At 73.3% G+C, this 56,171-nt stretch carries 49 protein-coding genes (1 of these 49 running past the window's edge); 25 read left to right on the forward strand and 24 right to left on the reverse strand.

Annotated elements, in window-relative coordinates:
- Positions 1–26: 26 nt before the first annotated feature.
- The 5 genes from ACZ60B_RS06220 to ACZ60B_RS06240 all read left to right on the forward strand — a co-directional run bounded on the left by ACZ60B_RS06220 (position 27) and on the right by ACZ60B_RS06240 (position 6,253).
- On the forward strand, positions 27–1,001 hold the full coding sequence (locus ACZ60B_RS06220) for a quinone oxidoreductase family protein (RefSeq protein WP_469384644.1): 975 nt from the start codon (positions 27–29) through the stop codon (positions 999–1,001).
- 148 nt (positions 1,002–1,149) lie between these two features.
- Positions 1,150–2,064, forward strand: coding sequence for a TauD/TfdA dioxygenase family protein (locus ACZ60B_RS06225; RefSeq protein WP_469384646.1), 915 nt, complete (start codon positions 1,150–1,152; stop codon positions 2,062–2,064).
- Positions 2,065–2,102: 38 nt separating this feature from the next.
- Positions 2,103–3,626, forward strand: coding sequence for an MFS transporter (locus tag ACZ60B_RS06230; protein WP_469384647.1), 1,524 nt, complete (start codon positions 2,103–2,105; stop codon positions 3,624–3,626).
- A complete protein-coding gene (locus tag ACZ60B_RS06235) occupies positions 3,623–4,225 on the forward strand; it encodes an RBBP9/YdeN family alpha/beta hydrolase (RefSeq protein WP_469384648.1) in 603 nt (200 codons plus the stop codon). Before ACZ60B_RS06230 ends, ACZ60B_RS06235 begins: the two co-directional genes overlap by 4 nt.
- A 36-nt stretch (positions 4,226–4,261) precedes the next feature.
- On the forward strand, positions 4,262–6,253 hold the full coding sequence (locus ACZ60B_RS06240; RefSeq protein WP_469384649.1) for an acetoacetate--CoA ligase: 1,992 nt from the start codon (positions 4,262–4,264) through the stop codon (positions 6,251–6,253).
- Positions 6,254–6,582: 329 nt separating this feature from the next.
- Here the strand turns inward: ACZ60B_RS06240 and ACZ60B_RS06245 are convergent, their stop codons facing one another.
- The 3 genes from ACZ60B_RS06245 to ACZ60B_RS06255 form a co-directional block, all read right to left on the reverse strand.
- Positions 6,583–7,734 carry a YeiH family protein gene (locus tag ACZ60B_RS06245; RefSeq protein WP_469384651.1) on the reverse strand — a complete coding sequence of 384 codons (1,152 nt, stop codon included), beginning with the start codon at positions 7,732–7,734 and terminating at the stop codon, positions 6,583–6,585.
- Positions 7,735–7,913: 179 nt separating this feature from the next.
- Positions 7,914–8,837 (reverse strand): LysR family transcriptional regulator, encoded by a 924-nt coding sequence (locus ACZ60B_RS06250; protein ID WP_469384653.1) that lies wholly within the window; start codon positions 8,835–8,837, stop codon positions 7,914–7,916.
- A gap of 26 nt (positions 8,838–8,863) precedes the next feature.
- On the reverse strand, positions 8,864–10,369 hold the full coding sequence (locus ACZ60B_RS06255; RefSeq protein ID WP_469384654.1) for a long-chain-fatty-acid--CoA ligase: 1,506 nt from the start codon (positions 10,367–10,369) through the stop codon (positions 8,864–8,866).
- A gap of 155 nt (positions 10,370–10,524) precedes the next feature.
- Here ACZ60B_RS06255 and ACZ60B_RS06260 point away from each other — a divergent pair, with 155 nt between their 5' ends.
- A complete protein-coding gene (locus tag ACZ60B_RS06260; protein ID WP_469384656.1) occupies positions 10,525–11,733 on the forward strand; it encodes an RNA-guided endonuclease InsQ/TnpB family protein in 1,209 nt (402 codons plus the stop codon).
- A gap of 13 nt (positions 11,734–11,746) precedes the next feature.
- On the opposite strand, the gene ACZ60B_RS06265 is transcribed toward ACZ60B_RS06260, so the two are convergent.
- Positions 11,747–12,892, reverse strand: a complete 1,146-nt coding sequence (locus ACZ60B_RS06265) for a TauD/TfdA family dioxygenase (RefSeq protein WP_469384658.1) — start codon at positions 12,890–12,892, stop codon at positions 11,747–11,749.
- 390 nt (positions 12,893–13,282) lie between these two features.
- On the opposite strand from ACZ60B_RS06265, the gene ACZ60B_RS06270 reads away from it, so the two are divergent.
- The gene (locus tag ACZ60B_RS06270; protein ID WP_469384660.1) at positions 13,283–14,341 is read left to right on the forward strand and encodes an AraC family transcriptional regulator; all 1,059 of its coding nucleotides are present in this window, start codon (positions 13,283–13,285) and stop codon (positions 14,339–14,341) included.
- Positions 14,342–14,498: 157 nt separating this feature from the next.
- On the opposite strand, the gene ACZ60B_RS06275 is transcribed toward ACZ60B_RS06270, so the two are convergent.
- Entirely contained in the window at positions 14,499–15,497 is a 999-nt protein-coding gene (locus ACZ60B_RS06275; RefSeq protein ID WP_469385052.1) for a pirin family protein, read from the reverse strand.
- Between the two features lie 210 nt (positions 15,498–15,707).
- On the opposite strand from ACZ60B_RS06275, the gene ACZ60B_RS06280 reads away from it, so the two are divergent.
- A complete protein-coding gene (locus tag ACZ60B_RS06280) occupies positions 15,708–16,202 on the forward strand; it encodes a carboxymuconolactone decarboxylase family protein (protein ID WP_469384662.1) in 495 nt (164 codons plus the stop codon).
- Between the two features lie 245 nt (positions 16,203–16,447).
- The gene (locus tag ACZ60B_RS06285; RefSeq protein WP_469385054.1) at positions 16,448–18,490 is read left to right on the forward strand and encodes a SpoIIE family protein phosphatase; all 2,043 of its coding nucleotides are present in this window, start codon (positions 16,448–16,450) and stop codon (positions 18,488–18,490) included.
- Positions 18,491–18,636: 146 nt separating this feature from the next.
- Here ACZ60B_RS06285 and ACZ60B_RS06290 read toward each other — a convergent pair whose 3' ends face one another.
- The 4 genes from ACZ60B_RS06290 to ACZ60B_RS06305 form a co-directional block, all read right to left on the reverse strand.
- Entirely contained in the window at positions 18,637–20,634 is a 1,998-nt protein-coding gene (locus ACZ60B_RS06290) for an N-acetylmuramoyl-L-alanine amidase (RefSeq protein WP_469385056.1), read from the reverse strand.
- 171 nt (positions 20,635–20,805) lie between these two features.
- Entirely contained in the window at positions 20,806–22,377 is a 1,572-nt protein-coding gene (locus ACZ60B_RS06295; protein WP_469384663.1) for a M1 family metallopeptidase, read from the reverse strand.
- 284 nt (positions 22,378–22,661) lie between these two features.
- Complete coding sequence (locus ACZ60B_RS06300; RefSeq protein ID WP_469384665.1) at positions 22,662–23,375, reverse strand: family 20 glycosylhydrolase; 714 nt, start codon at positions 23,373–23,375, stop codon at positions 22,662–22,664.
- A 206-nt stretch (positions 23,376–23,581) separates the two neighbouring features.
- Positions 23,582–24,547, reverse strand: coding sequence for a pirin family protein (locus tag ACZ60B_RS06305; protein ID WP_469384667.1), 966 nt, complete (start codon positions 24,545–24,547; stop codon positions 23,582–23,584).
- 223 nt (positions 24,548–24,770) lie between these two features.
- On the opposite strand from ACZ60B_RS06305, the gene ACZ60B_RS06310 reads away from it, so the two are divergent.
- Entirely contained in the window at positions 24,771–25,118 is a 348-nt protein-coding gene (locus tag ACZ60B_RS06310; RefSeq protein WP_469384669.1) for a tetratricopeptide repeat protein, read from the forward strand.
- Between the two features lie 115 nt (positions 25,119–25,233).
- Here ACZ60B_RS06310 and ACZ60B_RS06315 read toward each other — a convergent pair whose 3' ends face one another.
- Complete coding sequence (locus tag ACZ60B_RS06315; protein WP_469384670.1) at positions 25,234–26,643, reverse strand: PepSY-associated TM helix domain-containing protein; 1,410 nt, start codon at positions 26,641–26,643, stop codon at positions 25,234–25,236.
- Positions 26,644–26,800: 157 nt separating this feature from the next.
- On the opposite strand from ACZ60B_RS06315, the gene ACZ60B_RS06320 reads away from it, so the two are divergent.
- Positions 26,801–27,448, forward strand: coding sequence for a peptide deformylase (locus tag ACZ60B_RS06320; protein ID WP_469384671.1), 648 nt, complete (start codon positions 26,801–26,803; stop codon positions 27,446–27,448).
- A gap of 63 nt (positions 27,449–27,511) precedes the next feature.
- Here ACZ60B_RS06320 and ACZ60B_RS06325 read toward each other — a convergent pair whose 3' ends face one another.
- The gene (locus tag ACZ60B_RS06325; protein WP_469384672.1) at positions 27,512–28,939 is read right to left on the reverse strand and encodes a dihydrolipoyl dehydrogenase family protein; all 1,428 of its coding nucleotides are present in this window, start codon (positions 28,937–28,939) and stop codon (positions 27,512–27,514) included.
- 131 nt (positions 28,940–29,070) lie between these two features.
- On the opposite strand from ACZ60B_RS06325, the gene trxA reads away from it, so the two are divergent.
- A complete protein-coding gene (gene trxA / locus ACZ60B_RS06330) occupies positions 29,071–29,457 on the forward strand; it encodes a thioredoxin (protein ID WP_469384673.1) in 387 nt (128 codons plus the stop codon).
- A gap of 168 nt (positions 29,458–29,625) precedes the next feature.
- Here the strand turns inward: trxA and ACZ60B_RS06335 are convergent, their stop codons facing one another.
- From ACZ60B_RS06335 to ACZ60B_RS06345, 3 genes are all read right to left on the reverse strand, one after another.
- Positions 29,626–31,062, reverse strand: a complete 1,437-nt coding sequence (locus ACZ60B_RS06335; protein WP_469384675.1) for an aldehyde dehydrogenase family protein — start codon at positions 31,060–31,062, stop codon at positions 29,626–29,628.
- Between the two features lie 240 nt (positions 31,063–31,302).
- A complete protein-coding gene (locus ACZ60B_RS06340) occupies positions 31,303–32,337 on the reverse strand; it encodes a LacI family DNA-binding transcriptional regulator (protein ID WP_469384676.1) in 1,035 nt (344 codons plus the stop codon).
- Between the two features lie 91 nt (positions 32,338–32,428).
- Complete coding sequence (locus tag ACZ60B_RS06345; RefSeq protein ID WP_469384678.1) at positions 32,429–33,076, reverse strand: TetR/AcrR family transcriptional regulator; 648 nt, start codon at positions 33,074–33,076, stop codon at positions 32,429–32,431.
- Between the two features lie 115 nt (positions 33,077–33,191).
- Between ACZ60B_RS06345 and ACZ60B_RS06350 the strand changes: the two genes are divergently transcribed.
- Complete coding sequence (locus ACZ60B_RS06350) at positions 33,192–33,755, forward strand: NAD(P)H-dependent oxidoreductase (RefSeq protein WP_469384680.1); 564 nt, start codon at positions 33,192–33,194, stop codon at positions 33,753–33,755.
- 155 nt (positions 33,756–33,910) lie between these two features.
- Here the strand turns inward: ACZ60B_RS06350 and ACZ60B_RS06355 are convergent, their stop codons facing one another.
- Complete coding sequence (locus ACZ60B_RS06355; RefSeq protein WP_469384682.1) at positions 33,911–34,792, reverse strand: LLM class F420-dependent oxidoreductase; 882 nt, start codon at positions 34,790–34,792, stop codon at positions 33,911–33,913.
- Between the two features lie 195 nt (positions 34,793–34,987).
- Here ACZ60B_RS06355 and ACZ60B_RS06360 point away from each other — a divergent pair, with 195 nt between their 5' ends.
- Positions 34,988–35,998, forward strand: coding sequence for an FkbM family methyltransferase (locus tag ACZ60B_RS06360; RefSeq protein WP_469384683.1), 1,011 nt, complete (start codon positions 34,988–34,990; stop codon positions 35,996–35,998).
- A 48-nt stretch (positions 35,999–36,046) separates the two neighbouring features.
- Here the strand turns inward: ACZ60B_RS06360 and ACZ60B_RS06365 are convergent, their stop codons facing one another.
- Both ACZ60B_RS06365 and ACZ60B_RS06370 read right to left on the reverse strand, forming a co-directional pair.
- On the reverse strand, positions 36,047–36,637 hold the full coding sequence (locus tag ACZ60B_RS06365) for a PadR family transcriptional regulator (protein ID WP_469384684.1): 591 nt from the start codon (positions 36,635–36,637) through the stop codon (positions 36,047–36,049).
- Between the two features lie 27 nt (positions 36,638–36,664).
- Positions 36,665–37,318, reverse strand: a complete 654-nt coding sequence (locus ACZ60B_RS06370) for an FMN-dependent NADH-azoreductase (protein WP_469384686.1) — start codon at positions 37,316–37,318, stop codon at positions 36,665–36,667.
- A gap of 122 nt (positions 37,319–37,440) precedes the next feature.
- Between ACZ60B_RS06370 and ACZ60B_RS06375 the strand changes: the two genes are divergently transcribed.
- The 5 genes from ACZ60B_RS06375 (at position 37,441) to ACZ60B_RS06395 (ending at position 42,109) form a co-directional block, all read left to right on the forward strand.
- Positions 37,441–37,845 (forward strand): winged helix-turn-helix transcriptional regulator, encoded by a 405-nt coding sequence (locus ACZ60B_RS06375; protein ID WP_469384688.1) that lies wholly within the window; start codon positions 37,441–37,443, stop codon positions 37,843–37,845.
- Positions 37,846–38,246: 401 nt separating this feature from the next.
- Entirely contained in the window at positions 38,247–39,668 is a 1,422-nt protein-coding gene (locus ACZ60B_RS06380; protein ID WP_469384690.1) for an amidase, read from the forward strand.
- Between the two features lie 103 nt (positions 39,669–39,771).
- Positions 39,772–39,990, forward strand: coding sequence for a hypothetical protein (locus ACZ60B_RS06385; protein WP_384730224.1), 219 nt, complete (start codon positions 39,772–39,774; stop codon positions 39,988–39,990).
- Positions 39,991–40,123: 133 nt separating this feature from the next.
- A complete protein-coding gene (locus ACZ60B_RS06390; RefSeq protein ID WP_469384692.1) occupies positions 40,124–41,605 on the forward strand; it encodes an SPFH domain-containing protein in 1,482 nt (493 codons plus the stop codon).
- 57 nt (positions 41,606–41,662) lie between these two features.
- Positions 41,663–42,109 (forward strand): type II toxin-antitoxin system PemK/MazF family toxin, encoded by a 447-nt coding sequence (locus ACZ60B_RS06395; RefSeq protein WP_162469087.1) that lies wholly within the window; start codon positions 41,663–41,665, stop codon positions 42,107–42,109.
- 50 nt (positions 42,110–42,159) lie between these two features.
- On the opposite strand, the gene ACZ60B_RS06400 is transcribed toward ACZ60B_RS06395, so the two are convergent.
- Positions 42,160–42,984, reverse strand: a complete 825-nt coding sequence (locus tag ACZ60B_RS06400) for a TIGR02452 family protein (RefSeq protein ID WP_469384694.1) — start codon at positions 42,982–42,984, stop codon at positions 42,160–42,162.
- A gap of 278 nt (positions 42,985–43,262) precedes the next feature.
- Here ACZ60B_RS06400 and egtA point away from each other — a divergent pair, with 278 nt between their 5' ends.
- The 5 genes from egtA to ACZ60B_RS06425 all read left to right on the forward strand — a co-directional run bounded on the left by egtA (position 43,263) and on the right by ACZ60B_RS06425 (position 48,040).
- Positions 43,263–44,582 carry an ergothioneine biosynthesis glutamate--cysteine ligase EgtA gene (gene egtA, locus ACZ60B_RS06405; RefSeq protein ID WP_469384696.1) on the forward strand — a complete coding sequence of 440 codons (1,320 nt, stop codon included), beginning with the start codon at positions 43,263–43,265 and terminating at the stop codon, positions 44,580–44,582.
- A complete protein-coding gene (gene egtB, locus ACZ60B_RS06410; RefSeq protein WP_469384697.1) occupies positions 44,579–45,925 on the forward strand; it encodes an ergothioneine biosynthesis protein EgtB in 1,347 nt (448 codons plus the stop codon). Before egtA ends, egtB begins: the two co-directional genes overlap by 4 nt.
- Entirely contained in the window at positions 45,925–46,713 is a 789-nt protein-coding gene (gene egtC / locus ACZ60B_RS06415; RefSeq protein WP_469384699.1) for an ergothioneine biosynthesis protein EgtC, read from the forward strand. The genes egtB and egtC overlap by 1 nt, the downstream gene beginning before the upstream one ends.
- A complete protein-coding gene (gene egtD, locus ACZ60B_RS06420) occupies positions 46,710–47,672 on the forward strand; it encodes an L-histidine N(alpha)-methyltransferase (protein WP_469384700.1) in 963 nt (320 codons plus the stop codon). Before egtC ends, egtD begins: the two co-directional genes overlap by 4 nt.
- A 152-nt stretch (positions 47,673–47,824) precedes the next feature.
- A complete protein-coding gene (locus ACZ60B_RS06425; RefSeq protein ID WP_469384702.1) occupies positions 47,825–48,040 on the forward strand; it encodes a dodecin in 216 nt (71 codons plus the stop codon).
- A gap of 43 nt (positions 48,041–48,083) precedes the next feature.
- Here ACZ60B_RS06425 and ACZ60B_RS06430 read toward each other — a convergent pair whose 3' ends face one another.
- Complete coding sequence (locus ACZ60B_RS06430) at positions 48,084–48,575, reverse strand: phosphatase domain-containing protein (protein ID WP_469384703.1); 492 nt, start codon at positions 48,573–48,575, stop codon at positions 48,084–48,086.
- Positions 48,576–48,651: 76 nt separating this feature from the next.
- Here ACZ60B_RS06430 and ACZ60B_RS06435 point away from each other — a divergent pair, with 76 nt between their 5' ends.
- Positions 48,652–49,653, forward strand: a complete 1,002-nt coding sequence (locus tag ACZ60B_RS06435) for an LLM class flavin-dependent oxidoreductase (protein WP_469384705.1) — start codon at positions 48,652–48,654, stop codon at positions 49,651–49,653.
- A 16-nt stretch (positions 49,654–49,669) separates the two neighbouring features.
- Here ACZ60B_RS06435 and ACZ60B_RS06440 read toward each other — a convergent pair whose 3' ends face one another.
- The 5 genes from ACZ60B_RS06440 to ACZ60B_RS06460 form a co-directional block, all read right to left on the reverse strand.
- Entirely contained in the window at positions 49,670–52,144 is a 2,475-nt protein-coding gene (locus ACZ60B_RS06440; RefSeq protein ID WP_469384707.1) for an ATP-dependent Clp protease ATP-binding subunit, read from the reverse strand.
- A 464-nt stretch (positions 52,145–52,608) separates the two neighbouring features.
- Positions 52,609–53,403: a lysophospholipid acyltransferase family protein gene (locus ACZ60B_RS06445; protein ID WP_469384709.1), complete on the reverse strand. Its 795-nt coding sequence runs from the start codon at positions 53,401–53,403 to the stop codon at positions 52,609–52,611.
- Entirely contained in the window at positions 53,403–54,170 is a 768-nt protein-coding gene (locus tag ACZ60B_RS06450) for a GNAT family N-acetyltransferase (RefSeq protein ID WP_469385058.1), read from the reverse strand. The genes ACZ60B_RS06445 and ACZ60B_RS06450 overlap by 1 nt, the downstream gene beginning before the upstream one ends.
- Before the next feature lie 153 nt (positions 54,171–54,323).
- Positions 54,324–55,823, reverse strand: coding sequence for a glycosyltransferase family 39 protein (locus ACZ60B_RS06455; RefSeq protein ID WP_469384711.1), 1,500 nt, complete (start codon positions 55,821–55,823; stop codon positions 54,324–54,326).
- Positions 55,824–56,146: 323 nt separating this feature from the next.
- Positions 56,147–56,171, reverse strand: partial view of a succinate dehydrogenase/fumarate reductase iron-sulfur subunit gene (locus ACZ60B_RS06460; protein ID WP_351610372.1) — the 3' portion only. The gene runs 725 nt beyond the window's last position; only the last 25 of its 750 coding nucleotides appear in the window; the start codon falls outside the window, past its right edge — the gene reads right to left on this strand; it ends in the stop codon at positions 56,147–56,149.

Consider the following 56,171-nt stretch of genomic DNA (forward strand, 5'->3'; position numbering starts at 1 on the left):
CCCCCTCTGATTTACGGAGCTCGACCGTGGCACATGCCGTTCGCTTCAAGGAGACCGGAGGTCCCGACGTCCTGCGCTGGGAGGAGGTCGTCGTCGGCGACCCCGGCCCGGGTGAGGTACGGATCCGGCACGAGGCCGTCGGTCTCAACTTCGCCGACACCTACTTCCGCACCGGCCTCTACCCGGCCCCGCTGCCCGCCGGAATGGGCGTCGAGGGCGCGGGCGTGATCGAGGCCGTGGGCGAAGGAGTCACGGACTTCGCCGAGGGCGACCGGGTGACGTACACCGGAAGCCCGCTCGGCGCGTACAGCACGGAACGGGTCATGCCCGCCGACTCCCTGATCAAGCTGCCGGACGAGATCGGCTTCGAGACGGCCGCGGCGATGACGATGCGCGGTCTCACCTCCTCCTATCTGCTGCGCAGGATCTATCCGTTGAAGGCCGGCGACACGATTCTGCTGACCGCGGCGGCGGGCGGCGTGGGCCTCATCGTCTGCCAGTGGGCCAAGCTGCTGGGGCTCACCGTGATCGGTACGGTCTCCACCGAGGAGAAGGCCGAACTGGCCCGCGCCCACGGCTGCGACCACGTCATCCACTACCGCAGCGAGAACGTACCCGAGCGGGTGCGCGAACTGACCGACGGAGCGGGCGTGCCGGTCGTGTTCGACAGCGTCGGTGAGTCGACGTTCGCCGGTTCCCTCGCCTCGCTGCGGCGGCGCGGCCTCCTGGTCTGCTTCGGCACCGCCTCCGGTCCGGTCCCGCCGATCAACGCCATGCAACTGGCCGTCAACGGTTCGCTGTTCGTCACCCGACCCGCCCTCGCCGACTACATCGCGGACCCCGCGGAGCGCGCCGAACTGGCCGGTGAGCTCTTCGGCCACGTCGCCTCCGGACGCATCGGCATCGAGGTGGGCCAGCGCTACGAACTCCAGGACGCCGCCCAGGCACACCGCGACCTGGAGTCCGGGAAGACCACGGGATCGTCCGTCTTCGTCCTCTGACCACGGCCCGCTCCGCCTCGACACGGCTTTCAGCATGCGCGTATGACGTCGCGTCATGCGCGCATGCCCATCCCCCGACGACCACGGACGTCGGCCTCCGGCCCCGAACGGATCACGTGTCCCACGACCCTCTCCAGGAGGAAGCACCATGGAAAAGACTCTTACTCCGGTCCAGGACACTCCCGCGCCGGTGCGCTCCTACAGCCGCGGATCGATCCAGGTCGAACCGCTGACCTGCGCCATCGGCGCCGAGCTCTCCGGCGTGAACCTCGGTGACGCCGCACGCGACGACGACCTGTTCGCCGAGATCAAGTCCCTGCTCCTGAAGCACAAGGTGCTGTTCCTGCGCGACCAGGACATCACCCGCGCCGAGCACGTCGCGTTCGCCGAGCGCTTCGGCGCGCTGGAGGACCACCCGGTGGCCGGCAGCGACCCGGAGCACCCGGGCCTGGTCCGGATCTACAAGGACCTCGACAGCCCGGCCGAGCACTACGAGAACGCCCTGCACACCGACGGGACCTGGCGTGAGGCCCCCGCCATGGGTGCGGTGCTGCGCTGTATCGAGTCGCCGCCGGTCGGCGGCGACACCATCTGGATCAACATGGCCGAGGCCTACCGCCGGCTGCCGGAGCACATCAAGACGCAGATCAAGGGCCTGCGCGCCCGGCACAGCATCGAGGCCAGCTTCGGCGCCGTCATGCCCGAGGAGCAGCGGCACGCGCTCAGGGCCCGCTTCCCCGACGCGGAGCACCCGGTGGTGCGCACCCACCCCGAGACCGGTGAGCAGATCCTCTTCGTCAACAGCTTCACCACCCACTTCGTCAACTTCCACACGCCCGAGAACGTGCGCTTCGGGCAGGACTACGCCCCGGGGGCGAGCCACCTGCTGAACTACCTGCTCAGCCAGGCGGCGGTCCCCGAGTTCCAGGTGCGCTGGCGCTGGACGCCGAACAGCGTGGCGATCTGGGACAACCGCTCCACCCAGCACTACGCCGTCCAGGACTACTGGCCCGCCGTCCGCAAGATGGAGCGCGCCGGAATCGTGGGCGACAGACCGTTCTGATCCGACTCCCCTTCAAAGAAGTGCGTGAGGTGATGACAATGGGGCTCCAGACCACTGCGGTCGCCGTTCCCGGAACGAGGTCGTCCTCGTCCGGGTGGCCGGTCTCCCGAGGCTATGCCTGGATCGTTTTCGCCCTGAGTTTCGGGCTGTTGCTGTCCGACTACATGTCGCGGCAGGTACTGAACGCCGTCTTCCCGATGCTGAAGGACGAATGGCTGCTCACCGACGCCAGACTGGGTTCGCTCAGCGGCGTCGTGGCACTCATGGTCGGCGTGCTCGCGTTCCCCCTGTCGCTGGTGGCGGACCGCTGGGGCCGGGTGAAGAGCCTGCTGTTCGCCGCCGTGACGTGGAGCCTGGCGACCCTGGGCTGCGCGCTCGCGGCCGACTACGACCAGTTGTTCCTCGCCCGGCTCCTGGTCGGCGTCGGTGAGGCGGCGTACGGGAGTGTCGGCATCGCCGTGGTCCTGAGCATCTTCCCGGTCGTGCTGCGGGCCACCCTGTCCGGGGCCTTCATCGCGGGCGGCGCGTTCGGCTCGGTGCTCGGTGTGTCGATCGGCGGCGCCGTGGCCCAGCAGTTCGGCTGGCGCTGGGCGTTCGGCGCGATGGGCCTGTTCGGACTGGTGCTGGCGGCCGTCTACGGGGTCGTCGTCACGGAGAAGCGACTGCGCCCCCGGGCGGAGGCGGACACTGCCGACGACGCCGACGACGCGGGCGGCACCGGAACCCCGGCCGCCGAGGCGGCGGCCCCGCGTGCGGCGCTGCGCGCCCTGCTCCCCCGGCTGTTCTCCTCCGTCTCCGTGATCAGCGCCTATGTCGGCAGCGGACTGCAACTGTTCATCGCCGGCTCCCTCATCTCCTGGCTGCCCAGCTTCTTCGACCGCTACTACGACCTGCCCACCGCGAAGGCCGGGGCCGCCGCCGGCGTCTTCGTCCTCATCATCGGCATAGGGATGGTGCTCGGCGGGATGGCCTCGGACCGGATCAGCAAGCTGGTCCCGATCCGCAAGTGGGACGTCGCGCTGACGTGCAGCCTCGGCTCGCTCCTGCTGCTGATGACCGCCTTCCGGCTGCCCACCGGCCCGCTCCAGCTGATCACGCTGGCCGCGGGAGCGCTGCTGACGGCGGGCTCGGCCGGACCGGCCGCCGCCATGGTCGCGAACCTGACCCCGGTGGCGATCTCCGCGACCGCGTTCGCCACCCTCACCCTGGCCAACAGCCTGCTCGGACTGGCCCCCGGGCCCGCGGTCACGGGTGCGCTCGCGGACCGGACGGGTCTGCTCGGCGCCCTGCGGATCGTCCCGCTCGTGGCACTCGCCGCCGCCGTCGCCTTCGTGATCGGCCGCCGCCGGTACGACCGCGACCTGCTGCGCATCACCGGACTCGCCCAGGCAGCGGACACGCCGGGGGCGGAACCCGACCCGACGGGCGCGGAGACGGCGGACACGGAAGCGGTGGACGCGGTGGCGGTGGGCGCGCAGGCGCCTGCTCCGGAGGCGGCGGCGGAGACCCCGGCCGGCCTCGACCGGGCGGCCGGGCCGAAGGAAGCGGAGGCCACCTCGTGAGCACCGGCACCCCGCCGTCCGTCGGCACCGGCACCCAGCCTTCCGTCGTGATCGTCCCCGGTCTGCGGGACCACGTCGAGGAGCACTGGCAGACCCTGCTCGCCGCCCGGCTCGCCGAAGCCGGCCGGACCGTGGTCACGGTGCCGCCGCTGACCGTGGACCGGCTCGGCCGCGAGGCCCAGGTCGCCGCCCTGGACAAGGTGGTGGCACAGCTCGACGGACCCGTCGTCCTGGTCGCCCACAGCGCCGGTGTGATCACCACCGTGCACTGGTCCCGGCGGCACGAGGCCGACGTACGGGGTGCGCTCCTGGTCACCCCGCCCGACTTCGGGACCCCGCTGCCGGAGGGTTATCCCACCCCGGAGGTACTGGCCGAGAACGGCTGGACACCGGTGCCCCGTTCGGCGCTGCCCTTCCCCAGCGTCGTCGCGGCCAGCTCCGACGACCCGCTGGGCGCCCTGGAACGCGTGCGCGAACTGGCCGGGGACTGGGGCAGCCGGCTCGTGGAACTCGGCGCGGTCGGCCACCTCAACCCCGCCTCCGGCCACGGGCCCTGGCCCCGGTCGGAGGAACTCCTGCGCGAACTCGAACGCGGCTGACACCCAGTCCGACGTACAGCCCCCGGAAAGGCGACGATGAACACCGACGACACCGATCTGCTGTGGTCCCCCGGTCCCCGCGAGACACAGGACTCCAACGTCGCGTGCTTCATGCGGTGGCTCGACACCACCCGGGGGCTGCACTTCGCCGACTACGCCGAGCTGTGGCGGTGGAGCTCCACGGACCTGCCCGGCTTCTGGTCGGCCGTGTGGGAGTACTACGGCCTGGACACCGTCAGCGGCTACGACGACGTACTGGCGGACGCGTCCATGCCGGGCGCCTCCTGGTTCCCCGGGGCCCGGCTGAACTTCGCCGAACGGTGCTTCGCCCACGCCTGCGACACCCGTCCGGCGCTGGTCGCCGTCACCGAGGGCGCCGAACCCGTGGACATCTCCTGGGAGGAGCTGCGCGGACAGGTCGCGGACGTCGCCGCGGCACTGCGCCGGATGGGCGTGGCGCCCGGCGACCGCGTGGCCGGGTATCTGCCCAACATCTCGCAGAGCGTGGTCGCCCTGCTGGCCACGGCCGCGGTCGGCGCGGTCTGGACGGCGTGCTCCCCGGACTTCGGCACCCCCAGCGTGCTCGCCCGGCTCAGCCAGGCGCGGCCCGTCGTCCTGGTGGCGGCGGACGGCTACCGCTACGGCGGCAAGGAGTACGACAAGCGGGCGGCGATCGCCGAACTCGTGGACGGACTGCCCACCGTCCGGCACGTCCTCGCCGTCGACCGGCTCGGCACCGCGCCGGACCGGCCGTGGTCGTCGCGGCCCGACGTCGAGGTGCACGCCTGGTCCGCGCTGCCCGCCGCCGACGGCCCCCTGGAATTCGCCGACGTGCCCTTCGACCATCCGCTGTGGATCCTGTGGTCGTCCGGGACCACCGGAGTGCCCAAGGGAATCGTGCAGGGGCACGGCGGCATCGTCGTGGAACTGCTCAAGGCCCTCGGTCTCGGCGCCGACCTGCGGGCCGAGGACCGCTACCTGTTCGTCACGTCCACGAGCTGGATGGTCTGGAACTTCCTGGTCGGCGGGCTGCTGCACGGCAGCACGGTCGTCCTGTACGACGGCAGCCCCACCTTCCCCGACGTCGACGGCGCCTGGCGGGTGGCCGAGCGGACCGGCGCGACGATGGTCGGCGTGGGCGCGGCCTATCTCGCCGCCGTGGAGAAGTCGGGCGCCGACCCCACGGCCGACCTCGATCTCGGCGCGCTGCGTTCCATCATGCAGACCGGTTCCTCGCTGCCGGCCAGTACCTGGCGCTGGGTCCACGAGCGGCTCGCGCCGGACGTCTGGCTCCAGTCCATCTGCGGCGGGACCGACATCTGCTCGGTCCTCGCGGGCGGTTCCCCGATGCTGCCCGTACGCGTGGGCCGCATCCAGTGCCCCTCGCTCGGTGTCGCGCTCGACGCCTGGGACCCCTCCGGGCGGCCGCTCACCGGCGAGCAGGGCGAACTCGTGGTGACCGCGCCGCTGCCGTCGATGCCCCTGTACTTCGTCGACGACCCCGACGGGGCCCGCTACCGGGCCAGTTACTTCGACGCGTACCCGGGCGTCTGGCGGCACGGCGACTGGGTCACCGTCCACCCCGACCTGTCGGTCGTCGTGTCCGGGCGCTCGGACTCCACGCTCAACCGCATGGGCGTCCGGATGGGCTCCGCCGACATCTACGACGTCGTCGAGCAGCTCCCCGAGGTCGCCGACAGCCTGGTCGTCGGCGTGGAGCGCCCGGACGGCGCCTACTTCATGCCGCTGTTCGTGGTGGCCGCCGAGGGCACGGCCGTGGACGACGGGCTGCGCGAGCGGATCGCCGGAGCCATCAAGCGCCGGCTGTCGCCCCGTCACGTGCCCGACGTCATCGTGCCGATCGCCGCGGTACCGCGCACCCTGACCGGGAAGAAGCTGGAGGTGCCGGTCAAGCGCATCCTCCAGGGCGCCTCCGTCGGCGACGTCAGCAGCGCGGGCGCCGTCACCCATCCCGAGACCCTGGCCTGGTTCGCGGAGTACGCGCGGCAGTCGACGCCGGGCGAGTGAACGCGGCACCACCCGAGGGGCCCCTCCGGACGCACCGGAGGGGCCCCTCGGCCGTGTGCCTGTGGGCCCCGCGCGCCCTTGTACCTGTGGGCCTGCGGGCCTGTGAGCCTGTGCCCCGCGCGCCCTTGTACCTGTGGGCCTGCGGGCCTGTGAGCCTGTGCCCCGCGCGCCCTTGTATCTGTGGGCCTGCGGGCCTGTGAGCCTGTGTGCGGCGATGAGCCCGGTGCGGAAAGCCCCCGCCCGCCCTCGTGATCGACGAGGGCGGGCGGGGGCTCTGCGGGCACCGGGCGCCCCTGGGGTCCGGGCGCGTCGGCGGCGTACCAGGTGCGTCAGAGGGCTCCGAGGCCGTACTGGAGCGAGAGGCTGGTGACGGACACGACCACCCACAGGCAGGCGCCCAGCAGCAGGGGGCGCGGGCCGGTACGGCGCAGGGCGGCGACGTCGGTGGACAGGCCGACCGCGCAGAGCGCCACGGTGATGAGGAGGACGGAGAGCTCCTTGAGGCCGGGCTGGACACCGGCCGGGATGAGTCCGGCGCTGTTGGCCGCGGCGGCCAGCAGGAAGACCACCAGGAACCACGGCACCAGCCGGAACGCGCTCACCCGGGGCGAGTCGGCGGCCGGGTCGGCGGCGCGGGCGCGCCGCCGGGCCCAGACCGCCAGGCCCAGACAGATCGGAATGATCATCAGGGTGCGGGTGAGCTTGACGACGACCGCGTCGTCGATGGCCGACGGCCCGTAGGCGGTGGCGACGGCGACCACGGACGACATGTCGTTGACCGCCGTGCCGGCGAAGAGGCCGAAGGCGTGCGGGTCCATCCCGAGCAGATGGCCGACCACGGGGAAGACGAGCACCGCGGCGATGTTGAACAGGAAGATCGTCGAGACGGCGTAGGCGACTTCCGCGCTCGCGGCGCCGATCACCGGTGTGACCGCGGCGATCGCCGACGCCCCGCAGATCCCGGTGCCCGCGCCGACGAGCGTGCGCAGGTTGCTGTCGACGCCGAACCGGCGGCCGAGGAAGTAGGCGGCGGTCAGGCAGGCGCCCAGCGAGCCCAGCATGATCGGCAGTGAGCCGCCGCCCACGTGGAGCACCTGGGTGAGCGACAACTGGGCGCCGAGCAGGGCGACTCCGGCCTGGAGCACCGGCTTGTTGGCGCCGGTGACTCCCCGGCGCAGGCGCGGGCCCGGCTTGCGTACGGCGGCGACGAGCACGCCGAGGACCACGGCCGTCACCGGACCGCCGAGCACCGGAAGCAGCCTGCCCACGGCTGTGGCCAGCGCGGCGAGGGCCAACGTGAGGGCGAGGCCGGGCAGCCGGGACCCGGACCCCTCGCCGTCGGCCTGCGGTGTGCCGGACGACCGCGTCCCGGCTTGCCGGGTCCCGGCGGCGCCGGTGGGGGTCGGTCCGGTGGACGGGAGTTCCGTGGCGGACGGGGTCGCCGTGGTGGACGGGGGCTCCTGAACGAGTGCTTTCTTCACGGTGTCGACTCTCGTCCGTCTCCCGGACCCCTTGTAGGCCCCGGATCGTGACAAGGCCATAGGGCTGCCCTATGGCCGGTGACAGCCTGCTGCCCCGGTCGCCGTCGGGCGGACCGGGGCAGTCAGGGGCGGTCGAAGCGGTCAGGGGCGGCCGGAACAGACGGGGGCGGCCGGAGCGGTCAGGAGCCCGAGGGCCGGCGGCCGGGCCGGCGGCAGGCGAGGGCGAGCAGTCGCGACGCCGCCGCCGGCAGGGACCGCCCGCGCGGCCATACCGCCTGGAGCACCCTGTCCAGGCGCAGTTCGGTCTCGGTGGGCACCGACACCAGCCGGCCCTCCGTCAGGTCGTCCTGCACGGCCATGGCCGACAGCACCGCGGGCCCCACTCCGCTCGACGCGGCGCTGCGCAGCGGGGCGATGGCCCCGAGTTCCAGCAGGGGGGTGGCGACGCCGCCGTACGGCTCCAGCGCCGTCTCCAGCGTCTCCCGCGTCCCGGAGCCGGGTTCGCGCAACACCAGTGCGGCGGCGGCGAGTTCGCCTCCCGCAACGGGGTCGCTGCGGCGCGCCCAGGGGTGGTCCGGGGTCACCACCACCAGCAGCCGGTCGCGTCCGACGACGGTGGAGCGGAGGTCCCGCGGGATGCACGGGCCCTCGACGAAGCCGACGTCCAGCGCGTCGTGCCGCAGTCCCTCGATCACCTTGCGGCTGTTCGACACCTCCAGTCCTACGTGGAGCTCCGGCGCCGACTCCCGCAGGGCCAACAGCCAGCCGGGCACGAGGTGTTCGGCCACCGTGAGGCTGGCCCCCACCCGCAGCCGGTCCTCCTGGCGCGAGCGCAGCGCCGCCGTGCCCTCGACGAAGGCGGCGGCGCTCTCCAGCACGCCCCGGGCCCAGTCCGTGACCACCAGGCCGGCCGGGGTGAGCCGGGATCCCCTGGTGGTCCGCAGCAGCAGCTTCACCCCCAGGCGCCGCTCCAGCGTCATCATCCGCGCGCTGGCGGACGGCTGGCTGATCGCGAACCGGGCCGCCGCCTGGCTGAGGCTGCCGGTCTCCGCCACGGCGACGAGCAGTTCCAGGGCATGCAGATCCGGCAGGTCACTCGGCACCGGGGACAGCTCCTTCGGGGGTGATCTCAGTCCGTGGCGGACTGGTCGACGACGATCTCGCGCTTGAGGATCTTGCCGGTGGCGCCCTTGGGCAGGGCGTCCGTGAAGGTCACGATCCGCGGGTACTTGTAGGCGGCCACCCGTTCCTTGACGAAGTCGCGCAGGACGTCGGCGGAGGTGTCCGCGCGGTCGGGGCGCAGGGTCACGACGGCCGCGACCTCCTCCCCGTGCACCTGGTGCGGCACACCGACCACGGCGGCCTCGGCGACGGCCGGGTGCTCGTAGAGGACCTCCTCGATCTCGCGCGGGTAGACGTTGTAGCCGCCGCGGATGATGAGGTCCTTCTTGCGGTCGACGATGAAGTAGTAGCCGTCCTCGTCGACGCGGGCGAGGTCGCCGCTGTGGAACCATCCTTCGCGGACGGCCTCCTCGGTCGCCTCGGGGCGGTTCCAGTAGCCCTTCATCACGTTCTCGCCGCGGATGGCGATCTCACCGACCTCGCCGGGACCGGCCGTGGTGCCGTCGTCGGCGACGAGCCTGACCTCGACCCCGCGGATGGGCAGGCCGATCGAGCCGGCCTTGCGCGGCCGGTCCGGGGGGTTGAACACGGCGACCGGCGAGGTCTCGGAGAGTCCGTAGCCCTCCAGCACGGTCACGTCGAAGTCCCGTTCGAAGCCGTGCAGGACCTCGACGGGCAGCGAGGCGCCGCCGGAGATCGCCAGGCGCAGCGGCGAGAGGTCGTGGTCCTCGGGGATGCCGGTCTGCAACAGCGCCGTGTACATGGTGGGCACGCCGAGGAACACGGTGACCCGGTCCCGGTGCATGATCTCCAGCGCCCTGGCTGGCTCGAAGCGCGGCAGCAGGGTCAGGGTGGCGCCCGCGCTGACGGCCGCGTTGAGGGCGCAGGTCTGCCCGAACGCGTGGAACAGCGGAAGTCCCCCGAACAGGACGTCGTCCGGGCGGATCAGGATCAGCGTCTCCCGGGTGGTGACCGCGTTGGTGAGCAGGTTGCGGTGGGTCAGTTCGGCGCCCTTCGGGGTGCCCGTGGTTCCCGAGGTGTACAGGATCACGGCGGTGTCGTCCGCCGCCCGCGGCTCCACCTCGGCCATCGGCTCGGCCGCCCGCAGCAGGCCGTCGAACACCTCCGCGTCCGTCACCAGGCACTGGGCCCCGACCTCGGCGGCGGCCTTCGCCACCTCCTCGGCGAACAGGGGGTGGACGAGCACCGTGCGGGCCCCGGAGTCGCGCAGGGTGAAGGCCGCCTCCCGCGCCTTCAGCAGCGGGTTCATCGGTACGACGGCGGCTCCGGCCCGCAGGATGCCGTAGTACACGACCGGGAAGAGACTCACGTTGGGCATGACCATGGCTACGCGATCGCCCGGCCGGACCCCCCTGTCCCGCAGCAGCGTGGCGAGCCGGGCGCTCGCGTCGTCGAGCTGGGCGTAGGTGAGGGTGGTGTCGTCCTGGCGGACGGCGATCCGGTCACCGTCGGCCCGGGCGGACTCCACCAGGACTGCCGCGAGGTTGTTCATCGGGATACCTCCGGGGATACCCCGGCCTTCAGGCCGGGGAGGAATCGGACTCCTGCGGAGCAGGGCAGGGAAGGCCGAATCGCCTCCAGGGCGGTTCGGCGTGCACCCCGGCGTGCGCCCGGGAGTTCACTGGCTGTTGTGCTAATTTGTGAGGTATGGCCACTCGTGTGAAGCGGGCGTTCAAGTACCGCTTCTACCCGGACGATGCGCAGGCCGCCGAGTTGTCGCGCACGTTCGGGTGTGTGCGGAAGGTCTACAACATGGCGCTCGAAGCTCGTACGCAGGCGTGGGCGCGGCAGGAGCGGGTCAGCTACAACCAGATGTCGGCGATGCTGACCGTCTGGAAGAAGACGGAGGAACTGGCTTACCTCAACGAGGTGTCCAGTGTTCCGCTCCAGCAGGCTTTGCGGCACCTGCAGGTGGCGTTCACGAATTTCTTCGGTAAGCGGGCGAAGTATCCCCGCTTCAAGTCGCGTAAGAAGTCCCGCAGGTGCGCGGAGTACACAACCAGCGCGTTCCGCTTCCGGCACGGGCAGCTGACCCTGGCCAAGATGTCCGGGCCGCTGGACATCGTGTGGTCGCGTCCGCTGCCCGAGGGGGCGCAGCCGTCGACGGTGACCGTGTCTCAGGATGCGGCCGGCCGCTGGTTTGTGTCCCTCCTCGTGGAGGACCCGACCGTGAAGCCGCTGACCTCCCTCGGCGCTGCGGTCGGCATCGACGTCGGCCTGGCCCACCTGCTGACCCTGTCCACCGGTGAGAAGATCGCCAACCCGCGGCACGAGCGTCGTGACCGTGCCCGCCTCGCGCTCGCCCAGCGGCGCTTGGCGAGAAAGGCGAAGGGGGATGGTGCCAACCGGGCCAAGGCCCGGCGCACGGTCGCCAAGGTGTATGCCCGGATCACCGACCGGCGCCGTGACCATCTGCACAAGCTGACGACTCGACTCGTGCGTGAGAACCAAACGCTCGTGATCGAGGACCTGAGTGTCCGCAACATGGTCAAAAACCGGAGCCTCGCCCGCGCGGTCAGTGACGCGGCATGGGCCGATTTCCGGATGATGCTGGAGTACAAGGCCGCCTGGTACGGGCGGGAAATGATCGCCGTGGACCGGTGGTTCCCCTCCTCCAGGCTGTGTTCGGCCTGCGGCACCCTCCAGGGGAGGATGCCGCTCGACGTCCGTACGTGGACGTGCGACTGCGGCACGGTCCATGACCGTGATGTGAACGCCGCGAAGAATCTGCTGGCCGCCGGACTGGCGGTGTCTGTCTGTGGAGCTGGTGTAAGACCTCAACGGAGTTCTCCGGGCGGGCAGTCGGCGATGAATCAGGAAACCCAGCGGGCGACCGCTGGAATCCCCCGCCTCTAGGCGGGGGAGGATGTCAAGCGTCTTCCGTTCGGTCGGCGGGTCGGGTGGCCGTCGGTGACGGCCGTGGGCGCCGGGCGGCGGCCACGGGACTCGGGCCTGCCGGGCAGGCCCCAGGAGTGAGGATCACGTCGCGGGGGCTGATCCCGCCACGGCCGGAGCCGTCCTCGGCGGCGCGCGCCTCGCCCCAGAAGCCCGGCGGGAGGTCCCGGCCCCGGTGCGCGGTCAGCCACAGCCGCAGCACATGGCGTTTCGCCGCGGGCTCGGCGAAGTCCTCGTACGCCGTGCGGGCGTGCAGAACGGCGTGGTTGTTGACGAGCAGCAGGTCGCCCGCCCCGAAGCCGACGTCCAGCCCGAACTCCGGTGCCGCGGACACCTCGTCGACCAGGTCGAACAGTTCCAGGTCGGCCGGCTCCAGAGGGGGGACGTCGGCGAAGCGCTGCGCCGACTCGAGGTAGCAGCGGTTGTAGCGGATGCTGAGCTTTCCGTCGTGGCAGACGGCGAGCGGAACGGCGTCGTACGGGAGTTCGCCGGGGGCCTGCTCCTCCCTGCGGTCCAGGAAGTGGGTGCGGTACAGGCGCTCGACGAGGTCGGGGCGGCGGGCCAGGACGGCGTCGTGGACGGCCGCGGAGCTGACCAGGCGGGTGCGCCCGCCGGTGCGGCCCGCCCGCAGGCAGAGCAGTCCGAGGAGATCGGACCCGTCGGTGTGGAAGGGCAGCTCCGCTCGCGTCTGGTAGCCGCGCGTGGCGGGGTCGGCCAGGGTCCGGCCGGTGTCGCGGGCGTGCCCGAGCATATGGCCCGCGGCGTTCTGCGACACCGGGATCCCCAGGTGCTGTCCCAGCCCCCAGAACACCGTGCTCGCCACCGGCAGGCTGTACCGCTCGACCGGGAGCCCTCTGACCAGGACGAAGCCACGGCCGTTCTCCAGCACGTCGGCGACCTTCTCCAGCGGGCCGGCCAGGGTGGGCAGCGGGAAGTCCCCGGCCGCGACCTTCAGCAGCGGAACGCCCCGCTCGTGGACCGCCCGCGCGGCGCTCTCCAACTCGTCGACCTGGGCCGGGGACAGCCGCAGGACGAACTCGTCGGAGCCCGCGAGGTCGGCGGCCCGCCACACGGCCGCTCCGGTGCGGGGCCGTCGCAGCACGTCGCGCACGTTCTTCATCGGTGGCTCCCACCGGGTGTGTCCGCCGCGCCGGAGCCGGGCTGGCTGCCGGTGGGCCGGAGACCGTGGACCGCGGGCACGTCTCTCCTCGTCTCTACGCGGGAATCACATGGATTTCGGCACGACCATGTCCGCCGAAGGCCCTCGGCCCGCATTCTCCAGGGATTTCCTATCGCATTTTCAGGGCTGCTCGAAACTTGTTTCCAGGGCTGGTCAACGGCCGAACAATTTGTCATGGTGTTCTCCGTCGGATTTCCGATCGACGGGGTACCGAATTGCGGACGGCGAACCCCTCGCGGGTGGTGCAACGTTAGGTCACCGGGTGACGGCACGCTTGACTTGACGGGACATCCGACTTATCAGTTAGGGACAGAGCCCTGGAGTGCGCCCATGAAGCCCCTCGTCCGCAACGCGACCCTGAGCGGTTACGTCGAGCTCAGTCAGTCGCTCGGCATCGACCCGCGGGGCCTGATGAGGCAGGCGGGCCTCGACCCTGCCGGACTGGCGGTCCAGGACCGGTGGATCTCCGGCACGGCCGTGATCCTGCTGCTCGAACTCTCGGCGACGGCCGCCCGCCGCGAGGACTTCGGCCTGTTGCTCGCCGAGCGGCGGCGCTTCTCCAACCTCGGCCCGATCAGCCTCGTCATCCGCGAGGAGCCCGACGTCCGCAGCGCGGTGGAGCTCCTGGTCCGGCACGAGTACATGTACAACGAGATGCTGCACAACCGGCTGTCGGAGTCGAGCGGCCTGGCCACCCTGAAGGTGGGCCTGGAGGTCGGCGAGGCGATGGCGACCCGGCAGGCGACCGAGCTGGCCGTGGGCGCGTTCCACCAGGTGCTGCGCAACTTCCTCGGCACCCGCTGGCAGGCGCTGTCCGTGTGCTTCACCCACGCCGCGCCGACGGACCTCGGGACGCACCGGCGCATTTTCGGCACCACGGTGGAATTCAACCGCGAATTCAACGGGATCATCTTCTACGGCAACGATCTGAACGTCCCCAACCCCATGTCGGACCCGTTGCTGCGGACCTATGCCCGGCAGTATTTCGAGTCGATCGCGGTGTCGAGGGACACGACCGTGCTGGACCGCGTGCGCGATCTGATCGAGGTCCTGCTGCCGACCGGACGCTGCTCCATCGAGCAGGTCGCGTGCAGCCTCGGGGTCGACCGGCGCACGGTGCACCGGCATCTGGCGGCGTCGGGCGAGACGTTCTCGTCCCTGCTCAACGCGACGCGCGCGCAGCTCGCGGAGCACCTGGTGGCGAACCCGCGCCGCTCGTTGACGGAGATCTCCGGACTGCTGGGGTTCTCCGCGCCCAGCGCCTTCTCCCGCTGGTTCCGCGAGCGGTTCGGGTGCAGCGCGCGGGACTGGCGCGCCCAGCGGACCGGACAGGGCCGGCCCGGCGAGGAGCGGCCGCTGTCCGCCGCCCGCCGCAGCCCCCACCGCTGACCGGCGCGCCTCCGCCGAGCAGGCGCGCACCGCCGGCGGACCCGCGCCACGGCCGGACGCGGGCCTGGCGCCCCACGCCCTCAGGCCTCACACCCTCCGCGCCCCCGCGCCCCCGCGCCCCCGCGCCCCCGCACCCCCGCGCCCCCGCGCGATCAGTTCACCGCGCCCTCGCGCGCGGCTTCAGCGGTACCGACGGCAGTTCCGGGGCGGGCAGGGGCGCGCCGTCGTAGCCCCGCACCTCGCCGAAGCGGCGGCCGTCCGCCGCCCGCCCCGGCGCCAGCTCCTCCATCCAGTCCTCCCGCGCCCGCGCGATGTCCTCGTGGCTGCGGCCGACGAAGTTCCACCACATGACGATCTCCTCCTCGAACGGGGTTCCGCCGAGCAGGACCGTCCGGGCCGGTTCGTCCGAGTCGTTGCCGAGGGTCAGCGTGTCGGTGCCGGTGGGCACGTAGCCCAGTTCCGCCGGACGCAGCGGGGCGCCCGCCACCCGGACGTGCCCGTGGTCGACGAGGACGCCGTGCTCGAAGCGCGGGTCCACGGCGAGGGTGAGCGTGGCACCGGGTTCGAGGACGACCTCGGCGCCGAGCAGGGGCGTGAAGGTCCGTACCGGTGAGACGGCCCCGGCGAGGGTGCCCAGGAAGACGCTGATCCGCGCCCCGTCGACCACCACCGGCTCGGGCGCGAAGTGCTGGAAGTCGCGCCGGGTGCCGCGGTGCTCGTCGGGCAGGGCCACCCAGAGCTGGACGCCGTGCAGGATCTCGGTGTCCGGGGTGGAGACCTCGGTGTGGCTGATGCCGTGCCCGCCGGTCATGAGGTTCAGCTCACCGGGCCGTACGCGCGCGTGGCTGCCGAGGCTGTCGCGGTGCTCGATCTCCCCGGCGAAGAGCCAGCTGACCGTCTGGAGGCCGGTGTGCGGGTGCGGGGCGACGTCCATGCCGCCCGTGCGGGCTACGTCGTCGGGGCCGTAGTGGTCGGCGAAGCACCAGGCCCCGATCAGGGACCGGCCACGCTGCGGCAGGGTGCGCCGTACGGTCATCGACCGCGGGCCGCCCAGCGGCACGTCCCGCGGGGTGAGCACCTCGACGCGCCCCGTCGCGGCTCCGCCCGCCGGGTCGCCCTCTCCGCTCGTCCCGTCCCTCGCGTCCAGCCGGTCCATCCCGTCCTCCCCTTGTACCCGTCCGTGTCCTGCGGTGTCCGTTCCGACCATGATAGTTTCATATTCAACCATAATTGTCCCGATCACGGTCCCGATCACGGTCCCGATCACGGTCCCGATCACAGGACAATGACAGCCCAGGCACACGCACGTACACGCACGTGCACGACGGAGCGCGGGCGCCGGCGACGGCCCCTGAAGGAGTGCAGGTTGAGCAGCCCCATACCGGGCCCCACCCCGGGGTCCCCGGCCCAGCGGATCTACCTCGACAAGCAGAGCCCCAAGGCCTACCACGCACTGGTGCAGACCTCGGACGCGGTGCGCGCGACGGCCGCCGACGCGGGGCTCGACCGCGTCCTGGTGGAGCTGGTCAACCTCCGGGTGTCGCAGATCAACGGCTGCGCGTTCTGTCTCGACGTGCACACCAGGGCCGCCCTGCGCGCGGGCGAGACGACACGGCGGCTGGGCGTGCTGGCCGCCTGGCGGGAGACCGGGCTGTTCACCCCCGCCGAGCGGGCGGCGCTCGCGCTGGCGGAGGCGACGACGAGCCCCGCCGACACCGCCGCCCAGGACTCCGCCTACGCCGCCGCCCGGGAGGCGCTCACCGACGACCAGATCTCCGCGGTGCTCTGGGTCGCGATCACCATCAACGCGTTCAACCGGGTCTCGATCCTGAGCCGGCATCCCGTACGGGCCGATCACTGAGCCCGACGGTCCGGCGGATGTCCCGCACGGGGGCGGCGAGCCGCGGAGCTGGGCACTGTCACGGACGGTGACCGGCCGCGCGGTGAGCCGTCGCCGGTGTGCGCCGAGGTCCGCGCCCCCGAATGCGCCGCCGTCGATCACCCTGCACGCTGGTAACACGGACGGCCCAGGGACACGGCGGACCGCAGGAGGTTCCGGTGGCGCACGACGACGAGGACCCGCAGGCGGAGGAGCGGGCTGCTTCGATGCTGGACGCCCTCTTCACCCGGTCGCCCGTCGGCCTGCACCTGCTGGACACCGACCTGCGGGTGGTGCGGCTCAACACCTCCACGCCCTCCATGCGGGGCGTCCCGGTGGAAAGCATGGTCGGTCAGTCGTTCCGGAGCGCGTACGACATCGTCGTGGACGACGACGTGGAACTGGCCCTCGTGGAGGTGCTGGAGACCGGGATCCCCGTGCGCCAGCGGGTCGTGCGGGCCCGGTTCAAGCGGGACCCGTCCCGGGAGGGGCACTTCGAGGTGTCCGTGCTGCGCCTGGAGAACCCGGAGGGGAAGGTGCTCGGCGTGGCCGTCACCTCCGTGGACGTCACCGAACGGGAGCGGGCGCGCGGTCGGGCCCGGGTGCTGGACGCCGTCCGCAGGACCGTGGGACGGACCCTGGACCCGGCCGTGTCCTGCGAGGAGCTCGTCGACGCCGTGGTTCCCGTGTTCGCCGACGTGGCGATCGTGGAGGTGGTCGACGCGGTGATCCGCGGCGACGAGCCGCCGCTCGCCCCGCTGCCCGCGGGCACCCCCCTGCTGCGTGCCGCCTTCCGCAGCACGGCCGAGGGCGTTCCCATCGCCCACCCGGTGGGCGATGTGCAGCGACTGCCGGGTCCCACCCCGTTCACCAGGTGCCTGGCCGATCTTCGCGCCCGGGTGGTCCCCCTGCGACCCGACGCCCCCTGGCTGGCCTTCGACCCCGCGCGCGCCGAGGCCATCCTCTCCTCGAAGTCCCACAGCCTCCTCGCGGTTCCCCTGACCCTGCGCGAAAGCGTCCTCGGACTCGTCAGCCTGTACCGCACCGGGGGCTCGCGGCCCTTCGACGAGGGCGACCGCAGGCTCGCGGTCGAGCTGGCCGCCCACACGACGCTGTGCATCGACAACGCGCGCCGCTACGCCCGGGAGCACACCGTGGCCGCGACGGTCCAGCGCCATCTGCTGCCCCGCAGCCCGGAGAGCCAGGCCTCGCTGGAGACCGCGTACCTGTCGGTCACCGGTGCCGATCCCGGTGCCTGGTACGACACCATCGCGCTGTCCAGCGCCCGCACCGCCCTCGTCGTCGGCAGCGTCTCCGGGCGGGGCCTCAACGCGGCCGCCACCATGGGCCAGTTGCGCACGGTGGTGCGCTCGTTGTCCACGTTCGACCTCTCCCCCGACGAACTGCTGGCCCGGCTGTACGACACGGCCGCGCACCTGGCGACCGAACGGGCGAACCTGCCGCTGGGCGATCCCATGCGCCGGGAGGCCCTCACCGCCGACTGCGTCTACGCGGTCCACGACCCGCTGACCGGCTCCTGCACGATGGCGGGCGCGGGCCGGCTGGCACCGGTCCTCGTCGAACCCGACGGCACCGTGAGCATCCCCGACACACCGGCCGGTCCCGCCCTGGGCTCCGAGGAGGACTCGCCGTTCGCCGCCGGGGAGTTCGCGGTGCCGGACGGCAGCGTCCTGGTGTTCACCAGCGATCCGCTGCTGACCTCGTACCTCGCGGAGTCCTCGCGTCCGCTGCGGCAGTCGCCGGACTACCGCGACCGGCCGCTCCAGGACCTCTGCGACGACATCGTGTACGCGCTGCCGGCCGGGATGGGGGCGGGGGACGCCGCGGTGATCGTCGCGCGGGTCCGCTCCTTCCCGCCCGAACAGGTCGCCACCTGGGAGTTCGAGTCGGATCCGGCCACGGTGGCGCAGGCCCGGCGGAACACCCGCCGGCAGCTCGCCCGGTGGCAGATCGACCAGGAGACGGCGTTCAACACCGAACTCATCGTCAGCGAACTGATCACCAACGCGATCCGGTACGGCAGCCCGCCGATCGAGGTCCGCCTGGTCAGCGACCGCAGCCTGACGTGCGAGGTGCGCGACTCCGGCTCGGCCGCGCCGCATCTGCGCCACGCCCGTACGGTCGACGAGGGCGGCCGGGGTCTGTTCATCGCCTCGCAGCTCGCCCAGGCCTGGGGCACCCGGTACACGGCCGAGGGCAAGACGATCTGGACCGAGCAGTCGTTCCCCACCCCCAAGCGCCGGAGCTGACCGGCACCGGCGTGGCCCCGCCGCCCGGCCCGCGCTCCGTGGGCACCGGTCCGCGACCCGCCGACCCTGGTCCCGCTGAGAGCTCCGAGCAGCAGTGGCGCCCGCCCGGCCCCACTGCTGTTCGGAGCTCTGAGACGTCCCGCGGCTCACTTGCGCCGGGCGTGTCCACCCTGTCCCGACTCCGACTTCGGCTCGGGCTCCGACTCCGGCCCCGCCGCGACCGGTACGTCCACCACGTCCACGTCGGCGGCCCGGACGTAGGCGAGCCGGTGGCCGAACTGGATCTCGTAGTACTCCTCGCTGCCCTTCACCACGGGGCTCGGCGACTCCACGAAGGACGACCGGTCGACGTAGGAGCCGTCCAGGCTGGCGCGGGTCACATACCGCTGGCCGGCGAGGAGTTCGTAGGGCAGCGGCGCCTGGGTCGGCTCCTGCATCCCCTGCGGGTAGGCGCCCGGCTCCGGCAGGGCGCGCCCGAACACCGGGATCGAGTCCAGGCCCTCCCGCGGCGTCACCGTCCGGCCGCCCGCGCCGACGGCCGTCGGGTGGTTCCTCGGGTTCCTGAACCACCCCTCGCGGCCCTGGAACCAGATCGCCGTCCAGTCGCCGCGGCGCTCGGCGACCGCGAAGGTCTGTCCGGCGGAGACCCGCGACCCCAGGTCGTTGACGTCCTCCGTGGAGTCCGCGCCGTCCGGGTGCCGGCCCGGGTCCTGGATCAGCGGTGCGCTCTCGGACGGCCCGGTGTGCAGCCGGACGGCGCTGGATCCGTGCGGCGCGCACGGCAGGTGGTCGTCGTGGTCGCCGGCGCAGCCGGTGAACGACGGCTTGTGGGTGGCGAAGTCGGGCAGGATCGTCACCATGTCGCCCTGCTCGCCGCCGGTGGCCCGCAGCGGCGCGCCGAGCAGGTCGAAGTAGTGCCGCCAGTCCCAGAAGGGGCCGGGGTCGTCGTGCATGCTCGGGATGCTGCCGCCGGTAGGCGCGGGCACGTTGTCGTGGCCGAAGATGTGCTGCCGGTCGAGCGGGATGCCGTACTTCTTCGCCAGGTAGCGCACCAGACGGGCCGACGAGCGGTACATCTGCTCCGTGTACCAGGTGTCGGGCTGGGTGAGGAAACCCTCGTGCTCGATGCCGATCGAGCGGGCGTTGACCAACTGGTTGCCGGAGTGCCAGGCCATGTCCCTGGTCCTGATGTGCTGGGTGACATGACCGTCCTTGGAGCGGATCGAGTAGTGCCAGGACGCCTCCGTCGGATCCTGCACGGTCTGGAACATGCTCGGGAGGTTCGCCTCGGTGTCGTGGATGACGATGTACTCGATCTTCTCGTCCCGGGGCCGGTCGGCCAGGTCGTGGTTGCCGTACCCGCCGTCGACCTGGACGTACGGCGCGGCCAGCCAGGAACAGTCCAGCTCCGCCGGGCACTCGACCTCCTTCGGCCGCGGGGGTCTCACCGGCCGGAGGGGGCGCACACCGGGCGAGGCGGGGAGGGTGACGCGCTGACCCGTGTCGGTGGTGCGGTGCGCGCCCTTGCGGATCACCGTGAACACGTCGTCGGCGTACGTCGCCGCCGTGGCCTTGTCGCCGCCGCCCGGGAAGCGGGCCACCGCCTCCCACCAGTCGCCGGTGTCGGCGCTGAGCGATTTGCCGAGTTGTCGTTGTGTCTCCGCCAGAAGTGCCGCTCCGGCCCTTACATTGGCAGCGGTGTCGGTACGCAGCTTCTCCACCGGAACGCCGGTCAGTCGGGCGGCCCGGCGCAGGTCCGCGGGCGGCGCGGAACGGTCCTGCGCGGGGGTCGACGTGTCCGTGCCCGGCGGTCCCGCCGCCACGGTGCCGTGCGCGGTGCCGGCCGGGCGCGGTGGCGCGGTGTCCGTCAGGTGCATCGGTCCGTAGCCGCCGACGACGCTCGGCGCGCCGGGATGGGAATCCCAGCGCGACTGGAGATAGGCCACGCCCATGAGCACGTTGCGCGGCACGTGGTAGGCGTCGGCGGCGTCGGTGAACTCGTTCTGGAGGCGGCGGTCGTCCGGGCCGTCCGTCAGCCGGCCGGTCAGCAGGGGCACCACGAGCGCCGCCGACGCGGTCACGCAGATCAGCAGGCGATGCCTGCGTACCGCGCCGGGGACACGGGGGGCGGCAGGTCTTCTCATCATGCAAGGACTCCAACCGTGCTCGTCGCAACCAGGACAAAGGAGTTGTCCTCCACGCCACCCCTCGTACGCTTCCGTGTCCGGCGTGCCACGTCGCGCCAACCGTCACCGACGTGGACCAGCACCCCGGCACAGGCCACCCGGTCGGCGGCAGGGCGGGCGGCGTGGCACTCACTCCTGGACCGGGTCGACGTGCCAGTCGGGGTGCCCCGGCATGGGCGGGGTGTGCGCCCCGTACAGCCACGGCGTCAGAAAGGGCTTCAGATCCCGGCCCGCGACCGCCGAGGCGAGTGCGACGAAGTCCCGTGTCCCGGCGGCCTTGCCCCGGTACGTCGTCACCCAGGCCCGTTCGATCCGGCCGAAGGCGTCCTCGCCGACCTCCTCCCGCAGGGCGTAGAGCACCAGCGCCGAACCGTCGTAGCGGATCTGCCGGAACAGGGACGGTTCGGTGGGTTCGGCGGGTGCGCCGTCGTCGTGGCGCCACTGGTCGTGCCGCTCGTACGCCGTCCGCATCACGTCCTCCAGGTCGGCGCCGCCGTGCGTGTCGGCGTAGAGGCGTTCGTAGTAACGGGCGTGTCCCTCGCTCAGCCACAGGTCGGACCAGCGCCGGACGGCGACGCTGTCGCCGGTCCAGTGGTGGGTCAGTTCGTGCACGAGGTTGCGTTCGGCGTCGACCCGGCCGCCCGTCAGGTCGGCCCGCGGCAGCACGGCCAGCGACTGCGACTCCAGGGCCACCGGAAGGTCGGTGTCCCCGACCAGTACGCCGTAGCGGCCGAACGGGAAGGGGCCGAGGTGCCGCTCCAGCCAGGCCAGGTGTTCGGGGGTGAGTGAGCGGTAGGCCTCGGTGTCGGCGACCAGGTTCCGGGGGACCGCGTCCCGCAGGGGCAGACCGCGCGGGCCGGTGCGGTCGACGAAGGTGAACTTGCCGATCGCCATCTGGACCAGCTGGGCGGCGACCGGCTGTTCGGAGTCGTACGTCCACCGGATCCGTCCGTCGGGCCGACGGGCACGCTCGACGAGCCGGCCGTTGGCCACCGCGCTGAGCTCCGGCGGGGTGGTGATGTGGAAGGTGATGGGCGCCCGCAGGCTCGGGTGGTCGTCCGCCGGGAAGATCATCTTGGCGCCGTCGGGCTGTGCGTAGAGCACGGTGCCGTCGGGGGTGGGCACCCAGCCGTAGCGCGTGATGGCGTCCGAGCGGCGGCGTTGGAGGGTGGGATCGGCGGTGTAGGCGACCCGGACGGTGAACGCGCGGCCCCGGGGGACCGGCCGGGCCGGGGTGACGACGAGTTCGTCGCCGTCGCGTACCGCGTCGGCGGGTGTCCCGTCGACGGTGACGGTGCGCAGCGTGTTCCCGGCGAAGTCCAGGTCGAAGCGGGACAGGGCCTGCGTGGCGGTGGCGCTGACGGTGGCGGCGGCCTCGAACGGGGTCAGCGGTGCCCGCCAGTCGAAGTCGAGCGCGTAACGGCGCACCGTGTAGCCGCCGTTGCCGGCGAGCGGCATGAGCGGGTCGCCGATGCCCGCGGCGCCGGGGGACGGGGCCTCGGCCTTCGGGGCACCGAGGGACGAGGCCGTGGAGGGACCGGGGCGGCCCGGGGAGCGGTGGGCTCCGTCCTGGGCGGGACCGGCGAGGACGACCGCGCCGACGATCCCGGCGGCGACCGGCGGCGCGAGCACCCAGGCCGTACGACGGCGCCTGCCCGGGCGCGGCGGGCGGTCGTGGTCGCCGGGAGCGGAGGTCTCCATGAGCGCACTATGCCAGCAAGAGGGGTTTTTATAGGAATATATGACTCCACATCACCCGTGTGCGCGGAGTCCGCACGACCCTCGGTCGGCACGCGGGGTTCGGAAGGCCCCCGGTGCGGGTGGCATCGGGAGCCTTCCGGGGCGACGGCGAAACGCCGCCCGACCGGACGGCGCCACGGCCGGGCCGCCGCCTGCTGACGGCCCGTCCGAGGAGCGGCGACGCCGTCCGGTCCGGGATCCGTCGCGGGCCGGGAGTGGACCGGCTCACGACGGAGGTCGGGCGTTCAGGCCTGTTCGCCCCCGGCCGGACGCGCTGCGGGCCAGTCGACCAGGGTGGAGGCGAACCAGGTCCAGCCGCGGCGGTGCCACGCCGCCGACTGGACGGCCAGCCGGTCCCGGTGGGCGTCCCAGTTCCCGGCTCCGGCCGGCGACCAGGCGCGGTCGGCGACCCCGGCGAGGCGGGGCAGGAGCAGGAATTCGAGGTCCTCGCCCGAGGTGACCGTCTCGCACCAGACGGCGGCCTCGACTCCGGCCGCGATGGCCTCGCCGTCGGTGGTGGCGGCGGCGAGCGCGCGGTCGGGGTCCCAGTCGTAGCTCTGCTCGACGGTCTTCGGCGGGTAGACGGGCAGCCCCACCCGGGCCCGCCGGGCCTCGCCGTCGGGGTCGGCGCACGGTTCGGCGTAGGGGCGGTCGAGGTAGAGGTGGGAGGTGGGTGAGAGCAGGACGCGCGCGCCCTTGGCCGCCGCCCGGTCGACGTCGTGCTCGGCCTTCGCCATCGTCTCGGCGACGATCGCCGCCATCTCGGCGGGGATCATCCGCGCCAGGACCCCGGAGTCCATCGCCTCGCGCATCTCCGCCGCGTCGATCCAGTACTGCACGACCTCCTCGGGGCCGACGGCCGAACGCGCGGTCTCCTGCCAGGCCACGACCCGCCGGCCCAGCTCGCGGGCGATCCCCCTGGCACGGTCGACGAACGCGGTGTGCGCGTCGTCCGCCATGCCGAAGGCCTCGTCGCCGCCGAGGACGAAACCCCGACGCTGGCGGCACCCGCGAGGTCATGGAGGAGGCAGGAATCCACGTCTAGGTGGACGAACTCAGCGGCGCCTACAAGAACATGACCCCGCCCGGAGACGCTCTGGATGCACTTCGGGCGGAGGCCTTCAGGCTTCCGCCCGAAGTATTGCCGGTCGTACACCTCCGCAGGTCAGCGCACCCGTCCGCGCGGCTTCAGCGGCAAGGGAGGGAGCTCCGGGGCGGGCAGCGGAGCGCCGTCGTAGCCCTTCACCTCGCCGAAGCGGCTGCCTTCCGTCCAGTCCCGGCGGGCCTGTTCGATCTCCTCCTGGGAGCGGCCGATCCAGTTCCAGAACATGACCAGTTCCTCCTCGAACGGCTCACCGCCCAGGAGCATCAGCGCCGCGTCCGACTCGGCGCGCAGCGGCAGTACGGCGCGGCCGCAGCCGAGGTAGAGCATCGAGCCGGGCAGCACGGGCACGCCGTCGACATGCGCCTCGCCGGACATGGACAGCACCGCGTACTCGAAGTCCGGCTCCAGCGGCAGACGTACGTCCGCGCCGGCGGCCAGGGTCAGGTCGGCGCCGGTGATCGGGGTGTACGCCGTCCCGGGCGAGGTCGCGCCGTCGAGGCCGCCCAGGACCAGCGTGGCCTTCAGGCCCGGCGCTGTGACGACCGGCAGCTCGGCGTGGTGTTCGAAGTGCGGGTCGACATGGCGATGGCTGTCGGGCAGCGCGACCCACAGCTGCGCGCCGTGCAGGAAGCGGGCGTGCGACCTGGGGCTCTCCTCGGAGTGGCTGATGGCCCGGCCGGAGGTCATCAGGCCCAGTTCGCGGGGGCGGATCGTCTGGAGGCTGCCGGTGGAGTCGCGGTGCAGGACCTCCCCCTCGTGCAGCCAGCTCACCGTCTGGAGACCCATGTGCGGGTGCGGGGGCACCTGCATGCCGGGCTCGTCGGCGATGTCGTCGGGGCCGTAGTGGTCCACGAAGCACCAGGCGCCCACCATGCGCCGGCCCAGGTTGGGCAGCAGCCGGCGGACCTCGGAGGACTCGCCGAGCCGGACGCGGCGAGGGCTGAGGAGTTCGCGCACCGGCTCCGCCACGACGAACCCACGGCCACCGCAGACGGCGGGAACCGGCTCGCGGTCAAGATTGCTCATGGCGCCCAACCTAGCCCCGCCGGACCCGCTCCGTCAGTCCGTCGCCTGCGCTGTCGCCCGGTCAGGTAGAGGTTCGCTTCCGGATGCGGCTCCCGGCACGCGGGCCGCCGGGGGCGGTCCGCCCGTGTGCGCCGGGCCGAGGACGGCCGTCCGCACCCGCGAGCCCGACGTAGTGGAATATTCAACAACCCTTGGCCGTTCTCGCCCCCGAAGGAGGTCACGAGTGGACACGACGTACTACGACCACGGAACGACGGCGGAGCGCTGGGAGCGCGGGCGGATGTTCTTCGACGCCGAGGAGTACGCGACGGCGGCCCGCGTCCTGGGCGGACTGGTCGAGGAGGTGCCCGAGCAGACGGCGGCCCGGCTGCTGCTGGCGCGCGCCTACTACCACTCGGCCCAACTGCGCCGCGCTGAGAGTGAGTTGCGCGTCATCGTGGACCGCGACCCGGTCGAGCACTACGCCCGGCTGATGCTGGGCCGCACGCTCCAGCGCCAGGGCCGGCACGAGGAGGCGGCCTCGCACCTGCGGATCGCCTCGGCACTGGCGGGCGACTTCGACCAGGTCTGACAGGTCTGGGCGGCCGCCCCCCGGGAGGGTGGCGGCCCGACCCGGGCTGCGGGGGCAGGCGGCGGGGGCAGGCGGCAGTCGCGCCGCGCGCCCCCGCCGCCATTCCGCTACGGCGTCACCCGGCCGCCGCCCCGCCGCCCGAGGTCCGCCTCCCCCGCCGGTGCGCGATCTCGCCGAGCACGACGTCGACGGCGACGAAACAGACCAGGGGGATGCCGAGCAGCGGCACGAAGTAGCCGAGGACGGCGACCGCCGCGAGGCCGGGGACGAGCACGTACGGCGGCACCTGCTGCCAGGAGCCGCGCGGTACCGGACGGCCGAACGCCGAGCCGCGGCCGCGCTGCCACCACATGCGGTAGCCCCACACGATCAGCAGGATCAGCGCGAGCGCGAGCAGCATCAGGGCGAGCTGGTTGACGAGCCCGAACAGGGCCCCGCTGTGCAGGTCGATGCCCCAGCGGGTCAGCTTGGCGAGCACCGGGTGGTCCGCGAACCGCAGCACGTCGGTGACCTCGCCGGTCGCCGGGTCGATCGCGACCGCGTCCTGCTTCGTGGGCCAGCTTCGCTGGATCTGCTTGACGACGTACGCGGAGGAGGCGTCCGCGGGCGGGACGATCTCCACCGGGTCGCCGAGTCCCTCGGCGCGCGCGGCGGCCAGCACCTTGTCGAGGCCGACCCCGTGTCCGGCGTCCCCGCCGGCGGTGGCCGCCGCGTCGTGCCCGGCGTGTTCGCCGCCGGCGGCAGTCGCGACGGAGGGGGTGGACTGGCCGAGCGAGGTGCGCAGTTCGTCGATGTTGGCGCCGGCGTACGTGGACCAGGTCAGACCGGTCGCCGAGAGGAACAGGAACCCGGCGGCGGCCCACACGCCCACGGTGCCGTGCAGGCCCAGGGTGCGACGCCGCCCGCTGGTGCCGCGCACCTTGCGCAGCGCGCGGCGGCGCGAGAACCACAGCGCCAGGCCGCCCAGCGCGACCACCCACAGCCAGCTCGCGGCGAGCTCGCTGTAGAGGCGGCCGGTCTCGCCCAGGTGGAGGTTGCGGTGGAGTTCGCTGATCCAGGTGCGCAGCGGCAACGCGCCGGACGAGCCGTACTGTTCGAGGGCGCCGCGCACCTTGCCGGTGTACGGGTCCACGAACACGGCGAGGGTGTGGTCGGCGCCGACGCCCTCGACGCCGGAGAGCAGCACCCGGGTGGTCGCGTCGGGCGCCGGCGAGGGCCGTACCGCCGTGACGGTGCCCTCGGGGTGCGCCTTGCGGGCCGCGGCCACCTGTGCGGAGATCGGCAGTTCGGCGTCGCCGACGGGCACGGTCATCTCGTGGGCGTACAGGAGCTTCTCGGCTTGGTACGAGCCGGCGTACAGCAGGCCGGTGACCGCGGCGACGAGCAGGAACGGGGCGACGAGCACGCCCGCGTAGAAGTGCAGTCGCAGGACCAGCGGGCGCAGTGTGGCCCACCCGCGGGGGGACGACGCGGGTGGAGCGGATTGCGGGGCCTCGTCCGTGGTGGTCGAGGGAGCGGTGGACATCGGCGGCTTCTCCGGCGGTCGGGGACGTGGGCTGCCAGGGCGGTGAGCGTGGCGGTCCAGTAGTCGGTGACGGGTCCGGCCGAGTTCCCCGGGCGTCAAGTGGCGTGTGTCACAGGCGAATGCCGTCGCTCGCGCGGGGCCGTGGCATGCTGGCTCGATGGCATCTCCGAGCGATCGCACTGCCCTTGTCGAACTGGTGGAGGAACTCCTCGCCACCGACGGTCCGTTGCCCATCGTCGCGGCCGGCGACCCGGTGCTGCGGGCCGGCACCGGGCGCTACGAGGGCGAGCTGGGGCCCGCGCTGCTGGCGCGTTTCGTCGAGGCGCTGCGCGTCACCATGCGGGCGGCGCCGGGGGTCGGGCTGGCGGCACCGCAGGTGGGCGTGCCGCTGCGGATCGCGGTGATCGAGGACCCGGCGCCGGTGTCCGAGGAGGTCCGGCTGGCCCGGGGCCGGGTGCCGCTGCCGTTCCGGGTGCTGGTCAATCCGTCGTACGCGCCCGTCGGAACGGCCCGTGCCGGGTTCTTCGAGGGCTGTCTGAGCGTGCCCGGCTGGCAGGCGGTGGTGGCGCGGGCCGCCGAGGTGCGGCTGACGGGCGAGGACGAGCACGGCCGGGCGCTGGACGAGGTGTTCACGGGCTGGCCCGCCCGGATCGTGCAGCACGAGACGGACCATCTGGACGGGATGCTCTACCTGGACCGGGCGGAGCCGCGCTCGCTGTCGTCGAACCGGGCGATGCTGGAGCGCTGGGCGGGCGCCACGCCCGAGGCGGCGGCGAAGGCCCTGGGGTTCGAGCTGCCCGGCTGAGCAGGGGCGGAGGACTGCCGGGTGCGTGTTCCGGGGCCCGGGCCGGGCCCCGGAACGGCCGGGTCAGCCCCGGTAGGCCTCCAGCAGGCGCAGCCACACCTCGCTGATCGTGGGGTACGACGGGACCGCGTGCCAGAGCCTGGCGATCGGCACCTCCGCGGCGACGGCGATCGTCGCCGAGTGGATCAGCTCGCCGACGCCGGGGCCGACGAGGGTGACGCCGAGGAGGGTCTCGCGGTCGAGGTCGACGACCATGCGGGCGCGGCCCCGGTAGCCGTCGCCGTACAGGCCCGCGCCGGCCGCCGAGGAGATGTCCACGTCGACCGCGCGCACGCGCCGGCCGGTCTGCTCGGCCTCCGCCAGGGACAGGCCGACCGCCGCGGCCTCCGGGTCGGTGAAGACGACCTGGGGGACGGCGCCGTGGTCGGCCGTGGCGGAGTGGGCTCCCCAGGCGCTGGTGTCCAGGGGGGTGCCGGCGGCGCGGGCGGCGATCGCGGCGCCCGCGATCCGGGCCTGGTACTTGCCCTGGTGGGTGAGCAGGGCGCGGTGGTTGACGTCACCGACGGCGTACAGCCAGTCGTTCCCGGTGACCCGGAGGCTGTCGTCGACCGGCAGCCAGGAGCCCGGCTCCAGGCCGATGGTGTCGAGGCCGATGTCGTCGGTGCGCGGGGCGCGGCCGGTGGCGAAGAGGATCTCGTCGGCCTCGATGCGGTCGCCGCTGTCGGTGACGACCACGACCGTGCCGTTCTCGCGGGTCACCGACTTCACGGCGGTGCCGGTGCGGACGTCGGCGCCCGCCTCGGTGAGCGCGTCGGCGACCAGTTCGCCCGCGAACGGCTCCATGCGGGCGAGCAGGCCCGCGCCGCGGACGAGGAGGGTCACCTGGGAGCCGAGGGCCTGCCAGGCGGTGGCCATCTCGGTGGCGACGACGCCTCCGCCCACCACCACGAGCCGTCCCGGGACCGCGTGCGCGCTGGTGGCCTCGCGGCTGGTCCAGGGCCGGACCTCGGCGAGGCCCGGCAGGCCGGGCAGCAGGGCGCGGGTGCCGGTGCACACGGCGACGGCGTGCCGGGCGGTGAGCACGTGCCGCTCGCCCTCCGGGCCGGTCACGGTGACCGTCCGGGGTCCGGCCAGGCGGCCCTGTCCGCGGTACAGCACGGCGCCGGTCCCCTCCAGCCACCCGACCTGGCCGTCGTCCTTCCAGTCGGAGGTGAAGTAGTCGCGGTGGGCGAGGACCGCGGCCGCGTCGAGGGGGCCCTGCACCGCCTGGCGCAGACCGGGCACGCGGCGGGCGTCGGCGCGGGCGATGACCGGGCGCAGCAGGGCCTTGCTGGGCATGCAGGCCCAGTAGGAGCACTCGCCGCCGACCAGTTCGCTCTCCACGACCGCGGTGGACAGGCCGGCCGCGCGGGTGCGGTCGGCGACGTTCTCCCCCACGGGCCCGGCCCCGAGCACCACGACGTCGTACGCGATGGATTCCGTTTCCGTCATGGCACACAGTCTGCGGGGTGGGGTGCGGGGTGGCCACATGGACGGGTGTGCCGGGCGGCGGTGGAATACCCTCCCGTGCGGCCGTGTTGTGCGGACGGCCTGGCCCCCACACCGGAAAGAGGGATGCGCGCATGAGCACCACCGTGGAGCTCACCAAGGAGAACTTCGACCAGACGGTCACGGAGAACGAGTTCGTCCTCATCGACTTCTGGGCTGCCTGGTGCGGGCCGTGCCGTCAGTTCGCACCGGTGTACGAGAAGGCGGCCGAGGCCAACCCGGACCTGGTCTTCGGCAAGATCGACACCGAGGCGCAGCCCGAGCTGGCCGCCGCCTTCGGCATCCAGTCCATTCCGACGCTGATGATCGTCCGCGACCAGGTCGCCGTCTTCGCCCAGCCGGGCGCGCTGCCGGAGCCCGCGCTCGCGGACCTGATCGGGCAGGCCCGGAAGCTGGACATGGACGAGGTGCGCAAGAGCATCGCCGAGCAGCAGGCGGGGTCCGGGCCCAAGGGCGAGTAGTCCGGGTCCGGACGACGCCGCTTGTCGCCCTCGGGCCCGGGCGTGGGTCCGGGTCCGGGCGACACGCCCCTCGGCCGTGAGCCCGGGTCCGGGCGACACCTCGTGCCGCCCCTGAGCCCGGGTCCGGGCGCCGCCTCCCGTCGTCGGTGGGTCCGGGCGCCGCGGCACTTAGAACGGGTACGGCGCCACGTCGCCGCGGACCGTCGTCCAGCGCACGTCGGTGAAGGCCTCCAGGTTGGCCTCGCCGCCGAAGCGGGCGCCGGTGCCGGACGCGGCGATGCCGCCGAAGGGCGCCACGGCCTCGTCGTTCACCGTCTGGTCGTTGATGTGGACGATGCCGGTCGGGATGCGCTCGGCGAGGTCCAGGCCGCGGGCTGCGTCGCGGGTGACGATGCCCAGGGAGAGGCCGTAGGGGCTCGCGGCGGCGAGCGCGGCCGCCTCGTCGGCGGTGGCGAAGGACCGTACGGGTGCGACCGGGCCGAAGACCTCCTGCGCGTAGGCGGGGGTGTGGTCGTCGACGTCCGCGAGGACGGTCGGCCGGTAGAAGAGGTCCTCGTGCGTCCCGCCCGCGGCGAGCTTGGCGCCCCCGGCGGTGCTCGACTCCACCAGTGCGTGCACCTTGGCGAGTTGGGTGCCGTCGATGAGCGGGCCGAGGTGGACCTGCGCGCGGTGCGGGTCGCCGACCGCGAGGGCGTCGGCCTTGGCGGCGAGCCGCTCGACGTACTCCGCGTACAGGGAGTGGTGCACGAGGTGGCGGCCGGTCGTCATGCAGATCTGGCCCTGGTGGAAGAACGAGCCCCAGGCCGCCGTGGAGATCACCGCGTCCAGGTCGGCGTCCTCCAGCACGACCAGGGCGGAGTTGCCGCCGAGTTCCAGGTGGGCCCGCTTCAGGTGCCGGCCGGCCGCCTCGCCGACGGCGCGGCCGGCCGCGGTGGAGCCGGTGAAGGAGATCACCGGCACCTGCGGGTCGGCGACCAGCGCCTGGCCGGCCTCGGGGCCGCCGGGCAGCACCGCCAGCAGGTGCTCGGGCAGGCCCGCCGCCGCGAGGACCGCGGCAAGGGCGAGGCCGCCGCAGACCGCGGTGCGCGGGTCGGGCTTCAGGACGACCGCGTTGCCGAGCGCCAGGGCCGGGGCGACGGAACGGATGGAGAGGATCAGCGGGGCGTTGAACGGGGCGATCACGCCCACCACGCCGACCGGGACGCGCCGTGTGTACGACAGCCGGGGCCCCTCGCTGGGCAGCACCTGTCCGGCCGGACGGGAGGCCAGCGCGGCGGCCTCGTAGCACTCCTGCGCGGCGACGTGCAGCTCGAAGTCGGCCTTGCCGGGGATCGACCCCGATTCACGGACGAGCCACTCCCGCAGCTCGTCCGCGTGCGCCGTGAACAGGTCGCCCGCCTTGCGCAGCACCCCGGCGCGCACGAAGTGCGGCACGCGCGCCCACTCCCGCTGGGCGGCGCGGGCGTCGGCCGCGGCGGCGCGGACGTCCTCGGCGGTGGCCAGGGCGACCGTGCCGAGCCGGTCGCCGGTGGCGGGCTCGGTGACGGCGTACTCGGGTCCCGTCAGGGTCCGGGCCTGCCAGGTCCTGGGGTCGAGCAACGGCATGGCGGCTCTCCGTTCGTGACCGGCGGGACTCGGGGCGGGAGTCCCGTGCGGTACGCGGCCGGTGTCGGCGGCCGCGTGGCGGGACACGGCCGGTGGGGCGGCCGTGCGGCGGGGCGCGGTGATCCGGCGCAGCCGCGCGAGCCGCGTCCGGTGGTCGAACACATCCCCATCTGGTTGAGCGCGCAACATCCTAGGGCCTGTCCGGCGGATCCGGCCGCAGACGCGGGCAGCGTCTTCGCCTCAGCTGGATTCGCGGTGCACCACCGAGGAACCGAGGACCTGGTGCGTCCCGGGCGCCGCGCCGGGGTCGCGCACGGCGCGGTCGACCAGTTCGGCGAGCTCACGGCCGGACGGCAGCTCGATGTGGACCGTGCTCAGCCGGGGCCGCAGCAGCCGGCCGAGCATCAGGTCGTCGGCGCCGATGACGGCCGTCTCCGCCGGGATGCGCACACCGTCGTCCTGGAGGGCGCGCATCAGCAGCATCCCGTACTCGTCGTTGTACGTGAACACGGCGTCCAGGCCCAGCTCCCGCCGGCGGGCGGCGAGTCGGGCGGCGGACTCCTCCTCGTAGGCGAGGGGCAGTTCGGTGACGACGGCGTCGGTGCCCGCCAGCGCGTCGCGCACCCCGGCGAGGCGGAGCCGGGAGAGCGATTCCAGGCCGGGCTCCTCGGGGACGACGACGCCGACCCGACGACGGCCACGGGCGTACAGGTGCGCACCGGCGGCCCGGCCGACCCCCTCGTGGTCCATGAGCAGGGCGTGGGCGCCCTCGACAGGTTCGGAACCGAGGGTGACCACGGCCCGGGCGCCGGAGCGCTTGAGCACCGCCACGCCGGCCGGGCCGAGTTCGACGCCGGGCACCAGGACGGCGACCGGCCGGAGCTCGGCCCAGGCGCGGGCGGCCTCGTCGCCGTGCAACCCGACACTGCCGTACTGCACGACCGTGTAGTCGAGCCGGCCGAGCGCCCACTGGAGGTCGTTCAGGAACTGGCTGTAGAGCGGGCCCGCCTGGACGGCCGGTGCGGGCATGAGCACCATGCGGCTGTGCCCGGCGCGCAGGCTGCGGGCGGCCGCGTGCGGGACGTACCCCAGTTCCTTCGCGGCCTGGTGGACGCGGCGGCGGGTGGGTTCGCTGATCCGCACGGCACTGGTGTTGTTCAGGACGTAGGAGACGGTCGCGCGCGAGACGCCGGCCAGTCTGGCCACGTCGGCGCTCGTGGGCACGGAGCGCGGTGCGGGCAGCGCGGGCGTGGTCGATTTCGGTATCTGCACCATGAGGTACCGCATCTTGGCAGAGGCATGGGCGCGGGGCCCGAGCGGGGGACGGCCGTTCACTGTGCAACAACGTGCGGGTGTCCGGACGGTTTCACTCCGTGACGCGTGTCACCAGATCCGCCCAGTTCGCCTCGATACGTTCCAGGGACATACCGCACTGCCGGGTCAGATGGTGGATCAGCGCCGGACTGAGCTGGGCCATCAGGGTGTGGGCGAGCATCTCGGTGTCCGCGGCCGGCACGGCCAGCCGCAGCAGCATGGCGACATGAGCGTGCTGCACCTGCCGGGCCGGTACGGAGAACCGGCGCTCGGCGCTCGGCTCGGCCGCCAGTTGCAGATCCAGTTCGTCCACCGAGCGGCGCAGCAGCGCGCAGCCGAACGCCCGCAGCCGCTCCGCCGGGGGCGCCCCGGGGCCCAGCGGCGGCGGTCCGCAGAGGAACGCGGCCTGCAACTTCTTCTCGGAGTGGTCGAGCAGCGCCGTGAGCAGACCGGTGCGGTCGCCGAAGCGGCGGAAGACCGTCCCCTTGCCGACGGAGGCCTCCGCGGCCACCGCCTCCATCGTGACGCCCGCGGCCCCGTGCTCCGCGATCAGGCGTGCGGCCGCGTCCAGCAGCCGGGCCCGGTTGCGCGCGGCGTCGGCGCGCAGGCACGGCTCGTCCTGCGCGGTGCCGAGCTGGAGCAACTCGGGCTCTCCGACCGGGAATTCCGGTTTCGCGAGGGGAGGCAGGGTTCCGGACATGAACTCAGCGTAAAGCATCCGGAATGAAGTGGACCGCGGTCCGGTTACAGTGGTACCCATAAACGGACCTCGGTCCGGATTGTTTCGTCAGTGTTTCAGCATCCTGGGAGTTCGCATGTCTGTCCGTATTCTCGCGCTCGTCGGTAGCCTCCGCGCCGGTTCGCACAACCGTCAGCTCGCCGAGGCGGCCGTCAAGCTGGCTCCCGAGGGCGCCGAGGTCGAGCTGTACGAAGGCCTGGCCGAGATCCCGTTCTACAACGAGGACATCGACGTCGAGGGCGGCGTCCCGGCCGCCGCCGCCAAGCTGCGCGCCGCCGCCCAGGAGGCCGACGCGCTCCTGCTGTTCTCGCCCGAGTACAACGGCACCATCCCGGCCGTCCTGAAGAACGCCATCGACTGGCTGTCCCGTCCGTACGGCGCCGGCGCCCTCAACGGCAAGCCCGTCGCCGTGGTCGGCACCGCCTTCGGCCAGTACGGCGGCGTGTGGGCGCAGGACGAGACCCGCAAGGCCGCGGGCATCGCGGGCGCCAAGGTGCTCGAGGACGTCAAGCTGTCCATCCCGGGCTCCGTCGTCCGCTTCGCCGAGACCCACCCGGTCGACGACGCCGAGGTCGCCGCCCAGCTGACCGACGTCATCGCCCGTCTGCACGGTCACGCCGGCGCGTCCGTCGCCGCCTGACCGCGGTCGACACTCCCGTCGAGGGGGGCCGGAGCCCGGTGGCCCGGCCCCTCTCGCGCGTCACCCCGCGGGACCGCCCCCTGCGCCCCTCGCGTTCGGCAGCACCTGATCCCGCGACCTGGAACCGCGACCGCGGCCGGGCGGTTGCGCGTACGTCAGTCGAGTTCGGCCAGATGGCGTACGGCCGGGGCCACGAAGCTCTCGATCCAGGCGGCGGGCTCGCCCAGTCGCGGCGCGAGGATCACGGTGTCGATGCCGAGCCCCGCGTAGCCGCGGATGTCGCGCAGGAAGGCGTCGAGGTCGCCCGTGGTGGCCGACTCCCCGGTGTACGCGATCGTCCTGCGGATCGTCGCGGGGTCGCGCCCCTCGGCGTCGCAGTGCTCGCGCAGCACGTCGAGCTTGTGCCGGATCTGTTCGGGCGACTCCGCGATCAGGTTGCAGGCGTCGGCGTACCGGGCGACCAGCCGCAGCGTCTTGCGCTCGCCACCGCCGCCGATCATGATCTCCGGGTGCGGCGCGCTGACCGGCGCCGGCACGCACAGGGTCTCGGCGAGCTTGTAGTGCCTGCCCTCGAACGGGCCGTCGTCCCGCGGGTCCCACATCCGCAGACAGATCCGCAGCGTCTCCTCCAGCCGCTCGAACCGCTCCGCGACCGGCGGGAACGGCACCCCTAGCCCCTCGTGCTCCCGGTCGTACCAGGCCGCGCCGATGCCCAGGGCGGCCCGGCCGCCGGAGAGCACGTCGAGCGTGGTGACGATCTTGGCGAGCAGTCCGGGGTGCCGGTAGGTCACGCCGGTCACGAGCGCGCCCAGCCGCACGGTGGAGGTGTGCCCGGCGAGGTAGCCGAGCGTCGTGTAGGCCTCCAGCATCGGGTCCTCGACGCCGCCGTTGAACTCCATCTGGAAGTAGTGGTCCATGACCGACAGCCAGCCGACCCCCGCCGCCTCGGCCGCGGCCCCCGTCGCGGCGAGCTCGGCCCCGAGCGCGGGCCCGCCCCCGGAGTGGTCGAACCGGTTGATGTGCACACCCGCATGCATGTCCGTCTCCGCTCGCCCGGATCTCCGCCGACCCTGACGACGCTAGGCCTTCGAGCGCTCTCGAAGGCAAGCGACACCGGGTGCGGCGACAGCGGCGGGCGGCATCGGACGGGGCCGGTCAGGTGTCGTTCATCGGAGGGACAAATCTTATTCATAGGGGTGATGGCCGACCGCCCCGTCTGCAAGGGTGAGGCGATGCAGACCGCTTACCGAAGACTGCTGAAACTGATGCCCCGACTGGGCCTTCAGGTGACCGATCTCGGCCCCGGCACCGCTGTGGTCTCCCGGCGCGGAGGGCGGATCCGGATCCCCCTGGGGCCGGGTGCGGACGTGCTCGCCAGGGACAACGGCCGCTACACGGTGGCCGGTGCCGGCGCGGACGCCTGGGTCGTGCGGCGCCGAACGTCGGGCGTCCAGCAGGAGGAGAGCGTCGGGCAGTCGACCGCCGTCCGCCTCGGCGACAGCGGGGCGAGCCTGCTGCTGGACCCGGCGGCCGGGAACGACGAACGCAAGCTGCAGCTCGCGGCGGCCGAGTACCTCTGCCACCAGCACGTGGCCGGGATGCTGGAGCTGTACGGAGTGAACTGCGTGTTCGACGTGGGGGCCAACCGGGGCCAGTACGCCCGGCGGCTGCGCCGCTTCGGCTACACCGGCCGCATCGTCTCCTTCGAGCCCACCGCCGAGCACTTCGCCACGCTGGAGAAGGCCGCCGCGGACGACCCGGACTGGTGGGTGTACTCGTACGGCCTCGGCCGTGAGGACACCACGAGCACCATCCACACGGGCTGGAACACCATGAACTCGCTGCTCCCGCCCAGCGACTACGGCAAGGGCCGCTACGTCCGGTTCAGGAAGAGCGACACCGAGGAGATCCAGATCCGGCGTCTGGACTCGATGATGGAGAAGGCGCTCGACGGCATCGACACGCCCCGCCCGTTCCTGAAGATGGACACCCAGGGATACGACCTGGAGGTGTTCGCCGGCGGCGGCGACCGCGTCGCGGAGTTCGTGGGACTCCAGTCGGAGGTCGCGTTGCTGCGACTGTACGAGGGCAGCCCGCCGATGACCGAGGCGATCGGCGTCTACGAGGCCGCCGGCTTCGGGATCACCGGGATGTACCCGGTGACCCGCGAGGCCGACACCGGCCGGGTGATCGAGTTCGACTGCGTGATGATGCGCGCGGACGCCGCCGCCCGCAAGAACTGACGGGAGCCGACCGGGGGCGGCCGGCCCCGGCAGGTCCGCCTGCCGGGATCAGCCCCCCACCGGCGTGCCGGTCCGCGCGGTGCGCCGGGCGAGCAGCCGCAGGGCCAGCTCGCCCCACTGGAGGTTGGCGCGCTCCAGCGCCAGGCCCGCCTGAAGGGTGAGGTAGGGGCCGATGCGCTCGCCCGTGCCGCAGTACTCCTCCTCGGTCCGCCCGGCCAGCAGCCGTTCCCGGGCCCGTTCGTAGCGGGCGAGTTTGGCGGCGGACCGTTCGCCGCGCCGTACGATCTCGGCGCGGACGGCGTCGACGTCGCCCGGGTCGCCCAGATCGACGCACTGCACCTTGACCAGCAGTTCGTCCCGGATCGCCAGCGGCTTGGCGGAGCCCTCCGCGAGGAAGGCGCGGACGGCGCCGTGCCCGGCGTCGGTGAGCGAGAAGAGCCGCTTGTTGGGCCGGCGCTCCTGCTCCACGACCCGTGCGGCGACGAGCCCCTCGCCCGCCATGCGTTCCAGTTCCCGGTAGATCTGCTGCGGGGTGGCCATCCAGAAGTTGGCGACCGAGGCCTCGAAGCCCTTCGCGAGGTCGTACCCGGACGCCTCGCCCTCCAGGAGCGCGGCCATCACCGCGTTGCGCAGAGCCATGCGGTCGAACGTAACACCCCGGCCGGGTCAGGCCGCGAGGCGCTCCACCACCCCCTTGGCCTTGACGGCCGCGTCCTGGTGGGCGCGCTCGCGGGAGGCCTCGAACAGCGGGACCAGCTCGGCCATCGCCGGGTTGTGCGGGGCCATGGTGAGCTCGGGGACGATGAAGTCGACGTCCAGGGCGAGCATGTCGCGCAGCACGGCCTCCAGATAGTTCTGCACGTGGTCGAAGCCCTCGCGCGGGGTGCCGGGTCCGTAGGCGCCGCCGCGGCTGGCGACCACGGTCACGGGGGTGCCCTTGATCTTCGACTCCTCGTTCATCGCGGTGCGGCCGACCATGATCACGCTGTCCAGCCACGCCTTGAGGGTCGAGGGGATCGCGAGGTTGTACATCGGGGCGCCGATCACCACGGCGTCGGCCTGCTCCAGCTCCTCCACCAGCCGGACGCGCTCGGCGAGGGCGGCGGCCTGTGCGGGCGTGTGCGTGGCGGGGTCGGCGAAGGCGGCCGTGTGGGCGTCGGCGGTGATGTGCGGGACGGGGTGCGCGGCGAGGTCGCGGTAGATCACCTTGCCCTCCGGGTGCTGCTCCTCCCAGGTCCTGCGGAAGGCGTCCGTGACGGAACGGGACGCGGACGCCTCGTTCGGGAGAACGGACGAGTCGATGTGCAGCAACGTGGCCATGAGTGTCTCCAAAGGAGTGGAGCCCACCCCGGAAGGCGGGCTGAGGTTTCGTACCTACCTATGAATAACACAGTCACTTACTATTTTTCATCCCCGCACGGAGAGGCGGGTATCCTGAGGCCATGGCGATCGACGGGGTACAGCGCGAGGCGGCCCACGGCCAGGTGCACAGCCCGGCGGCCTGCTCGCGGGTGGACGGCGGCATCACGCGCGTCTTCGGCCTGCTGGGCAAGCGGTGGACGGGGCCGATCGTGTCCGTCCTGCTGAACGGCCCGACGTACTTCGCCGACCTGCGCCGGGCCGTCCCGGGCATCAGCGAACGCATGCTGTCGGACCGGCTGACGGAGCTCGGCGTCGCCGGGCTCGTCGTGCGCGAGGTCGACGAGGGACCGCCGCTGCGGGTCTCCTACCGGCTCACCTCGGCCGGGGCGGCGCTGGAACCCGCCCTGGAGGAACTGCGCCAGTGGGCCGAGGCGCACCTGCCGGACAAGGGACCGTGCGCGGGCCCGGACACCCCACCGAACTGACGGACCCCGGCCCACGGTCGCATCGGCGGGCGCGCACCCGCCGGTGCCGACCGGCGCGACGGCCCGGACCACGGCGAAGAGGGCGCCTTCCCGGTGCGTGACGCACCGGGAAGGCGCCCTCTTCGCGTCCGCCGGGGCGCTGATCGCCCCTCGGCCCCGGGTCGGCAGACGTCTGACGGCGCCGGCCGCCGCTGTCGAGCCGTACGAGGGCCGGACCCTCGCGGTCGCCGCACCGGTCACCGACGGCTCCCGCGTGGGACGTTCCACCGGCGGGCCGCCAGACGTTACCGTGCGGTAGACATCGCAGTCCCGAAGGAACACCCGAGGAGTCCCGCAGCCGTCGCCGACCGCCCATCCCGATGCCTGCGCACACTCCCCACGCCGTCCCGGAGGAGTCCCGAATGACGCTCGACCGTTCCGCCGGCCTGGCGGCGACCGCACGTGCGCTGGCCGACGGGGAGGTGACCTCCCAGGCTCTCGTCGAGGACGCGCTCGCCCGGATCGAGGCCACCCGGACGACCCTCAACGCCTTCCGGATCGTCCGCACCCGGGCCGCGCTCGCCGAGGCCGCGGCGGCGGACGAGGAACTGGCCGCGGGCGCGCGCCGTCCGCTGCTCGGGGTGCCGGTGGCCGTGAAGGACGACATGGACGTGGCGGGCGAGCCGACCGCGTTCGGCTGCGCGGGCGAGTTCCCGCCGGTCGCCGAGGACGGAGAGGCGGTACGACGGCTGCGCGCGGCCGGAGCCGTCATCGTCGGCAAGACCAACACCTGCGAACTGGGACAGTGGCCCTTCACCGAGGGCCACGCCTTCGGCGCGACCCGCAACCCGTGGAACCCGCGGCACACGCCGGGCGGTTCGTCCGGGGGCTCGGCCGCCGCGGTCGCCGCCGGACTGGTGCCCGCGGCACTCGGTTCGGACGGCGCCGGTTCGGTGCGGATCCCGGCCTCCTGGACCCACCTCGTCGGCATCAAGCCGCAGCGCGGACGCATCTCGACCTGGCCGCTCGGCGAGTCCTTCCAGGGCATCACCGTCAACGGCACCCTGGCCCGTACCGTCGCGGACGCCGCCCTGCTGCTGGACGCGGCCGCCGGCAACCATCCGCTCGACCCGCACCGGCCGCCCGGTCTCGACATCTCGGCGGCGGTGGGCCGCGACCCCGGGCGGCTGCGCATCGCCCTGTCCCTGAAGCCGCCGTTCACCGCGGTGTCCGCCCGTCTCCAGCCCCAGGTGCGCGCCCGGGTCGTCGGACTCGCCGAGCGGCTGGCCGCGTTCGGGCACACGGTCGAGGAGGCCGACCCGCCGTACGGCCGGATCGGACTGACCTTCCTGCCGCGCGCGACCGCCGGGATCGCCGAACGGGTCGCCACCGTGCCCTTCCCCGAACTGCTCGACCCGCGCACCCACGGCTCCGCACGGCTCGGCCGCCTGCTCGGCGGGGCACCGCTGCGGGCGGCCCGGCGCGCGGAAACGGTCCTGCACCGCCGTATCGGCGCGTTCTTCGAGACGTACGACGTGGTGCTGGCGCCGACGACCGCCACGCCGCCGCTCCGGGTCGGCGCCCTGCGCGACCTGGGCGGACTGGCCACCGACCGCGCCGTCATCGCCGCCTGCCCCTACGCCTGGCCGTGGAACGTCCTGGGCTGGCCCGGGGTCAACGTCCCCGCCGGGTTCGTCGACGCGGGCCTGCCGGTGGGGGCGCAGTTGCTCGGCCCGGCCCACAGCGAGCCGCTTCTGGTGTCGCTGGCCGCCCAGTTGGAGGCGGACCAGCGCTGGCACGAGCGGTGGCCGGAGCTCGCGGCCCTGGATTCCCCGGCGGCCTAGAGCTCCGGACGGAAGTGGGGCCCGGCGGGCCCCACTTCCGTCCGGAGCTCTCAAGGGCGTTGCGGCCGTGGAGCCTTCGGTCCGGAGCTCTTAGGCTTGGTGCATGGACGACGCGTCGTTGGTGGGGCTGATGGGGCGGGTCACCGGGACGGTGGGACCCGGACTGGTCGGCGAGGTGATCGTCCGGGTGCGCGGCGGGGCGGAGCACTTCCTGGCCTACTCCGCCTCGGGCACCGAGCGGCTGGAGCGCGGCACGGTGGTCATGGTGGTGGAGCACCTGCCGCCGCGCACGGTCTACGTCACTGCCGCGTACGACAGTTGAGCCCGTACCGGCGCAGGTGAGAGCCCTGTGTGTCAAGGTTGCGACAAGGTTCTGCCGGTGACTTCTCCCCGCGCTCGAGCGGGAGCACACTCCCTTCGTTCGGTGCCGAAAGGGCACCATTCAAAGGGGGCGAATGCCGATGTTCGTCGGCGTCGTTGCGGGGGCGGCGGTGGCCGCCGTCCTCGTGCTGGTCGGTGTCTTCAAGTTGATGTGGCGGGTGGCCGAGCCCAACGAGGCGCTCATCATCTCCGGTTCCACCCACCGGACCGAGGGGCTGGAAGCGGGGATGGGGTTCCGCATCGTCACGGGGCGCGGCACGCTGGTGCTGCCCGGCGTGCAGGCGGTACGCAAGCTCTCGCTCGACCTGAACGAGACCGAGTTGCACGTGGACTGCGTGACCCACCAGGGCATTCCGCTCAAGGTGCGGGGCGTGGTCATCTTCAAGGTGGGCGACGACTTCGTGTCGATCGCCAACGCGGCACGCCGCTTCCTCGACCAGCAGAAGCTGATGTCGGAACGGGTGCACAACGTCTTCGCCGGTCATCTGCGGTCCATCGTGGGCGGGTTGACGGTCGAGGACATGATCCGGGACCGGGAGAAGCTCACCGGCCAGACCCGGGCCGCCTGCGGCACGGAGATGGAGAAGCTCGGACTCATCGTCGACTCGTTGCAGATCCACGAGATCGAGGACCCGACCGGGTACATCCAGAATCTGGCGATGCCGCACGCCGCGGCCGTCCAGCGGGACGCGCGCATCGCGCAGGCGGAGGCGAACCGTCTCGCCACCGAGGCCGAGCAGCAGTCGTACGCGCGGATGGCGGAGGCCACCCGGGACAGCGAGATCCTCCAGGCCGGCTACCAGGCCGAACGCGACCACGCGGGGGCGAAGGCGCGGCAGGCCGGTCCGCTCGCCGACGCCGCCGCCCGGCAGGAGGTCGTCGTCCAGGAGACCCGGGTCGCGGAACTGGAGGCCGACCGCCGCGAGCAGCAGCTCCAGGCCGACATCCGCAAGCCCGCGGACGCCAGGGCCTACGAGAAGCGCACCCTGGCCGAGGCCGAGCGGGACGCCCGGATCTCGGCGGCCCAGGCCAAGGCGAAGGAGACGGAGCTCGCGGCCGCCGCCGAGGCGACCCGGGTGAAGACGGCCGCGGGTGCCGAGGCCCAGGCGACCGAGGCGCGAGGTGCCGCGGCCGCCACCGCCACCCGGGTCACCGGCGAGGCCGAGGCCGCCTCGGCGCGGGCCAGGGGTCTGGCGGAGGCCGAGGCGGTCAAGGCCAAGGGTCTGGCCGAGGCGGAGGCGATCAAGGCGCGGGCCGCCGCGCTCGCCGAGAACCAGGAGGCGGTGGTCGCCCAGCAACTCGCCGAGAACTGGCCGGAGATCGTCAGGGCCGGGGCGTCCGCCTTCGGCAGCGTCGACAACATGGTGCTGCTCAACGGCGCCGACGGCATGGCCGAGTTGTTCGCCAAGGCGCTCACGATGGGCGGCACCGGGCTGGGCCTCGCGCGTCAGCTGCTGGCCTCCATGAACCAGAACGGGCCTGCCGCGAACGGCACTTCGCCGCTCAACGGGATCGCGGGAGCGCCGTCGCAGAAGGTGCCGGTGGAGGAGGGCTGACCGTCGGGGCGTACGGCGGTCGTCCGTCGTGCGCTCCCGTCCCGTACGGTACGGATCGTGACTGCGTCTACCGATGAGAACGTCCCGGGCCGCTACGGCCCCACCGCGACCACCGAGGCCGACCCCCGCGAGGTCGGCCGGGTGCGGACCGAGTACGCGCCCGCGCACGACGGCGATCCGGACCCCGGTGAGATCGTGTGGACCTGGGTGCCCTTCGAGGAGAACGACGGCCGGGGCAAGGACCGTCCGGTGCTGGTCGTCGCCCGTGAGGCCGCTGGCACGGTGCTCGCCGTGCAGCTCTCCAGCAAGCGGCACGACGGCGACCGCGAGTGGGTGCCGATCGGCAGCGGACCGTGGGACCGCACGGGGCGCGACTCGTGGGTGGACGTCGACCGGGTCCTGCGGCTGCACGAGGAGGGGATGCGCCGGGAGGCGTGCGCGCTGGACCGGATGCGCTTCAACCTCGTCCGGCACCGGCTGGGGGAACGTTACGGCTGGAGCTGACGCAGCCGACGCGCAGAGCGTCCCGGCGCGGACCGGGCCCGCCCGGAGTGCTACTCCGGGAGCCGCGAGACCGGGAACGTCCGTTCGAAGGCAGCCCTGACCACCGTTCCCGGCGTGCGGTCGAGCACCCCGAACACCACCTGTTCGAAGGTCCCGGCGAACCGTCCGCCGGGGCCGAGCAGGTCCCGGAAGGCGCCCGCCACCTGCGCCGGGTCGTTGCGGAACACCCCGCAGCCCCAGGCGCCCAGGACGAGTCGGCGATAGCCGTGCGCCGCGGCCGTCTCCAGCACCCGTCCGGCCCGCACCGACAGCGCGCCCGGCAGTTCCGCCGCGCGGTCGGGAGCCGTGCGCAGCACCACGCCGGCGTTGGGCGCGGCCGCGGTCAGGAATCCGGCGGTGAAGGGCGTCTCCAGCAGGCGCCCCCGGTCGTCACGGAAGACGGGGACGGCCGGGGAGTGGATCACCCGGTCGGAGTAGAACGGGTCCCGGTGGGCGCGGTGGTGGTCGTAGAACTCCGGGGCGCGCAGCAGGCACGTGTACAGCGCGGAGCCGCGGCACAGGGCCTCCTCCTGCGCCTGGGCGCCGTTGAGGTAGCCGCCGCCCGGGTTGCGGGCGGAGGCGAAGTTCAGCACGGCGACCGGGCCGGTCAGCCGGCCCGCGGCCGCCAGGCTGCTCTCGCCGGTGACCTCGAAGAACGTATCCGCGGCGGAGGCCGGTGGCACCTGCACCGGTTCCGGCCCGAACATACGCGTGCCCTCGCGTGCGGCGGTGATCGCCGCGGCCAGGGAGACCTCGCGGCCGCCGGGGGTGCGGTACGCGCCTTCGGCCACGATCCGCTCGGTGTCCCGGGCGAGGCCGCGCAGGCGCGCGCTCACGGCGCGACCCCCGTGCGCGCCCTGCTCGCGGCCTGCGCGATCCCCCGTGGTGACTCCCCCGTCGTGCTCATGAACGCATCGTGAGCGATGCTGGTCCTGCGGTGCAACAGAGTTTCCCGGCCCCCGAAACATCACGGGACACACCTGGGCCGCGCCCTTTAAGTGACGATGTGCACCCTTGTGCGATTCGACTCGACGGTCTTGGGTAGGACGAGCGCGTGCGCCGTCCCGCCACTCCCGGGACCGGCTGAACGGTGGAATCTCAGGAGGATCCTGACATGCCCGATTCAATAAGCGCCCGTACGGAGGGCGACTGTACGCACACCCGCACCGCCCTCACCGAAGCCGAGGTGGAGGCCCTGGTACGGGGGATCTGCTTCAAGACGGGACCGCCCCGCACCGTCGGGGTGGAAGTGGAATGGCTCGTCCACGAGCTGCGCATGCCGCAGCTCCCGGTCGCACCCGAACGACTGCGCGCCGCCTACGCGGCACTGCGGACCGTGCCCCTGAGGTCGGCGCTCACCACCGAGCCCGGCGGCCAGCTGGAACTGAGCTCGCCGCCCGCCGCCTCCCTGACGGAGTGCATCGGCATCGTCTCCGCCGACCTCGACGCCGTCCGCGCGGTGCTCCGCGAGGCCAGACTCGGCCTCCGCGGCATGGGCACCGATCCCTGGCACGCCCCCCGCCGTTTCCTGCGCGAGCCGCGCTACGACGCCATGGAGACCTGCCTGGACCGCTCGGGTCCGGCCGGCCGCGCCATGATGTGCACCTCCGCCTCCGTCCAGGTGTGTCTGGACGCGGGGTACGAGGAGCCGGGCATCCTCGGGCTCGGGCGGCGCTGGTGGCTGGCGCACACCCTGGGCCCGGTCCTGGTGGCCGCGTTCGCGAACTCTCCGGTGATCGCGGGCAGGCCCACCGGCTGGGTGTCCACCCGCCAGCTGATCTGGACGGACATCGGCGCGGGCCGGGCGGGCGCGCCGCCGCTGGAGGCCGAGCCGCGCGGCGCCTGGGCCCGGCACGTCCTGGACGCGCCGGTGATGTGCGTACGCGAGGACACCGGTCCCTGGCACGTCCCGGACGGGCTGACCTTCCGGCAGTGGATCAGGTCCGGGACGCCGAGGCCGCCCACCCGCGCGGACCTCGACTACCACGTCACGACCCTGTTCCCGCCGGTCAGGCCGCGCGGCCATCTGGAGCTTCGGATGATCGACGCGCAGCCCGGCGACGACGGGTGGATCGTGCCGCTCGCCGTGACCACCGCCCTCTTCGACGACCCGGAGGCCACCGAGACCGCCTACCGCTGCGTGAAACCGCTGGCCGAACGCGCCGCCGGCATGCCCGCGCCGCACAACCCGCTGTGGATGGACGCCGCCCGGTACGGGCTCGACGATCCCGAACTGCACGAGGCCGCCATCGCCTGCTTCGCGGCCGCGCTGGACGCCCTGCCCCGGCTCGGTGCCGGCCCCGAGGTCACGAACGCCGTGGCGGCGTTCCTGAAGCGCTACGTCATCCCGGGCCGCTGTCCCGCCGACGACCTGCTCGAACGACTGCGCGGCACCATGCACCGTCGCGCGCACGGGAAGGACATCCGCACATGACCGAGCCCGCTCTCGACACCGAGACCCAGCGCGAACCCGCGTTCGACGCCGAGACCCTCCGCGAGCGCGCGCTGACGTCACTGATCACCGCCCGCGAGCGCACGACCCTGCTGACCGACTGCGTCGACGAGCCCGATCTCACCGCCCAGCACTCCCCGTTGATGTCACCCCTGGTCTGGGACCTCGCGCACATCGGCAACCAGGAGGAGCTCTGGCTGCTGCGCACGGTCGCCGGCCGGGAGGCCATGCGCCCCGAGATCGACAGCCTCTACGACGCCTTCGAGCATCCGCGCTCCGAACGGCCCTCGCTGCCGCTGCTGCCGCCCGCCGAGGCCCGCGCCTACGCGGCCGAGGTGCGCGGCCGCGCCCTGGACGTGCTGGAGGGCACCGCCTTCCACGGGACGCGGCTGACGGAGGCGGGCTTCGCCTTCGGAATGATCGCGCAGCACGAACAGCAGCACGACGAGACCATGCTGATCACCCATCAGCTGCGCACCGGACCACAGGTCCTGACCACGCCGGACCCCGAACCCGCCCCGCTGTTCGCGGGACCGGCCGAAGTACTGGTCCCAGGCGGCCCGTTCACCATGGGCACCTCGTCCGAGCCCTGGGCGCTGGACAACGAACGGCCCGCGCACCGGCGGGAGGTGGCCCCGTTCCACATCGACACCACGCCGGTGTCCAACGCCGCGTACCAGGCGTTCATCGAGGACAGCGGCTACGACACCGAGCGCTGGTGGGCGCCGGAGGGCTGGGCGCACATCCGCAGGCACTCCATCACCGCCCCGCTGTTCTGGCACGGCGACGGCCGGCAGTGGCTGCGGCGCCGGTTCGGCGTCACCGAGGTGGTACCGCCCGACGAGCCGGTGCTGCACGTGAGCTGGTACGAGGCCGACGCCTACGCCCGCTGGGCCGGGCGGCGGCTGCCCACCGAGGCCGAGTGGGAGAAGGCGGCCCGCCACGACCCCGCGGGCGACCGCTCGACGCGCTATCCCTGGGGCGACGCCGACCCGACGCCGGAGCACGCCAACCTGGGCCAGCGGCATCTGCGGCCCGCCCCCGTCGGCAGCTATCCGGCGGGCGAGTCGCCGCTCGGCGTGCGGCAGTTGATCGGCGACGTGTGGGAGTGGACGGCGAGCGACTTCCAGCCGTACCCGGGGTTCAGGGCGTTCCCGTACAAGGAGTACTCGGAGGTGTTCTTCGGCCCCGAGCACAAGGTGCTGCGCGGCGGTTCGTTCGCCGTGGACCCGGTCGCCTGCCGGGGCACGTTCCGCAACTGGGACTACCCGATCCGGCGGCAGATCTTCGCCGGGTTCCGCACCGCCCGCTCGGAGACGGTCTGATGTGCCGCCATCTGGCCTATCTGGGGCCCGCACTGCCGCTGGGGCGGCTGCTGGTGGAGCCCGCGCACGGCCTGTACCGCCAGTCCTGGGCACCCCGGCGGCAGCGGTACGGGACGGTCAACGCCGACGGTTTCGGCGTGGGCTGGTACGCGGCCGGGGACCCGGCGCCGGCCCGCTACCGGCGGGCCGGGCCGATCTGGGCCGACCTGTCCTTCGCCGACCTGGCCCGGGTGGTGCGCACCACCGCCCTGCTCGCCGCGGTCCGGGACGCGACCCTCGCGGGCGCCGACGCGGAGGCCGCCGCCGCTCCGTTCGCGGCGGGTCCATGGCTGTTCAGCCACAACGGCGCCGTGGCCGGCTGGCCGCACACCATGGCCGCGGCCGCCCGGACGCTGCCGCCGGAGGAACTGCTGTCGCTGGAGGCGCGCAACGACTCGGCGCTCCTCTGGGCCCTGGCCCTGCACCGGCTGCGCCGCGGCGACGAGCCGGGTCGCGCCCTGGCCGACACGGTCGTCGACGTGGCCGCCGCGGCCCCGGAGTCGCGCCTCAACCTGCTGCTGACCGACGGCGAGACCATCGCCGCGACCGCCTGGGGGGACACCCTCTGGTACCTGGCCGAGCCCGGCCGCGCCGTCGTGGCCTCCGAGCCCTACGACGACGATCCGCACTGGCTTCAGGTCCCCGACCGCACGCTGCTCGTGGCGAGCCGCGCCGAGGTGCTGTTCACCCCGATCGGGGAACCCGGCGCCGAGGCGGCACCCGCACCCCTGAAGGAGCCCTGTTCGTGAGCCCGTTCCAGATCACCCGCACCCTTCCCGAGGACGCCACGGACGCCGCCCTGCGCGCGGACGTGCTGCTCGGCCTCACCGCAGCCCCCAAGACCCTGCCGCCGAAGTGGTTCTACGACGCGCACGGCAGCGACCTGTTCGAGCAGATCACCGAACTCGACGAGTACTACCCCACCCGCGCCGAGCGCGAGATCCTGGCCACCAGGGCCGACGCGATCGCGACGGCGACCGGGGCCCGCACCCTGGTCGAACTCGGCTCCGGTTCCTCCGAGAAGACCCGCTACCTGATCGACGCCCTCACCGGTCTGCGCGCCTACGTGCCGGTGGACGTCAGCGAGAGCGCGCTCACCCAGGCCGGTCGGGCACTGACCGCCGAGCGGCCGGGTCTCGACGTGCACGCGCTGATCGCCGACTTCACCGACACGATGAAGCTGCCGGACACACCGGGGCCCCGGCTGGTGGCGTTCCTCGGCGGCACGATCGGCAATCTGCTGCCCGCCGAGCGCGCCGCGTTCCTGGCGTCCGTACGGGCCCTGCTCTCGCCCGGGGACTCGCTGCTGCTCGGCACGGACCTGGTCAAGGACGAGAAGGTGCTGGTCCGGGCCTACGACGACGCGGCCGGGGTGACGGCCGCGTTCAACAAGAACGTGCTGGCCGTCGTCAACCGTGAACTGGGCGCCGACTTCGACCTCGACGCCTTCGACCACGTGGCACTGTGGGACGCGGAGCACGAGTGGATCGAGATGCGGCTGCGGGCGCGCACCGACCAGACGGTGAAGATCCCCGTGCTCGATCTCGCCGTCGACTTCGAGGCCGGCGAGGAACTGCGCACCGAGGTGTCGGCGAAGTTCCGCAAGGACGGGATCCGTACCGAACTGGCGTCCGCAGGAATGGAGTTGGCGCACTGGTGGACGGACGCGGAGGGCCGCTTCGCGCTGTCGCTCAGCACCGCGCGCTGAGCGCGGACACCACCTGAGCGGGTCCGCCGGCGCCCCTGGGCCCGGCGGACCCCCGGTGTCGGCGGGGAGCCCGACGCCTCGCGCTCCGGCACAGCCTGGGGCACCGTGGAGTCATACGTGACATATCGGTCACGGCGGAGAGGAGCCCCCGCATGTCGAACCACACCTACCGGGTCACGGAGATCGTCGGCACCTCGCACGAGGGCATCGACCAGGCCGTCCGCAACGGCATCTCGCGCGCCTCGCAGACCCTGCGCAACCTGGACTGGTTCGAGGTGACCCAGGTCCGCGGCCAGATCGAGAACGGCACGATCGAGCACTGGCAGGCCTGTCTGAAGGTCGGTTTCCGGATCGACGACGCGGACTGAGCGCTCCGCCGCGGTCCGGTCCGCCGGCCTCGCCCGGCTCCCCTCAGGTCCGCCCCTCCCGCTCCTGGGCCGCTTCGAGCGCCTCCGACCGGGCGGCCCAGCGCGCCCGGACGACGGCGAAACCCGCCCGCTCGGCGTCGCCGCACACCAGTTCGTCGTCGTCCACCAGGACGCCGACCTCCCGGGTGCGGGCCAGACGCCGCAGGATCTCCAGTTTGGTGCGCCGGGCGGGGCGCCGGTCGTCGTTGCGGCGCATGTACACGCGCCCGTCGGGAAGCCCGTGCGCCGCGAGCCAGCCGAGGGTGTCGGGGCGGCAGCGTTCGGGCCGTCCGGTCAGGTAGACCACCTCGCACTCCCGGGCGCTCGCCACGGCCAGCGCCACACCCTCGGCGATCGGCGGGTCCTGTGCCGCGGCCGCGAAGAAGGCGCCCCAGTCGCGCGGCGCGCGCTCCAGGAACCGCTGCCGGTGCGCCGTGTCGGCAAGGGTGTTGTCCAGGTCGAACACGGCGAGCGGCCGCCTGCTGCTGTCTGCCACGACGTCACCCTAGACGCTCCCCCGGCCCGGCCGGGGCGGCGGGGAATCCCGCGGCCCGCTCGTTGTTGAACCGTGCATGAGCTCCGTGATCGCCTCGGCCCGCTTCTCCGTCCTCGACCGCTCCCGCATCCGCCGGGGCCGTCCGGCCGCGGAGGCGCTGCGCGACACCGTGGGGCTGGCCCGGGAGGCCGAGCGGCTCGGCTACCACCGCTTCTGGGTGTCGGAGCACCACGGGGTGCCCGGGGTGGCCGGTTCCGCGCCGACCGTGCTGGCCGCGGCGGTGGCCGGCGCGACCAGCACCATCAGGGTCGGCACCGGCGGGGTGATGCTGCCCAACCACCGGCCGCTGGTCGTGGCCGAGCAGTTCGGCGTGCTGGAGTCGCTGTTCCCCGGGCGCATCGACATGGGACTGGGCCGTTCGGTGGGGTTCACCGACGGGGTGCGCAGGGCGCTCGGGCACGACAGGAGCGACGCCGAGGACTTCGCGGGCCTGATCGACGAGCTCCTCGGCTGGTTCTCCGGCACGTCCCCGACGGGGGTGCACGCGCGCCCCGCGGAGGGCCTCGACGTGCCGCCGTTCGTGCTGGCCATGGGCGAGGGCGCGGACATCGCGGCGCGCGCGGGCCTGCCGATGGTGATCGGCGACCTGCGCGACCGGGAGCGGATGCGGCGCGGCGTCGAGCACTACCGTGCGCGCTTCCGGCCCTCCCGCTGGTCGCCGGAGCCGTACGTCGTCGTGTCCGGCTCGGTCGCGGTGGCGGCGACGGAGCGGGAGGCGCGGCGGCTGCTGGTGCCGGAGGCGTGGTCCATGGCGTACGCCCGTACGCACGGCAGCTTCCCGCCGCTGCCCCCGGCCGAGGCCGTCGAGGCCCGCACGATGACCGTGAAGGAGCGAGGCCTGTACGAGTCCGGGCTCCTCGGACACATCGCCGGCACCGAGGAGCAGGTCGCGCACGAGCTGGAGACGCTGCTGAAGGAGACGGCCGCGCAGGAGGTGCTCGTCACCACGAGCACCTACGACCGCGCGGCCCTGCTGGACTCCTACCGGCGGCTCGCCGCCGTCGTGGCGGCGTCCTGAGCGCCGGGCGCCCGCGTCAGACCTCCGCCGGTTTGTCCGCCCGGATGACGATCCCGCCGTCGTGCGCGTCCACCCGGGCCCGGTCGCCCGCGTTCAGCTCGCCCGACAGCAGCATGTCGGCCAGCCGGTCGTCGACCTCGCGCTGGATGGTGCGACGCAGCGGGCGGGCGCCGAAGTCGGGCTGGTAGCCGAGGTTCGCCAGCAGGTCGGCGGCCGCGTCGGTGACCTCCAGACCGACGTGCTGGGCGTCCAGCCGGCGCCGGGTGTGCTCCAGCAGGAGGTCGACGATCTCGCGCAGCTGGCCGCGCACCAGACCGCGGAAGACGATGATCTCGTCGATGCGGTTGAGGAACTCCGGCCGGAAGTACTGGTGGAGCACCGGCATGACCGTCTCGCGGACCTTGGCGTAGTCCTCCACGCCGGCCGCCAGGATGCGGTCGGCGCCGATGTTGGACGTCATGATGACGACGGTGTTCTTGAAGTCGACCGTGCGGCCCTGGGAGTCGGTCAGCCGCCCGTCGTCGAGCAGTTGCAGCAGGGTGTTGAAGACGTCCGGGTGCGCCTTCTCCACCTCGTCCAGCAGCAGCACGGTGTACGGCTGTCTGCGCACCGCCTCGGTGAGCTGCCCGGCCTCGTCGTGGCCGACGTATCCGGGCGGGGCCCCGACCAGCCGGGAGACGGTGTGCCGCTCCTGGAACTCGCTCATGTCCAGGCGGATCATGCGGTGTTCGTCACCGAAGAGCGCGGCGGCCAGGGCGCGGGCGAGCTCGGTCTTGCCGACGCCGGTGGGGCCGAGGAAGAGGAAGCTGCCGACGGGGCGGTTGGGGTCGCTCATCCCGGCCCGCGCGCGGCGCACGGCACGGGAGACGGCCGTGATGGCCTCGTCCTGGCCGACGACCCGCTCGTGGAGGTGCTCCTCCAGCTTCATCAGCCGCTCGCGCTCCTCCTCGGTGAGCTGGGCGACCGGGATGCCGGTGGTGCGGGACACCACCTCGGCGATGTCCTCGGCGGTGACCCTCGGTGTCTGCTCCTCGGCCCCGCCCACCTCGGCGAGCCGGCCCTCCGCCTCCTTGATCCGGTCGCGGAGCTCCTTGGCCCGCTCGTACTCCTCGTCGGCGACGGCCTGGTCCTTCTCCCGGTTCAGGGCGGCGATGTCGTCCTCGATCTCGCGGGTGTCGGCGAGCGGGGTCTTCGCGCGCAGCCGCACCCGGGCGGCGGCCTGGTCCATCAGGTCGATGGCCTTGTCGGGCAGGAACCGGGAGGTGATGTAGCGGTCGGACAGCTCGGCCGCGGCGACCACCGCCTCGTCGGTGATACGGACCTGGTGGTGGGCCTCGTAGCGGTCGCGCAGTCCGCGCAGGATCTCGATGGTGTCGTCGACGGACGGTTCGCCCACCAGGATCGGGGCGAAGCGCCGCTCCAGGGCGGCGTCCTTCTCGATGTGCTTGCGGTACTCGTCGACCGTGGTGGCGCCGATCAGGTGCAGCTCGCCGCGGGCCAGGGCGGGCTTGAGCATGTTGCCCGCGTCCATGGCGCCCTCACCGCCGCCGCCCGCGCCGACGACGGTGTGCATCTCGTCGAGGAACAGCACCAGGTCGTCGCCGTGTTCGCTCACCTCGTCGAGCAGCTTCTTCAGCCGCTCCTCGAACTCGCCGCGGTACTTGGTGCCGGCGACCATCCCGGCGAGGTCGAGGGAGACGAGCCGCTTGCCCGCGAGGGTCTTCGGCACGTCGTCGGCCACGATGCGCTGGGCGATGCCCTCGACGATGGCGGTCTTGCCGACGCCGGGGTCGCCGATGAGGACGGGGTTGTTCTTGCTGCGCCGGGAGAGGACCTCGATGGTCTGCTCGACCTCGTCGTCGCGTCCGATCACCGGGTCGAGGCGCCCGGCCCGCGCGTCCTCGGTGAGGTCGCGGCCGAACTCGTCGATCGTCGGCGTGCTGCTGGGCCCCTTGGCCCGCTCGCCCACGGTCTCGGTGGGCATCCGGGTCGGCTCCCAGCCGGTGTCGGCGAGGGCCCGGCCGGCCGTCGACTCGGGGTTGGCGGCGAGGGCGCGCAGCAGGTGTTCGGGGCCGATGTAGGAGGAGTCCTCGGCGCGGGAGATCTGGTAGGCGTCCAGCAGGGCCCGCTTGGCCGCCGGGGTGAGGGTGGTGGGCGCGGTCCTCTCGGCGGCGTCCTCGCCGAGGCCGAGGCGCTCCCTGATCCGGTCGGGGTCCGCGCCCGCCTCCGCGATCAGCCGGCGGGTCGAGTGGTGCGTGGTGGCCGCGGCCAGCAGGTGCCGGGCGTCGAGCTCCTCGCTGCCCTCGGCGGCGGCCAGGTCCCTGGCCTCGGCGACCAGCTCGCGGGCCCGCTCCGACAACAGGCTGCCGATGTCGAGCGCCTGCACCCGGCGCGCCTGCGGGGGCTGCACCTGGCCGCCGAAGAACCGGGACATCAGCTCGTCGAACCCCTCGAAGGGACCGCGTCCGAAACCGAAACCTGGAGTAGTCATCCTTACGGGCCTTCCCTGCGCAGCCGACAGCCATCCGAGACTCCCAAATTGCCACAACTCGGACATCCCTGCATGCGCGCCGGTCAGGGCACCCCGCCCCTCCCCCTCGCCCGGCATCCCGGGTCGCAGCGCGCCCCGGTCCGGGCGGGGCGGGGCACGGGGGCGCGAGGGCGCCAGGCAGGAACGGCGGCTCCGCGCTCACGCGTCCCGCGCGCCCGGCGGGTCGCGCGGCACCCGCCCGGCACGCCGAAGAGCACCGGCCGACACCGTGGCGCGGGCGCGGGCCGGCGCCACGGCACCGTGTCCGGCGCGTGGGACGGCGGGACGGGACCGCGTCCGATCCCGTCGGCCGTCCGGGATGCACGGCGACCGTCACGAACGACCGCTGCCGCGAGGGCGCGCCACCGTCAGGGGTGCGCGCCACCGTCGGACGTGCAGGCCGCCGCCGGGCGCGCCCGCCGCCGTCAGGGATGCCCGCCGGCCCGTACGCCCAGGCTGTGTTGCGCCGCGCGGGCGAGGGCGCGGCGGTCGGCCGGCGCGCCCGCGGGCAGGGCGGGCCGGACCTCCACCTCGGCGATCAGCCCGCGCGCCGACACCACCCGCCACACCGAGGCGAGCAGCGAGTCGTCGCCGACGTAGGCGGGCGCGGTGCTGGCCGCTCCCCCGGCGAACCGGTAGCGGATGTGTACGGGCTGGACCGCCGCCCCCGCGTCGAGCGCGGCCTGGAAGGCCGCCCGGCGGAAGTCGCCCTGGGCCCGGCCGCACCAGGTGCTGCCCTCGGGGAAGACGGCGACCGCCCCGCCTGCCCGCAGGACGTCCGCCATGCGGGCCACGGTGTCGGGCAGGGCGCGCAGCCGGTCGCGGTCGATGAACAGCACGCCGCCGCCCGCGGCCAGCGGGCCCGCCACCGGCCACTGCCGGATCTCGGCCTTGGCCAGCATCCGGGCGGGTCGCACGGCGGCGAGCAGCGGGATGTCGAGCCACGAGATGTGGTTGGCGACCAGGAGCAGCCCGCCGGCGGGCGCGGCGGGGCCGGTGACCCGGATCCGCACCCCGGCGGCCCGTACGATCCACCGGCTCCACCGGCGTATCGCCTCCGCGGGGATCCACCGGCCCAGCGGCAGCAGCGTGATCCCCGCGAGCAGCAGCACGATCATCGCCGTCGTCCGCAGCACGGCCCGCGGTACGGCGGCGGCGGAGCCCGTCGGCTCCACGCACGCCCCGGGGGTGCAGGGCGCGCTGGGCAGCCAGACGCTCATCAGGCCGGGACGAGCGAGAGGAAGTGCCGCAGGTAGCGCTCGTTGACCCGGCGCATCGACAGCAGCACGTACAGGTCGGCGACCCCGAAGTCGGGGTCGTGGGCGGGCTCGGCGCACACCCAGGCGCCCAGCCGGAGGTAGCCGCGCAGCAGGGCGGGCAGTTCGGTGCGCGCGGGCGGGGTCAGGCCCGCGGGTGGGGTCCAGGGCCGCAGCGGCCGTACCCGGAACTCCTCGGGCGCCAGGTGCTTCTCGCGCACCCGGTCCCAGGTCGCCGCGGCCAGCGCGCCGCCGTCGGCGAGCGGGACGGAGCAGCAGCCCGCCAGCCACTCGTGGCCGCGCTCGACCATGTAGCGGGCGATGCCGGCCCAGATCAGGCCGATGACCGCGCCGTCCCGGTGGTCGGGGTGCACGCAGGAGCGGCCCACCTCGACCAGTCCGGGCCGGATCGAGGCGAGCGGCCCGAGGTCGAACTCGCCCTCGGAGTAGAGGCGTCCGGCGACCGCGGCCCGCTCGGGCGGCAGCAGCCGGTAGGTGCCGACCACCTCGCCGGTGGCGCTGTCCCGTATGAGAAGGTGATCGCAGTAGGCGTCGAAGGCGTCCACGTCCAGGCCCGGCTCGGGGCCGTCCAGGCGGGCGCCCAGCTCGCCGGCGAACACCTGGTGCCGCAGGCGCTGAGCGGCTCGGACGTCGTCCTGGTCGCGGGCGAGCGAGACCAGATAGCCGGATCCTCCGGCCGGGGCGGCCACTGCGGGGGGCGAGGCGGGCATGGCGGTCATGACGGTCTCCTGTGCCGGGCTGAAGCGTGAGGACATCTGCACCTCACTTCTTCCGCTCCAGGCTGGCCTCGACGTGTCCTGTGCGGGGCCCGTGGATGTGCGGCTGCTGAATGACCGGTTCTTTGCGTCCGGAATACCGCCGCGTCACTTCGTCCGCAGCAGCAGGGCCACCGTCAGTCCACCCGGGCGGTCCGCGCCGTACGCGGTGTAATGGGCGCGCAGGGCCGCGGCCTGGAGCGGCGGCAGGCCGTCGAACGGATCCCTCTGGTCGCCCATCACCACCAGCCAGATCCGCTTCTCGCCCCGCAGGCACTTCTCCGGCTGCGGACAGTCGGTCGACAGCAGGTCGTCGCGGCTGACGGCCGGCTCGGCGAGGAAGACGTCGCGCAGTGCCAGGTCGCGGGGCAGGTAGTAGCGGACGCCGAGGGGGAACATGCCCGCCTCCTCGTCCCGGTCGTAGACGATCGCGTCGCCCCGCGCGTAGTACCGGCTGATGGTCCGGGCGGCCGCCGCGTAGTCGGGGCCACCGGTCCAGTAGTGCGCCAGCGGTTCGCCCAGGGCGAGTTGTTCGGGCAGCGTGAGCACGGCGAGGGCGGCGAGCACCGAGGCGATCACCGGCCGGGTCCGGGCGGCCGCCGCGAGCCCGGCTCCGGCCAGTACCGCGAGGGCCGGCAGGGTGAACAGCATGTAGCGGAAGTAGAAGTACGACATCCCGCCCTGGGACACCGTCCAGATCACCAGCGGGGGCACCAGCGCCGAGACCGCGCAGAAGGCGACGGCGTCCCGGCGCTGCCCGAACGCCAGCGCGACGAGCAGCATCAGCGCCCCGGCGCACAGACCGGAGTAGAACAGCTGCGACCAGATGTCGACCAGGCCCCAGCCCTCCGGCCGGGCGATCCAGGAGCTCTGCCGGCCGGTCTGGGTGCGGCCCAGCAGGACCAGTGGGGTCAGCGCGGCGGCCGCGGCCGTGACGGCGAGGCAGAAGCCCCACCAGCGGCGGCGATCCGGCCGGCCCCGCAGGGCCACCAGGACCGGATGCGCGACCAGGCAGGTCAGCGCGATCAGATGGAACAGTCCGACGGCCAGCACCGCCAGCGCGTAGAGCGCCCAGCGTGCCGTGCTGCGCGGCCGGTCCAGGGCGCGCAGCAGCAGCAGCGCGGCCAGGGCCACGGCCAGCATCACCAGGGCGTACGGGCGGGCTTCGTGGGCGAACCGGCCCACCCCCGGGATCAGGGCGAACAGCAGGCCGCCGGCGAGTCCGGCCCGGCGGCCGAACAGGCGCTGCCCGATCAGCGCCACACACGCCGCCGTGGCGGTCATGGCCAGGGCCGAGGGCAGGCGCAGGGCGGCGGGCGAGTCCCCGAACAGGCGGGTCCAGCCGTGCAGGAGCAGGTAGTAGGTGCCCACCACGGCGTCCACCCGGCGCACGGTGGCGAGCACCTGTTCGACGCTGCGTGCGGACATGTCCCAGCTCGTCAGCTCGTCGCGCCCGAGCAGGGGTTCGCCGATCCGGTACAGGGCGGCGACGAGGGTGGCCAGCGCGGGCCACAGCCACGGACCGCGCAGGGCGGCCGGCCGGTCGTGCCGTCCTGCGGGTGCCTGGGTGTCCCCCGTGGCGGGGGCGGGAGGAGAGAGGAGTGCCATGCCGACAGCCATAGCCGCGCGGCGGTGCGGGCCGCCTCCGCGACCCGCCCGACCCGGTGGCTTTCCCCTGTTCGGCGTCGGTCCCGGCGGGGCCGGGTGGCGGTGCCGTGACCGGCGGGTGACCGCCGGTTGCCTGACGGGTGCCTGGCGGGACCGGGGATGAGCACCACTCCCGGTCCCGCCCGTCCGCACCCTGTCGGCGAACGTCTCTCGGCCGCCCGCTCCGGCCGGTCCGTGACCCGGGCCCGTCGGTACGGGCCCGTCGGTACGGGCCCGTCGGCACGGGCCGGTCCTGGGCCGGCTGGCGGCGGGCGGCGGGGCGCTCAGCGTCCCGCGGCCCTGCGGGTG

This window comes from Streptomyces sp. NPDC104096 (genome assembly GCF_055584385.1).

What these genes read in the sequence shown, in the direction of transcription:
- ACZ60B_RS06225 (WP_469384646.1), top strand. Translation starts at nt 1,150, where the DNA reads ATGGAAAAGACTCTTACTCCGGTCCAGGACACTCCCGCGCCGGTGCGC.
- ACZ60B_RS06230 (WP_469384647.1), top strand. Translation starts at nt 2,103, where the DNA reads ATGGGGCTCCAGACCACTGCGGTCGCCGTTCCCGGAACGAGGTCGTCC.
- ACZ60B_RS06240 (WP_469384649.1), top strand. Translation starts at nt 4,262, where the DNA reads ATGAACACCGACGACACCGATCTGCTGTGGTCCCCCGGTCCCCGCGAG.
- ACZ60B_RS06255 (WP_469384654.1), bottom strand. Translation starts at nt 10,369, where the DNA reads ATGAACAACCTCGCGGCAGTCCTGGTGGAGTCCGCCCGGGCCGACGGT.
- ACZ60B_RS06260 (WP_469384656.1), top strand. Translation starts at nt 10,525, where the DNA reads ATGGCCACTCGTGTGAAGCGGGCGTTCAAGTACCGCTTCTACCCGGAC.
- ACZ60B_RS06265 (WP_469384658.1), bottom strand. Translation starts at nt 12,892, where the DNA reads ATGAAGAACGTGCGCGACGTGCTGCGACGGCCCCGCACCGGAGCGGCC.
- ACZ60B_RS06270 (WP_469384660.1), top strand. Translation starts at nt 13,283, where the DNA reads ATGAAGCCCCTCGTCCGCAACGCGACCCTGAGCGGTTACGTCGAGCTC.
- ACZ60B_RS06275 (WP_469385052.1), bottom strand. Translation starts at nt 15,497, where the DNA reads ATGGACCGGCTGGACGCGAGGGACGGGACGAGCGGAGAGGGCGACCCG.
- ACZ60B_RS06285 (WP_469385054.1), top strand. Translation starts at nt 16,448, where the DNA reads ATGCTGGACGCCCTCTTCACCCGGTCGCCCGTCGGCCTGCACCTGCTG.
- ACZ60B_RS06290 (WP_469385056.1), bottom strand. Translation starts at nt 20,634, where the DNA reads ATGAGAAGACCTGCCGCCCCCCGTGTCCCCGGCGCGGTACGCAGGCAT.
- ACZ60B_RS06295 (WP_469384663.1), bottom strand. Translation starts at nt 22,377, where the DNA reads ATGGAGACCTCCGCTCCCGGCGACCACGACCGCCCGCCGCGCCCGGGC.
- ACZ60B_RS06300 (WP_469384665.1), bottom strand. Translation starts at nt 23,375, where the DNA reads ATGGCGGACGACGCGCACACCGCGTTCGTCGACCGTGCCAGGGGGATC.
- ACZ60B_RS06305 (WP_469384667.1), bottom strand. Translation starts at nt 24,547, where the DNA reads ATGAGCAATCTTGACCGCGAGCCGGTTCCCGCCGTCTGCGGTGGCCGT.
- ACZ60B_RS06315 (WP_469384670.1), bottom strand. Translation starts at nt 26,643, where the DNA reads ATGTCCACCGCTCCCTCGACCACCACGGACGAGGCCCCGCAATCCGCT.
- ACZ60B_RS06320 (WP_469384671.1), top strand. Translation starts at nt 26,801, where the DNA reads ATGGCATCTCCGAGCGATCGCACTGCCCTTGTCGAACTGGTGGAGGAA.
- ACZ60B_RS06325 (WP_469384672.1), bottom strand. Translation starts at nt 28,939, where the DNA reads ATGACGGAAACGGAATCCATCGCGTACGACGTCGTGGTGCTCGGGGCC.
- trxA (WP_469384673.1), top strand. Translation starts at nt 29,071, where the DNA reads ATGAGCACCACCGTGGAGCTCACCAAGGAGAACTTCGACCAGACGGTC.
- ACZ60B_RS06335 (WP_469384675.1), bottom strand. Translation starts at nt 31,062, where the DNA reads ATGCCGTTGCTCGACCCCAGGACCTGGCAGGCCCGGACCCTGACGGGA.
- ACZ60B_RS06340 (WP_469384676.1), bottom strand. Translation starts at nt 32,337, where the DNA reads ATGGTGCAGATACCGAAATCGACCACGCCCGCGCTGCCCGCACCGCGC.
- ACZ60B_RS06345 (WP_469384678.1), bottom strand. Translation starts at nt 33,076, where the DNA reads ATGTCCGGAACCCTGCCTCCCCTCGCGAAACCGGAATTCCCGGTCGGA.
- ACZ60B_RS06350 (WP_469384680.1), top strand. Translation starts at nt 33,192, where the DNA reads ATGTCTGTCCGTATTCTCGCGCTCGTCGGTAGCCTCCGCGCCGGTTCG.
- ACZ60B_RS06355 (WP_469384682.1), bottom strand. Translation starts at nt 34,792, where the DNA reads ATGCATGCGGGTGTGCACATCAACCGGTTCGACCACTCCGGGGGCGGG.
- ACZ60B_RS06360 (WP_469384683.1), top strand. Translation starts at nt 34,988, where the DNA reads ATGCAGACCGCTTACCGAAGACTGCTGAAACTGATGCCCCGACTGGGC.
- ACZ60B_RS06365 (WP_469384684.1), bottom strand. Translation starts at nt 36,637, where the DNA reads ATGGCTCTGCGCAACGCGGTGATGGCCGCGCTCCTGGAGGGCGAGGCG.
- ACZ60B_RS06370 (WP_469384686.1), bottom strand. Translation starts at nt 37,318, where the DNA reads ATGGCCACGTTGCTGCACATCGACTCGTCCGTTCTCCCGAACGAGGCG.
- ACZ60B_RS06375 (WP_469384688.1), top strand. Translation starts at nt 37,441, where the DNA reads ATGGCGATCGACGGGGTACAGCGCGAGGCGGCCCACGGCCAGGTGCAC.
- ACZ60B_RS06380 (WP_469384690.1), top strand. Translation starts at nt 38,247, where the DNA reads ATGACGCTCGACCGTTCCGCCGGCCTGGCGGCGACCGCACGTGCGCTG.
- ACZ60B_RS06385 (WP_384730224.1), top strand. Translation starts at nt 39,772, where the DNA reads ATGGACGACGCGTCGTTGGTGGGGCTGATGGGGCGGGTCACCGGGACG.
- ACZ60B_RS06390 (WP_469384692.1), top strand. Translation starts at nt 40,124, where the DNA reads ATGCCGATGTTCGTCGGCGTCGTTGCGGGGGCGGCGGTGGCCGCCGTC.
- egtA (WP_469384696.1), top strand. Translation starts at nt 43,263, where the DNA reads ATGCCCGATTCAATAAGCGCCCGTACGGAGGGCGACTGTACGCACACC.
- egtB (WP_469384697.1), top strand. Translation starts at nt 44,579, where the DNA reads ATGACCGAGCCCGCTCTCGACACCGAGACCCAGCGCGAACCCGCGTTC.
- egtC (WP_469384699.1), top strand. Translation starts at nt 45,925, where the DNA reads ATGTGCCGCCATCTGGCCTATCTGGGGCCCGCACTGCCGCTGGGGCGG.
- ACZ60B_RS06425 (WP_469384702.1), top strand. Translation starts at nt 47,825, where the DNA reads ATGTCGAACCACACCTACCGGGTCACGGAGATCGTCGGCACCTCGCAC.
- ACZ60B_RS06435 (WP_469384705.1), top strand. Translation starts at nt 48,652, where the DNA reads ATGAGCTCCGTGATCGCCTCGGCCCGCTTCTCCGTCCTCGACCGCTCC.
- ACZ60B_RS06440 (WP_469384707.1), bottom strand. Translation starts at nt 52,144, where the DNA reads ATGACTACTCCAGGTTTCGGTTTCGGACGCGGTCCCTTCGAGGGGTTC.
- ACZ60B_RS06445 (WP_469384709.1), bottom strand. Translation starts at nt 53,403, where the DNA reads ATGAGCGTCTGGCTGCCCAGCGCGCCCTGCACCCCCGGGGCGTGCGTG.
- ACZ60B_RS06450 (WP_469385058.1), bottom strand. Translation starts at nt 54,170, where the DNA reads ATGCCCGCCTCGCCCCCCGCAGTGGCCGCCCCGGCCGGAGGATCCGGC.
- ACZ60B_RS06455 (WP_469384711.1), bottom strand. Translation starts at nt 55,823, where the DNA reads ATGGCACTCCTCTCTCCTCCCGCCCCCGCCACGGGGGACACCCAGGCA.